Here is a 55870-nt window from a genome sequence, read left to right on the forward strand (position 1 = left end):
AACTTCACAGTTCAATCCACTGTGCCGCTGAAAGGGCTGGTGACGCTGGATATCGGCTACAACGAGGGCACGCTGCAACGGCACTTTATCGGCTACGTCGAGCGTTGCACGGCCGCCAACGCGGTCGAACAGGTGTTGTTCTGCCGTGAGCTGGCCGCCGTGCTGGCCAACCCGTTGCCGTTGAACCTGCGTCATGTGGATCTGCGCGCCGTGCTGGCACAGGTAAGCGAACAGACCGGGCTTCGCTTTCGTGTTCCCGATCGGCCTTATGCCAGCGTGAAGGCGCCGTATTTCTACAGCCTCGCTGCCGGTTACCAGGCTATGGACAGTTTGGCCCGAGTGTTCAGCATTCCCGACTTCACCTGGCACCAGCTGGGCAATGGTGAAGTGTTCGCCGGCAGTTGGGCCGACAGTTTTTTCGGCGCACGTGCGCCGCTGCAAATTCCCACGGAGCTGTTCGACGGCTACCAGGGCAACCAGAGCGCAATGGTCGCGGCCCTTCCCGGGTTGCGACCAGGTGCAACGATCAACAACGGCGAGCGCATCACCACGGTGGCACTCGCCAATGACCAGATGGCCATCCGATGGACGACGCAATCCGCCGCGCTGTAGAGCGCCAATTCCCCGAACTCACCGGTGGCTATCACCTGCCGCGCTTTGCCCAGGTAACTGCCGTGGCCGACGCGCCGGCGGACGCCGGACTGTGCGATGACTTCCGGCCGCGCTACGCCGTGGACATTGTCGTACTCGGCCCGGATGACGAGCCAGATCCGGCCATGCCGCCGCTCACTGGCGTTCCTCTGCCGCTGCCCACCGGTGGCGAGGAAATGGGCATTTACGCCTTTCCGGAGGAGGGCACGCGGGTCGTGGTGTGCTTCGCCTACGGCCTACCGAACAAGCCCTACATCCAATCGATCTTGCCGCACGGGTTGAGCATGCCAAAGGTGCCGAAAGGGGATCAGGTGTGGCAGCACAGCGAGGCCGCCCAACAACGCGTCGACGCCGACGGCAATTGGCTGCGCCAGACCGATGGCAAGATCCGAGATCAGGCGATCGAGCGCGAAGTTGAAGCCCTGGATAACCGCGAGCAGTTTCAGAGCCACACGCAGACGATCGATGACCATTCGACCGAGACTGTGGGTGGTGTGAAAAAGATCGAGGCGCTGGGTGCGCTCAAGCTGATGTCGGGTGGATCCGCGAGCTTGGCGGCGGTGGACGATCTGCACCAGGCTACCGGCCGGGATCTGAATCTTGTGGTAGGTCAGAAGCACAACGCCACGGTGGGCGGTGATATGCAGGAACGGATTGAAGGGTTGCGCCGAAGTGTGGCCAGCAAAGGGCAGCGTCTACAAGCGCCGAAAAACTGGATCGGTTCGGACAGTGTGAATCTGTTCCAAGTGGTTTGCGACGTACTCGATCTGCTCGAGCAGATGAACGCCCAGATCGCAGCGCACGTTCACGGCGCGAGTCCCGTACCTTCCAACGCGGCAGCGTTCACGGGAAATGGAGCGCGGGCGGCATTGAGTGCGGCAGCGCTGCAGCCCATAACTCAATAGGTCAGAGTTTACTATTGAGAGTGCGCGCATAAATGGTTATGCGGTATTAGTACATAGTTGCGTAGTAACTATGTCAAAGTTTGGTCGTCAGATAGACAGACAGATTTAGTTGCTGTCTACCGTTCGTCGGATTGTTCTTAGTGTTTATAGTGTTTAGGTGGATTGGTGGGGTTTACGCTAAACCGTAAACAGGACTGAGCGGCTCACACTTCAAACCCTCGTGTTTCCGGATCCCGGTGCAAAAAAAATAATGTGACCGGCGACCAGATACGACAAAGCCTGCGTAGACGCAGGCTTTGTTGTGTTCCTAGGATGTGCCGCATTGGCTGTTCCACGTCAGAAAAGCTGTGTTAGCATCCTTCCTAACTACCTAAGGCTGTACTTCTTTGTTACCGGAATCTCAAAGGGTATGGCTCTGTGACAGGCCAGTCAAGCAAGAATACTTGTCAAAAAGCGTTAGTTGTGAGCTTTTCCGAACGTAGGAAATAATCATTATTTAACGAATGATATTGATTAGTTACCTTGTCGGCGGGTTGAGTTGTCAGGTGGGTAGGACACTATCGCAGCTTGTATTAAGTTGCGATCCTATCAACCCTCAGAGCATCTTTATATGAAGATACTTATAAATCGTTACCTGCCTGAAGAAATGATTCGGGCGCTCCAAGCGGCTTATTGGACGATCCGTCTGCTTATTCTCGCTCGGGAAATTTAGGGATATCACCGCAGGGGTCACTGGCCCCTGCGGCTCTTATTCCAGTCGACACCACCAAGACTGTGCATAGGCGCAACCTTCGACGTACTCGATACCACTCAATACGAACCCGGTTACGGCCATTCCCGCCAGAGTTGCGTCAAGCAAAGGTGGCAGCGGATCCGGATCGAGCGGCATTCCAACCTCAACGCGTGCAACATTCGCAGCCCGGCCTAACTCATGACAGTTAGTAGAATTAACCATGACATTGCCCCGGATCGCCGGATAACGGCGCCGTTCCTTCGGATCCAGTGCAACCCCACGTAATCGCATAGGCGTTACAAGCACGTGCATGGGGTCTCCTACTCGTCAGCGTCGAGGTCAAGTAACGACTCAACGGCGTAGGCCAGCGCCGCGTCCGCTAATTCAAGCAATTCGCCAAGTTCATCAGTATCGATCACCTGGCCCTGGTACAGCGCATGCGCTTGCCTGAGCAAAGCTTTGTGATGAGCACCGGGCCTTGCCAGTAACGTCGACTCGTCACGCAGCATGACCCACCATTGATCAACTCCGTGCGTTCCCGAGATAACGACCCTCGCAGATTCTCTATTCATCGGTACTGCCTGCTCATTTCAGATACTGTATATGCAAACAGTATATCGGCATGCATACCGCCTCACATCATTAGGCCGACTGGCGGCAGAGACGGTTTATGGCTCTCTAAGCTAGCAGCGACCAGCGAACCATTCGAAGGATGGGCTAGGCTTCCCGAACCACTTTTCAAGGACGCAACCATGATGGATAACTCGGACTGCAAGATCGCCACAGCGGATGCTCTGACATTGCTCCTACACAACCAGCATGCCCTAGGCGCGGCAATCGAGGAGATCACCAAATGGCTCTCAGAGAGTGGCGCGGCGAATGTTGCAGATAATGCACTCGTCGCCATGGAAGCCATGGACACAAATGCACAAGCGTTAACAGACGCGATCATGCGACTACGGCAGTGTTAGCGAATCTCTAAGCTCTGCACGCGAAATGCTGGAGTTAATGGTGACGCAGCCCTGCGGATACTCAGACTGTTTGCAACAAATCGATCCTCTCTTAAAAAAAAGTGGCGAAAAAGCACTTATCCCCCTCCCGCCGGCGGGCTTTGTGTCCCTTTTTTTTGCAAAGCGGCGTGGCGGTGTAAAGCCCAGCCCCGCCCATGGTCCCAGCGGGGTCTGTGGGACGTTTGGCGGTTTCACTGTTTGAAAGGAATTGAAAAATATTGCTACGAGCGTGCACAACGTGCATTGGTTGGCAGGAGAGGGTGGTGATTCTGAAAGGCCCGGCTGATAAGGGCGGCGCATCGAAAAAGTGAAGAGAATGCCAGTTTTCGTTTTTAGCGCAGATCGGCGAAAGGCAAGCCGTGCATCTGCGCTTTATAGTAACGGAAGCGCTAGGAGCCCCGTCGTGCTTGGGTTGTCCAGTATCAACCTACTGCAGGGTCTTTCACTCTCGCTCCTGCAATCAATTCACTGACTTCGGCGGCATTTAACAGCCGACGATGTTCCGCTTTGACGTTCGAGTGCAGAAGGTCTGTAAGCAGCTTCGCCAGCTTTTGAGCTTTTTCCTCACTCAGCTTTTTGACTGTGCCGGTACGGGCAGACGGTAGAGAGAAGTCGCCTGCGGAGGCTTCGAATGCGTCAAGGAGACCGCTTATATACCCGTTCAAAAACTCTTTTCTGTCATTTAAGACTTTGCTTTCAGGCGCTTCCTGGTAATCCCAATCCACCCGCCAATATCGACCTTCTTTCGATATTTCGATTATCGGGAGTGCTGGGATTTTGGTGACTTGGCGCATGGGTACTCCTGGCAGTTTGAGGAACTGCAGCCAGTCTAAACCGAGCCTGGGGATACGTCATGTAGATGAGATTTGATCTCAGGAACGGGGTGGGCTTTTCAAAAAGAGTAATAAAGGTGATACGGCGGAGAAATGCTCTGGAAGCTCCGGTTTAACTGGGCTTTCGATATCACATGGAAAAGTAATATGAAGTGATATGAAAAGTGATTTTCCCGCCAAACCCCCGGTTTCATTGGGTTTCGTGGTCTTGCAATATCACCTTGTAAAAGAGTAATACGATTACTTCTATATCACTCAAATATCACCTTTTTGGAAATCGCTGAAAGCCTTACAGAACGCGGCCTACAGGTGGATTGGGGAGGGTATATCACCTTTATTACTCTTTTTTTGCAGGGCGGCAAATTTTAGTCATCTTGCTTGTGAGGGGGCGAACTGTAGATCTGTAGATAGCTGTGGGTTGTGAGTCGCAAGCTGTCCCTATTCCGGGATGTTTCGGGCATATGCGTGATCCCGCGGAATGGTGATGGGCATTGCCGCATCTTTCTACCAGCCAAACAGTGGAAGCGGGACTTGGCATGGTTGTGACCGGTTGATAAACGGCTGGGCACATGCAGCGCCGTTAAGATGGCGCTGCTAAGCGCCTTAAGGGGTGGCAACTGGATTAACTTTTTTTTCTGAGAAAAAATCGTAAAGCGGGCGAGTGAACGTTGTGGTGTTTTGCATCAAATCGTAAAGGCAGAACAAGGCCACAGACATGAATACACCAAATAAAAACGCTCCTATATGCTGAGGCCAGTCAGATGGAATAGCTGGGAATCTATTTTCAGGAAAAAAATATGAGTTACAGCTGCTCTCAATATTTTCTATGAGGTCAGAGGATAAATCCCTCATCTCGTAGTAAATGGATGAGAGATCATTTTTTTCTGCCTTAGATATTCCGTCTTGACTCGTTTCAATTTTCGCGACGGTATTCGCTTCGCTTTCAGTGTTGAGCCGCGGTTCAAGATTGATGTCGCGTAAAGTCGAAAGTCTCGAAGGGTCGAGAAGTTCAGTTTTCACGTGAGAGTTGAATTGAACCATTTTCAACTCAATCTGAGTGATCATTCCTGCAAGGCTTGATTCTGTTCGTGCCGGCTGAAAGTTATCCTTTGAAACCTCAGAGTCAAGCCAGTCAGCGATATCATCAATTTTTGAGATGATATAATCCTTCCGCTTGATAGCTTCCGCCCTATGCTTTGAGCGGTGATCTAAATATAGCGTGAACGACCATCCGCACAATAAAATAATCAGTTGAGCTGGAAGGTTTTGAAAGTTCATTGCTGTGCCTTCTCCGCTGCATCTATTCTCTCCGCGATGACATTGTTCATGCTTTTGATCAGGCTATGCGAATATGTTAGCTTTCGCCTAAGCTGCTCACCGGTAAATCCTTCTTCACGAATTAATCCGCCAAAGGCTTCATCTAAAAAGGAGCGGCCATATCTGTTATAGCCGTCGAGAACTACATGAACCTTGTCATACTCTCGGAGCTTTGGAGCGAGCAAATCTTGGCGAAAGGTTTGTCCGCTAGCAGGCCCGTCAGTTGGATAGCGACCATATGGTGTTCTGCTGAAATCATCGACTATAGTAATGATGTACGGTTCTTGGCTCATGATATTTTAATGTTCCACTGAACTAGGGTTCCTGGGAATTTCGTTTTCAGCTTAGCTTCGCCTGAACTCTGATCACTTTGCCGAAATGTATATAACCCATTATTGCTAAATACCCATAATTTACCATCGGGTGTATCGCCTACAAGCGCCATTATACTCTTGCTCCCTTGGCCGTGTTTCTCCATTTTTGTTCCTGTAACATCACCCTGCATAGAGAGGTGAATCAAGCGCTCATCTGGAATGATTGTAGGAATATATATCCCTATTCCGGATTTCAAATATTCTGGAAATAAGTCGACTATCTGTTGGTGATCTGTAGGATGCGTCGATTTTAGCGACGACAGAAACCAAGGACGATCAACAACAGTCTTAGGAATGCCGATGCCATTATCATAGATTGCGAGATACAGTTGGTTGCCAATGGTGGTGCACATTAACCACCATTTTTTTTCTCGATTTCCAGGGTAGGCGTGAAGACCTACATTGTTGATAGTTTCGGAAATGGCATCAGCATATACCCACTCCGTGTCAGGACTCATTGTTTTGTAAATGCGTTTCTGGATGAAATCGATGATTTCTTCCATATGCTCATTGCCAAAACTTGAAATAATGGGGAGGGTCTTGATGTTCTTTAAGTCATACTCAATAGCTTCGCCCGTAATAACTTTGTGAAGATTGGTAGACTTTATCGCGCTATTGACGTGGTGGTGCTTTTTTGACCAGATTATATCTGCTTTGCCTGTGCGCCCTTCCACTGCTCTCTCAATAGCAGCATAGACAAGAACCAATGCTGCTGCAGATACTTTAGAAGTATTGCTGAAGTCTATTAGGCAGTCATTTTTATTCAGGTATCTTTCAATGCGGTTAAGAAATCTTAGTGTTTGCGTATAAGCGCACTTTTTCTTATTTTCTGAGAAGTCGTAGATAGAAATAGAGACCGGGGCAGTGATCAATACTTGATCACCGATCTTTCTTTGCTCTTGGTAGCGGTACGGGTTGTAAACGCGAGACTTCCTGCGGACAGTATTCTCCCACCGTGCTACGCCCACACGATGGGTGATCAGGTTGTCACTACCTAGCTTTTTCATTGATTTGTCCATAAATCAATAGACAGCGGCACCAGCGTGCAGTGTCCCGGATTTTTCGAAATGAGGAGGTTCGATCGGCCACGACCATTTTGGTCATCCCCACAAGGTCTGATGACCGGCTCAAGGCGATAGAAGAAACACTGAACCATGAGGGGCCTTTGCATGGAGTAGGTCGGGCATAAGCAACGCCCTACCATAGCTGTCAGCAAGAGCGGCGGCAATTTCTCATTGTGTGAGAGAGGAAGATTTTGAGTTTGTCGAACAGCGGCTTTTGACGAGGCCATTTTCGATCCTGCTCGCTCAGATCTTCGTCCGGCGTTGCCCTTGCAGAAGAAGGCCAAGAGAGCCTTGAGCAAGATTTGCGGATATGCCGCTGAAATGATTTGTGTGCTTGTTACGTGGGTTGTTACGTAAAGCACATAAACAAAAGGCCTGCATCGCTGCAAGCCCTTGTTTTATATGGTGCCGGCACCAGGAGTCGAACCCGGGACCTACTGATTACAAGTCAGTTGCTCTACCAACTGAGCTATACCGGCGTGTGGGCGACGATTATAGCGATTGGGAAGATCCTGTAAACCCCTGAATTCAGACTATTTTTGCATCGCGGCAAATTAAGCACTGCGCAATGCGTAACGCAGCATTTGTGCCTTACGCACGATAGGGCTGTTTTGCAGGACAGGCAGTGGAGTTTCGGCTTTCGCGAGGGCGAAATTATTCGCTCGGCGAGCGCCATTATTCGGCGGTTATGTCGTTTTGATTGGCAGCTTATGCACAACTGAGAGGCACGAAGTCATACTCAGGCGAGGTTTTGTGAACCCATTCTCATTTTGTTCGCAAATCCCTGTTTTACAGGTTTTTTATTTATGTGAACAAAAAATGACCAGTGTTGTTAAGGCGACGAAACAGGCGCAGATATTGGATCCACGGCAAATCCATCAACAGAGTTATCCACAGGCTGTAACGTTTTGAGCGCGTTCGGCGAGCAGCAGTAAGTTACGCGGTGTGAGTGAGGTGTCGCAAAAGGTGCCGAGGCGTACGACGTATCCCTGTTCTTCGAGGAAAAGCGCCCGATCCAGATTCAGCCAAAGCTCCAGCGGTCGTCGGAACAATCCGCGAAGCAATTCGAGGTTGCGAACTTCGGCCAACCGCTGCCAACCGGCGGCTTCCAGTGTCGACCAATCTGGCGAGCCGATTGTGGATAACTCTTTCAGCGCTGCCAGATCGCGGCAGTAATCGGCGAAGGTTTTGTCCAACCAGGCGCTGGGCAGGGACGGGGTGGGCAGGTATTCGTCTATTCCACGTACTTGCCGTTGCAGCAAATCGAAAGCCAAGCGCCGGGCCATGGAGGTGTCACGCTGACGTCGGACCCGTGCACCGGCGGTGACAGTTTCGCTCATGGGTAGAGCCAGATCTTCGAGCGAGAGCTGTAGGACGGATCGCAAACCGACAGAGGACAACGCCTGGTACTCGTTGCGACTGATGCGGTTGTAACAGCAAGGCGCGATCGCCATTTGCTGGCAGTCGGCAGCGCTGGCCAGTTGCATCAAGCGCACATGCAGATCGCCGCAGGCGTGGAGGGCGACGGGTGTGTGGGCTGCGCTCAATACACTTGAAGCATTCGCTGCCAACACATCCTGCTCGACATGCAGCGCGTGTAAATGATGGCGCTGACTCAACGCCTGACCACTGGCGACCAATGCCGGATCGTATTCAACGCAGGTCAACTGTTGGCCATCACTCAACAACCGCCGGCCCACATGCCCCTTGCCGGAACACCAATCCAGCCAGTGCGTCGGTTGCGAGGAAAAAGACAAACGACTGGCAAACGCTTCAATCTGCTGCCACTTGCGCCCCGGTACATCGACATTCAGCCGATGCCCCGCAGCTTCCAGCGCATGCCCCGGCAACTCACCGACCGCGCTCAGCTCAGCCGACAGCGTCGCCAATGAAGCAAACGGCTGCGGCGCATCGGCCAGATCAGCGGGTTGGTTGTGAGCACTTTCCGCGTCTTCCAGTGAGCGCCCGCGTAGCCACAAGGCCAGCTCCGGGTAGGACGCTTCCCAGGCAAGCGAAAGATGAGTGAACGGACGAGGTTTCCACAGCACCTGATGCGTTGTCAGAAAAGCATCCAGCGCAGTGAAGCGGGCGAGTAACTCCTCGCCCGTCAGCACGCAGGAGGAGTCAACGCCCTTGGCAGGCATCGACGCGCAACCATCGCTCCAGCTGTTTGAATGCCTGAACGAGAACAAACGACATCAGCAGGTAAATGACGCCTGCGGTGAAGAACATATCCACGTGGAGGTAGTTGCGGGCAATGATCGTGCGGGTAATGCCGGTGAGTTCGAGCAAGGTCACCGTGCTCGCCAGAGAACTGGCCTTCAACATCAGGATGACTTCGTTGCTGTAGGCCGGCAGGCCGATGCGCGCGGCGCGCGGCAGGACGATATAGAACAATGCCTTGGCCTTGGACATGCCCAGTGCACGCGCGGCTTCGATCTCGCCCGGCGGGATCGCTTGAATGGCGCCACGCAGGATTTCGGCGATATAGGCGGCAGTATGCAGGGTCATCGTGGCGACAGCGCACCAGAAGGGTTCTCGCAAATACGGCCACATGAAACTGTCGCGTACGGCGTCGAACTGAGCCAGGCCGTAGTAGACCAGAAACAGTTGTACGAGCAACGGAGTGCCACGAAAGAAAAAGATGTAAGCGTAAGGAAATGCGCGAACAAACCAGAGCTTGGAGGAGCGCGCGATGCCCAGAGGAATCGCCAGCAACAACCCGAGAATAACGGCGATGCCCACCAGTTCGAGTGTCAGGACGGCGCCCTGAAAGAACTTCGGCAGCCACTTATAGATGACTTCCCATTCCATTACGTCGTCCTCACGAAGCCACGGGCGGCGCGTTTTTCCATGAAGTGCATGGTGGCCATCGCCAATATGGTCAGGCCCAGATACATGACGGCTGCGACCAGATAGAAGGTGAATGGATGCTTGGCGAAGGTCACGGCGTTCTGCGCATTGCGCATGATTTCTTCCAGGCCGATGACCGACACCAGAGCGGTGTCTTTCATCAGGATCATGAACAGATTGCCCAGGCCGGGCAGGGCGATGCGCCACATCTGCGGCATGATCAACCGGGTGAAGATCCGCCATTTCGACAGGCCCAGGGCCTGACCGGCCTCACGGTGTCCTTTCGGAATGGCCAGGATGGCGCCACGAAATACCTCCGTGGCATAGGCGCCGAAGCACAGTCCGAGTGCGGTTACGCCCGCCACAAAGGGGCTTAGCGCCAGGTCTGGATTGCCAAAGTATTCGCCAATGGCATTCATCGTCTTGACGGTGCCGAGGTAGATCAGCAGAACCCAAAGCAGTTCCGGCACACCACGTACGATGGTCGAGTAGGTTTCGCCAAGCCATTGCAGCGGCTTGTACGGGGAAGTCTTGGCCAAGGCGCCGAGCAGGCCGAGCACCAGTCCCAGGCATAGGGCGGTGAGAGCCAGTTGGACGGTCATCAGCGCGCCGGCAGCGAGGGCCGGGCCGAATCCGTAGAGGTCGATAATCATGGGTTTCTGTTCAAATTGCGGCAGGCAAAGTCGGGAGCCGGCGCCGTGCAATCACGGCGCCAGTCCCACAGGTCAGGATCAATAGATGCTGAACGGGAAGTACTTGTCGTTGATCTTCTTGTAGGTACCGTCGGCGACGATTTCCTTCAGGGCAGCGTTCAGCTTGTTGCGCAGTTCGTTGTCACCCTTGCGCACAGCGATGCCGATCTTGTCGCTTTCTACAACCGGGTCGCCCTTGAACTCGTAGTTCTTGCCCGCGTCGCTTTTCAGCCAGTCGTAGTTGGCGTACTTGTCGGCGAGGATCGCGTCGACACGACCGGACGTCAGGTCGAGGTAGGCGTTTTCCTGGGTGTCATAGAGTTTGACGTTGAGATCGCTGCCGTAGTTGTCTTCCAGCCAGGTGCCGGCCAGCGTGGCACGCTGGGTACCGATGGACTTGCCCTTCAGCGAGTCCTTGTCGGTTTTGAAGTCGACGTTTTTCGGTGCGATGAACTGCAGCTTGTTCGAGTAGTACGGGTCGGTGAAGTCGACCGCGCCCTTGCGTTCGTCGGTGATCGACAGCGAGGAGATCAGGAAGTCGAATTTATTCGCGTTCAGGGCCGGGATGATGCCGTCCCAGTCGGAAGTGACCACGGTGCACTCGACTTTCATCTTCGCGCACAGGGCGTCGCCGATGTCTTTGTCGAAGCCGACCACGTTGCCGCTGGCGTCTTTGTTGTTGAACGGCGGGTAAGCCGCTTCGATGCCCATCTTCAGTGTTTCGGCCATGGCACCGGCGCTGAACGCCAAGGTGACGGCGGCGGCCAGGAAGACCTTTTTAAAATTCTGCATGCATGTTGCTCCGTTAGCGGTTGCTGGACATGAATTGTTTGCAGCGCGCCGAAAGCGGGTTTTCGAACACCTGCTGAGGCGATCCTTGCTCTTCTATAAGGCCCTGATGAAGGAACACCACTTCGCTGGAGACCTGACGGGCGAAACCCATTTCGTGGGTCACGAGCAGCATGGTGCGGCCTTCTTCGGCCAATGCGCGGATGACACTAAGTACTTCCTGAACCATTTCCGGGTCAAGCGCCGAGGTGGGTTCATCGAACAGGATCACCTTCGGTTGCATCGCCAGGGTGCGGGCAATCGCTGCGCGTTGTTGCTGGCCACCGGACAGTTGCGCCGGGTAGGCATGGCGCTTGTCGGCGATGCCGACCTTGGCCAGCAGCGCTTCCGCCACTTCGATGGCTTCGGCCTTGCTCTGGCCGAGCACGCGGCGCGGTGCCTCGATGATGTTGTCGAGGATGCTCATGTGCGGCCACAGATTAAAGTTTTGAAACACAAAACCAATCTCGGAGCGCAGGCGGTTGATCTGTTTGCCGTCGGCGGCAATCAGTTCGCCATTTTTGGCGGATTTGAGCTTGAGTTCTTCGCCGGCCACCAGAATCTGGCCCTGGTGCGGGTTTTCAAGAAGATTGATGCAGCGCAGGAACGTGGACTTGCCGGAACCGGAGGAACCGAGGATCGAGATCACATCGCCGTCGCGTGCGGTCAGCGAGATACCTTTGAGCACCTCAAGCTGTCCGTAGCGTTTATGCAAGTTGCGGATTTCAAGCGCGGGCGTGGCCTCAGCCATGTGCGTTCCTCATATATGTTGCGCTCCTGCTGTTGGATGGCCTTCCTGGCGAGGCGGCCAAGCTAGCATAGCGTTTCAATGGCAGCCAACAGCGCTACGAGCGGTTAACGGGTGGCATGTGGCAGGTTGTCGCATCGGCACAGCAGACTGTCGCCCCATCAACAACCGAACGGGTGTTTGATCGTGCAAACCCGTGGGTGTCGCGTAAAAAAAGGCGCGATGTTGCCAGCTTTGGCGGGGTGTTGGAAGCGCTATCCGGCCGAACGTTCCTGAATCGCCCTTTTATTGTGCATCCCACACTTTTTCAGTGTGTTTCTGGTGCGCTGTTTCGTTTGAAAAGTGAGTCGCAGGGTAACGCTCTGGCGGATTGCCATTAAATCCAAGGACTTGCGATGACTGTCCGGTCGCGCGCAAAGCCGCGGCACAGAAGAGTTTGAAACATTTTGGCGCAAAACTTGCGTGCAGAATAAGGAACGCCCCGTTGGTTTCTTTTTACGAGAAAGAAAATGCCAGACGGGCCGGACGCAATCGCTTTCCTTGCAAAGGTAGTTTCGATGAGCAGTACCCCAAGCTCCAATGGCCTCGAACAGGGGCTCAAACCGCGTCATGTGACCATGTTGTCGATCGCCGGTGTAATCGGCGCCGGTCTGTTCGTTGGCTCCGGCCACGCCATCGCTGCCGCCGGCCCTGCCGTGCTGCTGGCCTACGCCGCCGCCGGTACCCTGGTGGTTTTAGTGATGCGCATGCTCGGCGAAATGGCCGTTGCCTCGCCGGACACTGGCTCCTTCTCGACATACGCCGACCGTGCCATCGGGCACTGGGCCGGTTTCACCATCGGCTGGCTGTACTGGTGGTTCTGGGTCTTGGTGATTCCACTGGAAGCCAACGCCGCCGCTACCATTCTCCATGCATGGTTCCCTGATGTCGGCATCTGGGCGTTCGCGCTGGTCATCACCTTGTTGTTGACCGTCACCAACCTGTTCAGCGTAAAGAATTACGGCGAGTTCGAATTCTGGTTCGCACTGATCAAAGTGCTGGCAATCATCGGCTTCATCATCCTCGGCCTTGCGGCGATCTTCGGCTTTCTGCCGAACAGCCAGGTCAGCGGCGTTTCGCATCTGTTCGACAGCGGCGGCTTCCTGCCCAACGGCATGGGCGCGGTACTCGGTGCGATCCTGACCACCATGTTCTCCTTCATGGGTACCGAGATCGTGACCATCGCGGCCGCGGAATCGAAGAACCCGGGCAAGCAAATCTCCAAGGCCACCAACTCGGTGATCTGGCGGATCGGCCTGTTCTACCTCGTGTCGATCTTCATCGTTGTGGCTTTGGTGCCGTGGAACGATCCTACGCTGGCCAACCTCGGTTCCTACCAGACCGTGCTTGAGCGCATGGGCATCCCGAACGCGAAAATGATCGTCGACATCGTGGTGCTGGTCGCGGTGACCAGCTGCCTGAACTCGGCGCTGTATACCTCGTCGCGCATGCTCTTCTCCCTCGGCAAGCGTGGCGATGCACCGGCCATGGCGACTCGGGTGAACAAAAGCGGCACACCTTACTGGGCGGTCATGCTGTCCACCGGCGCTGCGTTCCTGTGCACCTTCGCCAACTACGTGGCCCCGGCGGCGGTGTTCGAATTCCTGCTGGCCAGCTCCGGCGCGATTGCACTGCTGGTGTACCTGGTGATCGCTTTCTCGCAACTGCGTATGCGTAAACAACGCATGGCGCGCGGCGAGAAAATCGTCTTCAGCATGTGGCTGTTCCCGGGCCTGACCTACGCGGTGATCATCTTCATCGTCGCGGCCCTGACCATCATGTTGTTCCAGGAAGCGCACCGCGTGGAGATCCTCGCGACTGGTCTGCTGAGCCTGATGGTGGTGGCTGCCGGTTTGCTGGTGGCACGCCGTCGCAAACTGGAAAAACGTGGTGCGGTGGTGTTGAACTGATCCGTTACGCGTAACGCAAAACGCCCGCTGTCAGTGATGACTAGCGGCCGTTTTTGTTTCTGCTAACGGTTTCGAAATATTCTGCGCTTCAGATCCGAATCAGCTTTGCTCTCGCGAGAGCATGAAGTCTGAGCTGCATTTCTCTCCGTCGAACCATTCATCCCAAGTTGGTTGTTTGAGAGATTTAACAGGGTCGCTCTCGAGGTTCGCTGCTGAGTCTTCTGCTTTCGGGATTTGCCCGTCCTCGCGTGAGTCTGCTGTCTTCATCTGACTTCCTTTTCCTGATCGTGCGTGGACGTGAAGCGGAAAAAATTACTCGGACTTGGGTTCGGTGTCTTCAACCGACTTGCCATAAGCATCCAGCGCAACCCCGAAATCGGTGATGAACTGTGGCTCGCTCAGCCAGGCCTGGGCCTCTTCGATCGTTACGCCTTCGGCCCACATGCGGTAGTCGATCAGCATGTCGGCGGCCAGGTGGGTGGCGGCCATGCCTTCGTTGTCGGCGTTTTCCATGTCCAGCAGCTCTGGATGGTCAACGATGACGAACGCCAGTTCGCGCAGCAGGGTCAGCAGCATCTCGTTGCGGCTGACGGCTTCGGCGTCGCGCATTTTGCTGAACATCGCCAGGGTGTATTCCGGGATCGGTTCGGCGAGGTGGTCGAGGTCTTCGTCCTGGTCCAGCGGCTTGCGGCCGACCATACGGATTTGTTTGGCTTTGGCCTTGGCGCGTTTGGCGCGTTTCTGTTGCTTGTTCAGGGATGCCATGGGAACTCAGTTCTTCTGTTGGGTTTGCGCGGCGATCGCGTCGGACGCCGCCACATAGTCGGCCTGGAAGGCCGGGGATTCGATCCACGCCAGCGCGCCGGCCTCGTCGGTTTCCTGCGACCACTGGCGATACTCGATCAGCGCGGCGAGGATGAAATCCATCGCGCCTTCTTCGCCTTCCTGCTCGTAGACCAGTTCCAGCAGCGGGTCTTCGAGGAACGCGGTGCACAGCGCTTGCTGGCTGATCTTCTCGGCGTCGATCATTTTCTTGAACAGCTCGGTCAGGTCCACCGATTCGAAGTCGATGCGATCATCGTTCGGGTCCAGCTCGACCGGCGCTTCGGCGCGTTTGGTGCGGTTCTGTTTGGCCTTGGCTTTGGCCCGGGTGGCGCGTTTTTGCTGCTTGTTGGCGGAGGCCATGATGTGTTCCGTCGTGCGTTGAGAGGGGCTCAGCTGCGCGGCACTTGCCGCCCGGGAGTATCGGGGGCCAGTTCTCCGGTTTGCAGCCAGGTCAGAGCGATGGGCCATAGTGTGGCTTGGTATGCGCTGCGAAAAAAGGCGAAATGTCCGACTTGTTGTTCGTTGATGTCCTGCGGTTCGATGCGCAAGTGGGTTTTTGCAGCGTTACTGAAGTAGTCGAGCAGGCGTTCGATGGCGGGAAGGGTGCCGTAGGGATCGTCGCTGATGCTGATCGCCAGTGTCTGTGCGCGGACGTTGGCGAAGGGCAGGGCGCCGCTCTTTTTCATCAACGCGCGACCACTGGGGCGCTGTTCGTAACGCGCTGCAGGCGTGCTCCAGTCGCGCACTACACCGGCCGGCGTATCCTCCAGCCAGCCAAGACGTTTGCCCGGGAAGTAACCGCAGACCAGCGTCAGCAGTGGCATCAACACATGCCATTTGCCGAACATGCGCCAGCGCTGTTCGGGGGCGTAATCGCGCCAGTAGGCGAACTGCGCACCGACGGTGACCAACCGTCGGATAAACTTTCCCGACTCACCGAGGCCAGCGGCGCAGCCACCAAAACTGTGGCCGACCACATCGATCGGCTGGCCGGGAAATTGCCGTTGTGCGCGTTTGAGCATCGCCTCGAAATCCAGCGCGCCCCAGTCTGTCCACGAGGCATCAAGGCCTTTCATTGAGTCGGGTCGAGATTCGCCGATGCCACGGTAGTCGAAGATGATCACGTCGAAACCATTGGCGAACAGATACGCCGCGAAACGCGAGTAATGGCGACAGCGCACTGACGTGGCGGCGTTGATGATCACCACCGGGCGCTGAAGGTCGGGCAGGGCATGACGCCAGGTGAAACCGCCAAGGACAAAACCGTCGGCGGCTGTTTCCTTGAAGGCTTCATTTTGCAGCTCGGCGGCCAATAGCGGCTTGCGCTGCAGAGCTGGCAATGGAGGCGTGTCCTGAAAACTCATGGCGCTCGACCTTCGCGGGTAGCTGGCAACAATAGTCTCAGTGCATCCAGCGGACAATCCGCAGCGCTTATTCAGTGGACTCGGTGAGTAAGCGTTCCTCGATCAATGCTTGCTCTCTTTGCAGCTCCGCTCGCAGTTCTTCCACACTTGGCAGCACCGTTTTATAGCTGCTGGCAAACAGTTGCTCACTGCCTTTGAGTATTGAGTAGCGCGCGACGGCCTCGTTGTCCTGTGAACACAGAATGATCCCGACAGTGGGTTTGTCGCCTTCACTGCGCTTGAGTTCGTCGTACATGCGCACGTACATGTCCATCTGTCCGACATCACGCGCACTGAGCTGGCCGCGTTTGAGATCAATGATCACGAAGCATTTGAGCAAGTAGTTGTAAAACACCAGATCGATGTACAGATCCGAGCCACCGGCGCTGATGCGTTGTTGTCGAGCGACAAAGGAAAACCCTTTGCCCAGTTCAAGCAGGAAGCTCTGCAGGTGATCGATGAGCGCTTGCTCAAGTCCGGTTTCGTTGACCTTGCCCGGCGATGGCAGGCCGAGAAACTCGAGAATGACGGGGTCGCGAATGAACTCGCGTGGATGGCAGTTCAGGGCGGCAATGTTGGTTGTGGCTTCGTCGATCACACCGGCCTTGTCCCGGCTCATCAGCAGGCGTTCGTAGTAGAGCGTATTGATCTGGCGATCCAGAGCGCGGCTGGACCAGTTGAGGGTGGCGCACTCATCCATGTACCACTGGCGAGCCTTGTCACTTTCAACCCGCAGGAGCCTGCGATAGTGCGTCCAGCTCAATTCGGGACGCAGTGCGTCTCGAATTGGGAAGGTCTGATAGAAAAGGCGCATCTTGCGCAGGTTGGTCTCATCAAATCCCTTCCCGAATTGAACCGTCAGATCCTTCGCCAGTATGGCCAGCAACTGCTTGCCATACCCCGCTCGCCGGGCGCCTTCCTGTTCAAACTCAACAATATGCCGGCCAATCTGCCAACAGGTCTGAACCTGAATCGTATCGACCACACGCAGCACTTTTTGCCGTGCCTGACGGATCAGTTCACCAAGATCGCCCAGCAATGAATCGATTTTCGGGTCTTGCAGGTCAGCAGGTTTCAGCTGGCTCATCGAATTTTCCGCATCATTGAAAACAGAAGCGTCAGCATGCCGAGAACCGCTTGCGAAGGATGTCGGCCGAGCCTGCGAAGCCAGCAGGAAGACGGGATGGGTGTTGCAGGAAGTTGCTGGCGAAGAGCGCTTTTGGTGGTTTCGGTCTGTAGTCCATTTCGCACAGGCCCCGAGCGATTAATCACGGGTGCCAGGCGCGGAGGTCGCGGTTGATTGTGCGTACAATCGCGGCCCTCACGCTTTATGGTCAGAAGGATGTTGGAATTGAAAGGGATTTTGCGTTTTGGCTCCGTGGCGAGCCTTGTTGCGCTGTTGGCCGGTTGTGGAACGATGACGGGGCGCTTGAGTGGCGCCTCGCCAGAGCCTTACTACAAGGGTGTCGACGGCAATTTACGCCTGCTCGGCGTGAGGGATGACGACGGCAAGCCAACAGCGGTGATCTGTTATGTCACGATCGTTTGCCCTTTGATAACTGTCGTATCGCTACCGGTAGATGCCGCCGTGGATACCGTTCTGTTGCCCATCGACTACGTCAATACGCTCTGAAACCGCTGACCTGATTATCGTCGTATGCGCTTGCCTTTGGGCTTCTCCCCCGGCTCCTGCACTTTGCGATAAATCCATAGGCCGAACACCCCGGCAGCCAGCAGAAACACGGTTCCTAGGCTTTGCGAGACAAACTCGATCCAGAACCGTCGTGGTTGCACAGCTAGGTAATAGGTGTGCTTGGGGCCACGGTTGGTGGTGGTGATGGCGCCGCTGATCCAGCTGTCGATCAGTATGTAGATCGATGCACACAGGGCGAAGGCAATCAGTACGCCGACGAGCACGGTCAGCCAGAAGGTTGTCCGGCTCTGGCGATACGGCGGCGGATGGGGCAGGGGAATGCGGGTTCTTTTCTGATTCATGAAGTGTTACTGCAAACGTCCTTTTGCGCTCAGGAAACGGCTGGTTCTTGATGTTGCTCAGTCAGGTTTTGCCGTCCGTCAGAGGGTCGCCCGGCGAGGTGTGCGCTTTCGGCAATCACCTTGAGGATCTCGATCACTCCCGGAGTCAGCGCAGTGCCAAGGCAGATGCGCACACCCGTGGTTGCATGCCCGTCGGCGAAGAAGATGCCGTTGCCGGCCACGTGGCAGCCGCGTTCGCTGGCTAAATCCTGCAATGCCGACATGTCGGTGTGTAGCGGCAGTTCAATCCAATGGATGAACCCTCCACGTGGCGGCACGTACACGGTGCCCGCAGGGAAATCCGTGCGCACCAGCGCTTCGACAAAACTGGCCAGCGACGACAGTTGCGAGCGGAGTCTGGCGCAGTGCTCTTCCATGTAGCCGCGCCCGATAAATTCGTTGAGGACATTTTGCGCAAGGCTGGAAACCGCCAGATTGCGCGAAAACATCTGCGCCAGAATGGCATTGCGGTACTTGCCAGCCAGACACCAGCCGACGCGATAACCCGGCGCGATGGTCTTGGAGAACGACGAGCAGTAAATCGTCTGCCCGCTGGTGTCGTAGCTCTTGATGGCGCGGGGGCGATCGCCTTCCGGCACCAGGTCGAAGAAGATGTCGTCCTCGATAATCGGCACGTCCGCTTCGCGTGCGATCTGTGACAGCCGTGCGCGAGTCTCGTCGGGCATGATGAAACCTCGCGGGTTCTGCAGGGTTGGGTTGAGAAAGATCACCGCGACCTTTTTCAGCTTCAACGCTTCTTCGAGGTGATCGACATCGAGACCGAGTTTACCGTGCGTGCGGATGGGCAAGGCACGCATGCCCAAGCGTTCGATGGTCTGCAGGATGCCGTAATAAGTCGGCGTTTCGATAGCGACCGTAGCGCCTTTCGAGGCGACGGCTTCGAGGGCCAGTTCCAAGGCAATGGTGTCGCCCGACGTCACCAGAATATCGTCCGGCCCGCAGACCACGCCACGGGTCAGCATCAGCCCGGCGATGCGTCGTCGCAGTGCCGGCAGACCGGGCGGTGCGACCAGTCCGGTGAGCGAGTTGTCAGCTTTGCCAGCCAATACCGACAGGCACTTGTTGAGCAGCACGTTGGGTGTGAGGTCGCTGTGCAACACCGCTGAATTCAACGACGCGGTGGTGCGCGAGGCCGCTTGGGAGAGCATCGCGACCACCGCATGATTGACGTTGACGGTGACACTGGAGAAGTCAAAGCCCCTGGCGGGTTTTGCTTGTCCGGAGGCTGAGACGAAGTAGCCGATGCGCGGTTTGGTCGAAACGTAAGCATCGGCTTCCAGATCCGCCAACGCGCGTTGAACGGTGGTGATGCTGGTTTCAAACATTCGCGCCAGCGTACGGATCGAGGGCAGTTTCGCTTCGGCTGCCCACTCACCGCTGTCGATCTGACGAATAATCCAGTCCTTGACTATCCGCCAGCGCTTGTCCGGTAGATCAAACCTGTCCATAAGTTCTCTGTGATGTCTCGAAACAATTCAGAGAAAGTAGAGCAAAACGACTCCCGTTGCAGCAACTATGACGATGTTGAGCGCAACCAGGCCGAAGGCGAATCGGATCAGGTTGTTTTCTTCATGCCGATTGGCGCCCGCCAGCCCGGTGATCAGCGACAGGATCGACAGCGACCCCAGTGCGCCATGCCCGGCGGCACTGTTGACCATCGCGGCCAGCCATGCACCGTGTTCGCTGCTCAGCGCGGCGATGGACGGCATGACGAGGGTGTTGCCGCCGACGTTGGAACCGGTGACGTAACCGGCAAGCCCCGCCAGCACTGCGATGGTTGGCGCCAGGGAAATCCCTGACAACGATTGCAGTGTGCGCTGTGCTTCGACCAGGAAACCGGCGTTGACCATCACCTGCGAAAGCAGCAGGAACAGGAAAATTGTCGTGACCGGAAACTTCGCCCGGTTGAACAGCGCTCGCCACGGGAAGCCTGCGGCGGCGCTTTGCTTGATTGCCATCAACAGCGTGACGATCAGCAACGCCAGCCCCGGGGAGGCCAATGGCTTCCACGAAACATGCTCGCCTTTGATGATCCACAGCGCATCCCAGCCCGACAGGACGAACAACCCGCGCGACGCAACGATTACCCCCAGCAAGGCCAGATAGGGCCAGGCTGCGTTCGGCCAGCGCACCAGTTTCTTCCGTTGTGCATAAGAGATCCCCAGGCCGACGCAAGCCACTGCCAGACCGGCCAGCACACCGGAGACTTCCGGGCCGATCCACAGGTTGATGGAAAACAGCACCGCGACGAACAGCGCCGTCACCACGATCAGTCCAAGCCACGGCGAAACCTTACGGATGCCACCCTGCCACAGAGCAATCGCCGCCAGGCAGAGGAACACTGGCGCACTGATCAGCGCCGAATGACTACCAAGGGTTTGCGCCGGCAAGTGCGCCAATAGCGCGCCGATCACGGTGGCCAGACCCAGTGTGCCCCACGGCATGATGACCATCCCGGCGAGGGCGATTTTCATCCCCGACTGGCGGGCGAACAGCCCCATCAGCAATGGCACGGTTGCGATCAGCGAAACGCCGAAACCGGTCATCGCTTCAAGCAGCGGTGCGAGGCCCAGCACGATGAAGATGACTTGCGCCGGCGGCGTCCAGCCGAGTTCCTTGACCCAGGCGCCGATGGCCTGCGGCGCACCACCGCGCTCGACCAGGATGACGAAGGCCAGCCCCGGGATGATCACGCACGCCGTGCTGAGAAACAGGATGGTGGTGTCCTGAAAGATGGCCGTGCTGATTGCCGCCGACACAGGCCCGGCTGCGCCCAAGGCCCACAGCACGAGCACCAGCACTACGCCGGCCAGTGCCGCTTGCACTGGCGGTCGGCGGACGATCAGGATCAACGCGATCACCAGCGCGATCGGTGACATTTGCAACAAGAGAGAACTCATACCCGGTTTTCCTTAACTTAATCGTGAGTCTGCCCGCTGTACTCGGTCGCCCGCATGGACGCCCGCTCACAAAAAGTCTGATACCACTCGGTCAGGCGTGCTTGAGCGGAAAAGTCCGAGAGTTGGCGAAAGGCGATCCAGTCGAGCGCGGTCGCCAAGGCAATGTGGCCGAGGGTGATCGGGCCATTGAGGTCGACGTGTTCCTCGATGAAGCGGTAAGCCTCCTTGAGTTTGAACGCCTGGCCGTCGGCGTAGGCCGGATAGCGCAAGGCTTCGGGGCGGCGCTCGACTTCCCAGCGCAGCTTGATGCCGACATCGCACATGCCCTGCGCCAATGCTTGCAGGCGCAGCGCCTTGTAGCGCTCAGGGCCGTTTGCCGGGATGAGTTTCGGCCCGTCGCTCAGGTCGTCGAGGTATTCACAGATCACGATGGAATCGAACAGCGCCGTGGCGTCAGGCAGGATCAGCACCGGCACTTTGCCCAATGGATTGGCCTTGTAGATGGTCTCGTTTGGCGACGTCGGGCTGGTCTCGTGGTGGATCACTTCCAGGCTCGACGCGATGCCGAGTTCGTGAGCCAGCACCAGCACCTTGCGGGCGTAGGGTGAATGCGTCTGGTAGAAAAGCTTCATGCTGAAGTCCCTGTCTCAAGGATGGCAGTGGCTGCTCGATGGGCGTCCATGAACAGACGCGAAGGCGCGCCCGCCGAGGTGACGTAGTGGTTGTAGTAGCAAGAACCTTCGGCGAGCGGGCCGAGTACCCAAATGTTGCGCACCGGTTCGCCAGCGCTCGATTTCGGGTGGCACGCGGCGTCGACATCGATGCCGTCGATGCCTGGTTCGTCGGTTCTCGGGCGGATCAGGCCCAGCCGCGCCAGATCACGCACCGGCGCGCAGTCGCTGTTGCTTACGCCGCTGCTCTGGACATAACCGGCGACGCGTTTGAAGTCGTTGATCGCAGGGCGCGAGCCGGGCTTGAGAAATGTCAGCAGACCGGCGTCACACAGGGCGAGCAGGTCGGCGTGGCGCTCTTTTTGCGGGCCCGCAACGAGGCGGTTGATTGCCTTGTGCCAACGGCCATAGAACTGCCGATGCGACGCGTCGGTCAGCCCGTCGAAATCGACGGCCTCACGCAGGCGGTCACGCAGATCGCGCCAGACTTCGATGGCGGCTTTGATCGCCGATCCTCCGCGCCCTAGGCGCGACTCGTGCAAATCGGCTTCGAGGGTGTCGTAGATCCAGGCGTGATAGTTGTAGGGCTGCACGTCGTCGGGCAGTGCATGCCAGATCAGCGCCTGCGGATCGATCGCACCACCAGTCGCCTCGTAATCGCGTAGTAACGCTTCACAGGCGACAACACCGGGTTCGCCAGCAACGCTGACGGCCCTGAGTCGCTCCAGCACCTGCTCTGGCGCTGATGGGCTGTGCACGACGGCGACGGCCGCCGCACGCATCTCCAGCAGCATCAGCGGCAGGATGTCCTGTTCGAAGTCCAACTGTCGGTTATTGCTGCTTGCCCGCAGGGATTCGATGCGCGCACTCGTCAGCAGTACGGCGCGATGGCGCGGGCATTCAATCAGGCCGTTGGGTCGGGTGCGAAACGGCAACCCGTCCCGCGACTGGATAAAGATCACCGGTTCCTGGCCCGAAGGCTGATAGGCGTGACTGCCGTCGGCCATGCGCTTGTAGCGACCGCCCCTGCCGGAGGTCAGCGCCGCCAGGGTGTCCATCGCACCTAGCCCAAGCCCTTCGACCAGCACGGTTTCGCCGGGCTCGATGGTGGCGAGGCTGCCGGGCAGCGGATAGACATCATCAACGCGGTTGCGATCCGCCGAGCGCAGGCGACCGGTATGGCCGACCGTCAGAATCAGCCGATCCACGGTGACCGCAGCCCCCGAAGCGGTCTGCAGCAGGTATTGCTGACCCGCGTTGCGCTCGACCGCGGTGACGGCCTGCTGATGCAGGTTCACGCTCACCCAGTGCGGTGCCGTCGCGAGGATTTGCGCGAAGGCGTCCGCCAGATAGGCGCCGAGCAAATGGCGCGGCAAAAAGTCCTGCGGCTCGACGTCACGGCCGTCGGCGGCGAGCAGTCCGCTGTCCGCGTCGACCTTGATGCGCTGCTCGTGGCACCACGTCAGGAAATCCGCGCCCGGCCGCTCCCGCGCATCCGCCAGGTTTCCGAAGGCTGCTGCGTCGGGGAAAACCCCGAGTTGACCGGCAACGGTGTTGAGCAGCAGATAGTCCGGTTGATCCGGCCAATGCGCGCCGCTTCCGAGCACATTCGGATCGAGAATATCGATGACGACTGGCTGCTCCGGGCGCGTTTCAGCAAGGCTCAGCAGGCGTTCGAAAATCGACAGCCCGCGTGAGCCGCAGCCCACCAGGCCGATGTGCAGAGGCGCCTTCACCATCTGCGCTCCTCCCCGAAGAAGGAGGGGATGGCGACCGCCGAACCGTCCTTGACCGCGATGTCGTGGATCATCCGGCCAATTGCCAGATCGAGGATGCCCATGCCGAACGGCGAATAAATCAGCGGCTTGTCCGTGGCAACCTGCAGGTCACCGCGAATCAATTGCCCGACGGTGCCGGTAACGAAATCACGATGCCCGTACTTTTGCTCGGCCAGATGAGGTGAGGTATTGGCTTTCAAGCAATGGGTCACGTCGTCGAAGTAGTTGTAACTTTCTTCGATGATCTCTGCGCCGATATCCCGTAGCGAGATGTTCAGCACGATCTGCCCCGGGCGGAAGGTGCCGCTGCCGTTGACGTAGGGTTCGCCGGCACTGGTGGCGAACACCACGATGTCGGCGCTCAGTGCCTCGTCCAGCGACAACAGCTGTACATCCGGCACCCCGAGCTGTTTGCCGAAGGACGACAGCGCTTGCGCTGACTCTGCGTTGAGGTCGTGAATGCCCACGCTGTCGAACGACCAGTCATCGGCGATGAACGTCTCAAGGATGTTCCGCGAAATCACCCCGCCGCCAATGATCGAGAGTTTCTGTGCGCTCTTGCTCTGGCCATTCAGCCACCAGGCACCGAGCACCGCCGACGCTGCGGTGCGCACGGCACTGATCAGCGCGCCTTCAAGCAGCGCATAGGGATAGCCGGTGTCAGGATCGTTGAGGATCAGCACCGCCGAAGCACGCGGGATGCCCGACTTGATGTTGTCGGGATAGCTGGCAATCCACTTGATCCCGGAGACGGACTGATCGCCCTCGCTGTCGACGATCGCCGCCGGCAAGGCAATGATCCGGTTCGCCGGTTGCGCCGGAAAACGCAGGAAGTAGCTATCCGGGTTAACGGTTTCGCCGCGCTCGTGGGTCAGGTAGGTCTGGGCGACCATGTCGATGGTTTCGTGACGCAGCCCGTTGAGGATGTCCTTGACGACGGCGCCTGGGATGACATGGAACGGTTGAATCGGGTTCTGTGTGGTCATGGGGATTACGCCGAGAGTGCCAGAGCGATTTCTGGGAAGAGTGATTGCAAAGCGCTTGCGCCGATCCGCTGGGTGACCCAGTCATCGGAGTAGATGGTTTCGAGGTAGCGCTCACCCATGTCGGGGGAGATCGCCACGACGACATCGTCAGGACGGATGTGCGGCGCCCATTGCTGGATGCCCGCCAGGACAGTGCCGGTGGAGCCACCAAAAAGCAGGCCGTAGCGTTGCGCCAGCCAGCGGCAGACCTTGATCGTCTGTTCCTCGGCGATCGATACGAAGTCGTGAATCCCCGACGGCTCGAAGATCTCTGGCAGACGGCTGGTACCCAGCCCTGGGATATGCCGCGTACCGCCCGGCAGACCGAAGGTCACCGAGCCGACCGTATCGACGGCAATCACTTTGGTGTGCGGATGGTGTTCGGCGAAGTAGTTCTTGCAGCCCATCAAAGTACCGGTGGTACCGGCGCCGACGAACAAGTAGTCCACGTGTGGAAATTTATGGGCGATGGACTTCGCGGTAGCTTGATAGTGAGCGAGGGGGTTAGTCGGGTTTTTGTACTGATTGAGCCAGATGTAGTCGGAGTTCTCTGCGACCAGTTGCTCGATCAAACGGATACGCGAATTCAGGTAGCCGCCGTTTTCGTCACGCTGATCGACAATGATCATTTCGGCACCCAGTGCCTGCATGAGTTTTCTGTTCGGCGCAGAAATGTTCGGGTCGATCACACAGACAAACTTGTAACCCTTGGCGGCGCAGACCATGGCCAGCGCGACCCCCAGATTCCCCGAGGAAGACTCGACCAGGCGGGTCTTATGGTGAATCCGGCCCTGGTTTTCCAGATCCGTGATCAGGGCATGTGCGGTTTTGAGCTTGATCGATCCGGCAGGATTCAGTCCTTCGATTTTCAGCTGAATCGTTGCGCTGCACAGATCGCCAATCTGCACATAACTGTCTTCATTGATAAGTTGCTTGATCATACGTCGTCCGTTTCGCTCTTTTGCCGGGCGCACAGGGGCGCCAGCATTCATCCTGGAATGTTTGAAAAGCAGTAAATGCAGTTCGCCTGTTGGGTTTGTTTTTAGATTTTTTAGCTGGACAGGAAGTGACCTTGCGGTGGACGCCGATCTATTCAAAAAATCAGGTTTTGCGCTCTGAGGGCTTCAGGGGCCCAGAGTGTTGCGGGGCGCAAAGTAGAGCCAGTCGTTGGCTCGCCAAGGCTTGGAGGAATACTGGCGAATTTTCCTACATGGGGAGAGATACAGATTTTGGGTATTTTTCAGTACAGGCGGGTTTGAGGTGTATCGAGAGGAGGGCGTTGCGGGGCGGACAGATAGGCGTGATCAAATCGCAGGCATAAAAAAACCCTGAATCTTGCGATTCAGGGTTTTCGGTATTTGGTGCCCAGAGACGGAATCGAACCGCCGACACGGGGATTTTCAATCCCCTGCTCTACCGACTGAGCTATCTGGGCAACGGGGCGCATTAAAAGGGTTTTTCGGATTTACGTCAACGACTTTTTTAAAATTTCTTAAATTAATTCCGTCGCTTACGATCCGGCCCCCGATTTTGCAGGGTTTACTCAGCAGGCGGAACGTAGCCTTCGGCCTTGGCGTATTCCTCGCCGGAGAAGTACTTGTCCATTTCGCCCTGAAGATATTTGCGGTCTTCGGCGTTCATCATGTTCAGACGCTTTTCGTTGATCAGCAGGGTTTGGTGTTTCTGCCAGTCAGCCCAGGCCTTGGCGGAGACGTGGTCAAAAATATCCTGACCTTTGGCGCCCGGGAAAGGGGCGCGGTCCAGCGCGGGCAATTCTTCTTTGTACTTGCGGCACATTACGGTGCGGGTCATGGCGACTCTCCTGCATTCAAGACGGCGGCCGCGCGTTCGAGCAAGGTTTTGACCGGGGCGGCGAGGCCCAGGCGCGGCGGGGTGGCGAGGTTATACCAGAGCCAGTCGGCCTCGGCCACGTGATGGGCGGCCTCCTGCACCTGAACCAGCCAGGGTTCGATGGACAGCTGGAAATGGCTGAACGTGTGAACAAGGTTCGGCAGGGCCTGCTGCTCGCCCATGGTCAGCGAGTGCTGATCGGCGAGATGTTGCAGGTCATCGAGGTCGTCGAGCTCCGGCAGGCTCCACAGACCGCCCCACAAACCGCTTGAGGGGCGACGGTAAAGCAGAATCGCGCCGTCGTCGTTGGCCAGCATCGGCATCAGCGTGCGCTTCTGCGGAATGGTTTTGCGCGGCTTGGGAATCGGGTAGCGGGTTTCGAGGCCGAGCATGTGCGCTTCGCAGCCACGTTCCAGCGGACACAGCAGGCAGCTCGGTTTGCTACGCGTGCACAGCGTGGCGCCGAGATCCATCATCGCCTGGGTGTAGGCGTTGACCCGATCGTGCGGCGTAAAGCGTTCAGCGGTGGCCCACAGTTGTTTGGCGACCTTCGGCTCGCCGGGGTAGCCCTCTTGCGCAGTAAAGCGTGCCAGCACGCGTTTGACGTTGCCGTCGAGGATCGGCGCGCGCAGGCCCATGCTGATGCTGGCAATCGCGCCGGCAGTGGACAGACCAATGCCTGGTAGATCCGTAAGCTTTTCAACGTCACGCGGAAACTCGCCAGCGTACTGGCTGACGACGATCTTCGCGGTCTTCTGCAAATTGCGCGCGCGGGTGTAGTAACCCAGCCCGGTCCACAGGTGCAGCACTTCGTCTTCGGGGGCTTCTGCCAGCGCTTCGACCGTCGGCAGCGCGGCCATGAAACGGTCGAAGTAATTGAGCACGGTGCTGACCTGGGTCTGCTGCAACATGATCTCCGACACCCACACCCGATACGGGTTGATGTTCTGCTGCCAAGGCAGATCGTGGCGGCCGTGGCGGTCGAACCAATCCAGCACCGCCGTGGAAAATTGCTCCGCTCTCATCGCTTGAACAGCCCCTTCAATGCGTTTTTCAATTCCGGGCTGACCTTGTCACCGAGTTTTTCGTCGATTTTTTCACTGAGCTTGTCGCCGGCCAGTTTGGTCGCGACCTGACCGAGGCGATCGTTGTCGACGCGGCAGGCCTTGGCGCCCAGCTCCAGCGGACCACGGCAGCGCAGCGGCCATTCGACACCGACGAATTTCTCGCCTACCTGGCACGCAGGATCCGGTATGGCGCTGGTGTCACCCTCGACGATGATGCCGACGCGATAGTCCATGCCGAGCACGCGCAAGTCGATGTCGCCGTCACCGTTGACGGTCATGCCGGGGATGCGCACTTTCAGGTCCGGGTTGCTGGCAATGCCATTGCGGAAAGTCAGGTTGCCCTTGAGTTCCTGGAATGGCGTGTCTTTACCGCGTGGTTCGCCGCTGAGGGTTTTGCGGTTAAGCGTGGCGATGCCTTTGCACAGTTGCTGTTCAAGATTGGCGTTGAGCAGCACGCCGTTGTTAATCACGAAACTGGCGTTGCCGTTAAGCGTATCGATCAGCGCCTGCTGGCTGTTGCCGCTGCCAGTGATATTGCTGGTGAGGGTCACCAGACCTTTGACCGGCGGGTTCTTGCCTTGGCTTTCGAGGATTTTTTCTACAGGCACGCGATTGAGCTTGGTCTGCAGGTTCAGCACAGGCGCGCTCGGGCGTACATCGAGGGTGCCATTGGCGGCGAAACCGCCGTTGTACAGTTCGCCGCTCAGGTTGGTCAGGGTCAGCAAGCCGCTTTGGCCGGTGGCTTTCAGTGCGGCGTTCTGGATCGGCAACTTGTCGATGGTCAGTTGGCCAAAAGTCAGGTCGGCGTCGACGTCGAGTTTGGCCAGGCGCTCAACCGGTAGCAGGCGCTCGGTGCTCCAGGCGGTTTTGCTCGGTTTGTCCGGCAGCGGCGTGGAGCCGGCACCGGCCATGGCATCGGCTTCGGTGCTGGCGACTTCGGCCTGACGCACTTGCGTGGCGCTGTTGGCTTGTGCCGATTTCGGCGGCAGGTAGCGGTCAGCGTTGAACGTATCGGCCTTGAGAATTGCCCGCAGCGATTGTTTGGCGAAGTCTTCGACGGCGATGCGGCCGCTGAAGCTGCTGTCGTCGAGTTTCAGATTGATATTGTCGAAGGCAATGCTGGTTGGCGTGGCGGCCACGCGGCTGACCAGTTCGACTTTGCTCAGGCTGCCTTCGGCCATGGGCGGGAGTTTCTGGCCGATGCTGTCGACGAATTTCGCCAGATCGAACTGGGCGATGGAGAGGCCGCCAGAGATCTGCGGAGTCTTGTCGAGGTCGTTGGCTTTCAGTTCACCCAGCGCGCGCAACTGGTTGGCGGAGATCTTGATGCCGGTCCACTCGGCGACGTTCGCCGCTTTGTCCAGCGATAACTGGCCCTGAGCTGCGAAGGTCATGGTCTTGCCTTGCAACGGATCGCCGGCCAATTCACCGGAAAGCTTCATATCTTCGAACCTGTAGCGCTGCAGCGCGCGCTCGATGCGCAGCTCGCCAGTGAGCTCGGTACGCACGCGCAGGACCGGCTGGTTGGTGCCGAGGAATGCCGTGGCTTTCACCGGAATATTCGTCGAATCGTGTACCGGGCCGGTGCTCAACTGGATGCTCTCGGCGCTGAATTGCTTGCCGGTCAGCTCGTCGTTGTATTCAACGCGGGCGTTGTTGACGGTCAGGCTGTCGATGTCGAGGCGGATCGGCTGTGGCGGTTTTTCCGGTTGGGCAGGCGCTTCTGCAGTGGCTGCGCTGGCAGGTGCCGGGCTGCCGGCAGGTGCGGCGGCTGTCGGCACCTTGCCGATGTCTTCCCAGTTGCCGTGGCCGTTTTTGTCGCGTTTCAGGCGCAGGTTCAGTCCTTCAACGCGGACATCGCTCATTTGCACTTCGCGGCGCAACAGCGGTAGCACGCGCACGGACAGGCCGAGCATCTGCAAATCGGCATACGGTTCAGTCGGATTGATCAGGGTGGCAACGCTGGCCTCGTGCAGTTCCAGGCCGAGCCACGGGAACAGGCTCCAGCCGATGTCGCCATTGAGCGTCAGCTCGATGTGGGCCTTGTCGCGGGCTATCTGGCGAATCTCGTCTTTGTAATCGTTGGGATCGAAGAGGTGGGTCAGGGCAAAACCTGCCGCCACAATGATCAGCAACAATCCGAGAAGTACCAGACCCAGGATTTTGCCGAACGCTTTCATGGGCGAGTCCTTGTAATTAGTCGAATTCGTAATTTAGCCGGGGAGTATAGCGCTGCAATTGCCCGGTTCGGTGTGGCGTCATGTTGCCAGTACCTCCAGCGGGAGGTGTAACTTCGCTGCAATTGCCAAGGCTTCAGGATGCCCGGCAGGCGCCAGCAGACGCAGTTCAGCCCCCGCTTGCGACGCCATTTTCTGCGCTTGGTTCACCAGCCGTTCAGCAACCCCACGGCGACGGGTAACTTTTCGTACGCATAAATGGGACAAGTACCAAACGTCGTGGTGCCTCTGCAGGCGCGCGGCACCGAGCAAGCGGTCGTTGAAACGCCCGGCAATAAAACTTCCCTCGGCGAGAGTGCGGTCGATCAGATTGTTTTCACCGGAAAACGGCGCAAACAGCCAGTCCGGCGCGTCGCGATAAATCTTCCGCAAATCCTCCTGGTCCTGATAATTGGCGGCGTTCAGCGCTTGTACGACGATTGGCATGGCGTTTTCCTGAGTGATACGAGATCAGACGACAGAAAAAAGGTGATATCAGTTTGGTTTTTCTGTCACGTGCAAATGGTAACCTTCGCCCGTTCGTCCGTCCTTCTGCGACTTAACGTCGCGCCTTCAAGGAGCTTCACCCAAAAAACGGTCATGCCTGCGTGCATAAAGGCCGGGGGTGAACAGTGGCTGGCGAACCATACTAATAATTGGGGGATACACAATGAGCACGAGCATCACGGCGGACGGCCTCAAAGCCGATCAGCCCGCGTTCCTGTCCAAGGAACGCATCATCGCCAAGCCCGGTTTCAACCGTTGGCTAGTCCCACCGGCCGCTCTGGCCATCCACCTGTGCATCGGCATGGCCTACGGCTTCTCGGTGTTCTGGTTGCCGCTGTCCAAGGCGCTGGGCGTGACTGCTCCGGTGGCTTGCGCACCGGACATGAGCTTCATCGCACAAGTGTTCTCGTCGCAATGTGATTGGCCGATCTCGATGCTCGGCTGGATCTACACGCTGTTCTTCATCTTCCTCGGCTGCTCGGCAGCGATCTGGGGTGGCTGGCTGGAGCACGCAGGTCCGCGCAAGGCCGGTGTGGTATCGGCACTGTGCTGGTGCGGCGGTCTGCTGATCTCCGCGTTGGGTATTTATACCCACCAGATCTGGCTGATGTGGCTCGGCTCTGGCGTGATCGGCGGTATCGGTCTGGGCCTTGGCTATATCTCGCCAGTCTCGACCCTGATCAAGTGGTTCCCGGATAAGCGCGGCATGGCTACCGGCATGGCAATCATGGGCTTCGGTGGCGGCGCGATGGTCGGTGCACCGCTGGCAACCGCGCTGATGAGCCACTTCGCTTCGCCAACCGGTGTCGGCGTCTGGCAGAGCTTCGTCGCCATGGCCGCGATCTACTTCGTGTTCATGATCGGTGGTGCTCTGGCTTACCGTGTCCCGCCAACCGGCTGGAAACCTGAAGGCTGGACCGCTCCGGCGAAGAAAGCCTCGAACTCGATGATCACCCATCGTCACGTGCACGTGAATGTGGCGTGGAAAACCCCGCAATTCCGTCTGGTCTGGCTGGTGCTGTGTCTGAACGTGTCTGCCGGCATCGGCATCCTCGGCATGGCTTCGCCACTGCTGCAGGAAGTGTTCGGCGGCAAACTGCTGGGTGTCGATGTGCCGTTTGGTCAGCTCGACGCCGGGCAACTGGCCTCGATCGCTGCGATTGCTGCCGGTTTCACCGGTCTGCTTAGCCTGTTCAACATCGGTGGCCGCTTCTTCTGGGCTTCGTTCTCGGACTACCTGGGCCGCAAAAACACCTACTTCGTGTTCTTCGCCCTGGGTTTTGCCCTGTACGCGCTGATCCCGAACATGGGCCATTTGGGCAACGTTGCGCTGTTCGTGGCGGCGTTCTGCATCATTCTGTCGATGTACGGCGGCGGTTTTGCCACGGTGCCGGCGTATCTGGCCGACCTGTTCGGTACGCAGATGGTCGGTGCGATCCACGGTCGTCTGCTGACCGCTTGGGCTGCGGCCGGCGTGCTTGGTCCGGTGCTGGTGAACTACCTGCGTGAGTATCAGTTGAGCATCGGCGTTGAACGCGCTGCCGCTTACGACATCACCCTGTACATCCTCGCAGGCCTGCTGGTGCTGGGCTTCCTGTGCAACCTGATGGTGCGTCCGGTGGCCGACAAGTACTTCATGACTGACGCTGAGCTGGCTGCCGAACAGGCGCTGGGCCACGACAAGGGTGCTGATGCCAGCACGGTTCTGGAGTGGAAAGCCGCCCCGGGCAGCAAGCCGCTGGCGATCGCTGCGTGGCTGGTGGTGGGTATTCCGTTGGCGTGGGGGGTGTGGGTGACCCTGCAGAAGACGGCGGTACTGTTTCACTAAGTTCGTTTCTACCTGATCGTTCCCACGCTCTGCGTGGGAATGCCTCCCGTGGCGCTCTGCGTCACATTCGAAGCGGACGCAGAGCGTCCGGGGCTGCACTCCCACGCAGAGCGTGGGAGCGATCATTGCCCTTTATGGCTTGTATGGACATGTCTACCCGCGACAGCCGGGCATTCTATCCGTCAGCCATCTCACCTCTCGTGTTTCTGTTTGCGCCTCGCGTGCCTATAATGGCTGCCTTTTTCGCCCAATGATTTTGCGGAGCTGGTGATGGCCGAACGTAAGGCGTCTGTCGAGCGCGACACTCTGGAAACCCAGATCAAAGCCTCGATCAACCTTGATGGCACCGGAAAGGCCCGATTCGATATCGGTGTTCCTTTTCTTGAGCACATGCTGGATCAGATCGCCCGTCACGGGTTGATCGACCTGGATATTGAATGCAAGGGCGATCTGCATATCGACGACCACCATACGGTGGAAGATGTCGGTATCACCCTCGGCCAGGCGTTTGCCAAAGCCATCGGCGATAAAAAAGGCATCCGTCGCTATGGTCATGCCTATGTACCGCTCGACGAAGCGCTGTCGCGTGTGGTGATCGATTTCTCCGGTCGCCCGGGCCTGCAGATGCACGTGCCGTACACCCGCGCCACCGTGGGCGGCTTCGACGTTGACCTGTTCCAGGAATTCTTCCAGGGCTTCGTCAACCACGCGCTGGTCAGTCTGCACATCGACAACCTGCGTGGCACCAACACCCACCACCAGATCGAAACCGTGTTCAAGGCTTTCGGCCGCGCGCTGCGCATGGCTGTCGAGCTGGATGAGCGCATGGCCGGGCAAATGCCATCGACCAAAGGCGTTCTGTAATGCAGACGGTTGCAGTTATCGATTACGGCATGGGCAATTTGCACTCGGTGGCCAAGGCCCTTGAGCACGTCGGCGCCGGTAAAGTGCTGATCACCAGCGATGCAGCCGTGATTCGCGAAGCTGACCGCGTGGTGTTCCCCGGTGTTGGCGCGATTCGCGACTGCATGGCGGAGATCCGTCGTCTCGGTTTCGACTCACTGGTGCGTGAAGTCAGCCAGGATCGTCCGTTCCTCGGTATCTGTGTCGGCATGCAAGCGTTGCTCGACACCAGTGAAGAGAACGACGGCGTCGACTGCATCGGCCTGTTCCCGGGCGCGGTGAAGTTCTTCGGCAAAGACCTGCATGAAGACGGCGAGCACCTGAAAGTCCCGCACATGGGCTGGAACGAGGTGAAGCAGAAGGTCAGCCACCCGCTGTGGCATGACATTCCGGACATGGCGCGTTTTTACTTCGTGCACAGCTACTACATCGCCGCCGCCAACGCGCGGCAGGTGGTCGGTGGCGGTCACTATGGCGTCGACTTCGCTGCAGCGCTGGCCGACGGCTCGCGCTTCGCCGTGCAGTTCCACCCGGAGAAGAGCCATACCCATGGCCTGCAATTACTGCAGAACTTCGCCGCATGGGATGGTCGCTGGTAAATGGCTGCCAAGAAATCCAAACCGCCGATCCTGACCCTCACTGCCGAGCAGGAGAGCGACGCCAATCGCAAGATTCAGCGGTTCATGGAAGACCGTTTCGAATTGGACCTGGGGTCGTTCGAAGCGGCGGAAATTCTTGAGTTATTTACCCGCGAAATTGCTCCGCACTATTACAACAGGGCGATTTTCGATGTGCAGACCCACCTCAAAGAGCGGTTTGAAAGCATCGAAAGCGACCTGTGGGCGCTCGAGAAAAACTGATTTCCGAGCCAAGCTGAACATTCAAATTTGAAGGTTTGCCAGATGCTGATTATTCCCGCTATCGATCTTAAAGACGGTGCCTGCGTACGTCTGCGCCAGGGCCGCATGGAAGATTCCACAGTGTTCTCCGATGACCCGGTGAGCATGGCTGCCAAGTGGGTGGAGGGCGGTTGCCGCCGTCTGCATCTGGTCGATCTGAATGGCGCGTTCGAAGGCCAGCCAGTCAACGGCGAAGTGGTGACTGCAATTGCCAAGCGCTATCCGACATTGCCGATCCAGATCGGTGGCGGCATTCGTTCGCTGGAAACCATCGAACACTACGTCAAGGCTGGCGTCAGCTACGTGATCATCGGTACCAAAGCCGTTAAAGATCCGGCCTTCGTCGCTGAGGCCTGCCGCGCGTTCCCGGGCAAGATCATCGTCGGTCTGGATGCCAAAGACGGTTTCGTCGCCACCGATGGCTGGGCTGAAATCAGCACCGTGCAGGTCATCGATCTGGCCAAGCAGTTTGAAGCCGACGGCGTCTCCTCGATCGTTTATACCGACATCGCCAAAGACGGCATGATGCAGGGTTGCAACGTGCCGTTCACCGCTGCGCTGGCCGCTGCTACCAAGATCCCGGTGATCGCTTCCGGCGGCATCCACAATCTGGGTGACATCAAGTCGCTGCTCGACGCCAAAGCACCAGGCATCATCGGCGCCATCACCGGCCGGGCGATTTACGAAGGCACCCTCGACGTCGCCGAAGCGCAAGCTTTCTGCGATTCGTACCAAGGCTGAGGACTGACCATGGCGCTGGCCAAACGCATCATCCCTTGCCTGGACGTGGACAACGGCCGGGTCGTCAAAGGTGTGAAGTTCGAAAACATTCGTGACGCCGGTGACCCGGTGGAAATCGCCCGTCGTTATGACGAGCAGGGTGCCGACGAGATTACCTTTCTCGACATCACCGCCAGCGTCGATGGTCGCGACACCACGCTGCATACTGTCGAGCGCATGGCCAGCCAGGTGTTTATCCCGCTGACCGTCGGCGGTGGCGTGCGTACCGTGCAGGACATCCGTAATCTGCTGAATGCCGGCGCGGACAAGGTGTCGATCAACACCGCTGCCGTGTTCAACCCGGAGTTCGTCGGTGAAGCGGCGCAGCATTTCGGCTCGCAGTGCATCGTTGTCGCCATCGACGCGAAGAAAGTCTCCGGCCCGGGCGAAACCCCGCGCTGGGAAATCTTCACCCACGGCGGGCGCAAGCCAACCGGCCTCGACGCGGTCGAGTGGGCGAAGAAAATGGAAGGCCTCGGTGCCGGTGAGATCCTGCTGACCAGCATGGATCAGGACGGCATGAAAAACGGTTTCGACCTCGGCGTGACCCGCGCGATCAGCGATGCGCTGGGCATCCCGGTGATCGCTTCCGGCGGCGTCGGCAATCTGCAGCACTTGGCTGACGGCATTCTCGAGGGCCATGCCAGCGCCGTATTGGCAGCGAGTATTTTCCACTTCGGCGAATACACCGTGCAGGAAGCCAAGGCCTATATGGCGCATCGCGGGATCGTGATGCGTTAGATGGCCATCGGTGCTGTGGCGGACTTCGCGTCGAGCGAGACCCGCCACATGGCTCATTCTGCTATCCGGGATTGCGTAGGGTAAAGCTGATCAGTCCGAACCTCTGAAACACTCAGGTTTCGATCCATCGTGTAACTGCATAGCGTCAATGGCAGCGCCTGAACGGGGGTGTAAAACCCGTCGTCGACTTTGCTGTAGTGCTCAGGATTGATCTCGGAGCAATTGGTTTCTTCTGTCGGGCCCGTGTATATCCGGGTCCAGAGATTGCGATCCGCCTCTTCGCGGTACTTTATAAAAAGATAATCGCCGTCTGGCTCAATGGTGAGTGTCGGCGCGGGTAATTGCATCGGAACGGGAGTTACGACTCTTGCTGCCAGGATTTGGGCGTTTCCAAGAAGTCGGCTATCGGCTTGTTGATCGATTGAGTTCACGCCAATCAAACATAAATAATGCAGTCCGGGTTCTCGGCCAATTTCTGATTGCACTTTTGCGTTGGTTGTACTGATTCGGTCGCTGTAGTGGTCAGGTGAATAACAAGCCTGTGCATCACGAACAGTCTTGAAGCGATAGAACTCGGTACTCATGGAAAAATTGATATCCCATTTTGGCGCTGACTGGTTAGTGTTGTTGGGTGTTTTGTGCAGTCCGATGTCTGTAATGGCTCTTGAGTTTAATCTGAACTGAAAGTTTGAGTTGGGAGTGAGTGCGCAGTTTTCTGTGTCGAGACGGAATGTTCCATTAACGAAACAAGCAGTCAGATAGTCGACAGGAAAACTTTGGCTAGCCTGATGCGGCAATAGAGATTGTGTATTTTTATCTCCACACAGACCATGCCAGAAACACAAGTCATCCGAAGGAATACCGTAAGTAGTGCCGGATAATATGCCGGTCACTTGTCCCGTTTCAGCATCGATCACCGGAGCGCCCGATGAGCCAGGCTCAATTCCTTTGCAGTTCTGCTTTTGGTAGTCGGTGTGAATGTTCAAATACTTGATCAGGGTTGTGTGGGTCGGCTCTTGTGTGCAGGTGGAAAGCCTCAAGCCGGCTGCAGTGGCTGGCGCGCTTACCAGGTTCACCTGACTGACGTTGCGTGGTGCTGCCGCCGCGAGCTTGAGTGGGGTTATTCCGTCTTTCAGCAGGCTGTCCAGTGAGGTGCCTAACTGCAATATAGCGATATCAGTACTGGCGAAACTGGCCCAATTGACCTTGTCGATGTCATAACGCTTGGCGTCCGCGAGTGTGTCATGGAAAAAATTGAACTGTATCTGACCTTGATAAGCAATGTCAGCGATTGTGCCGACTCTGATGGAAGTGCAGTGCGCATTGGTCATTACGTAAGCTGGCCCGTTTGCTTCTTTGCCTGTTTCGCGAGTGTCTAGCAGGAATGCGCTGCAATAAGGTCTATCGTCTTTGAAAATTTTGCCAATGCCGTTCCAGTGATTAAAGTCGCCACCCGCGTTACTTAGCAGAATTGCTTCCGGCGCTTCGGCTGTGGTGCCTGCACAGGAGATCAATGGAAGTGTGAGTGCTATTGCTGAGCACGCAAAAAATATTCGGGCTTTATTAGTCATGATCAATCCTTGACCGTATTTCAGGAATTAATGGAGTAACTGTATTTCGCTGGTGAGTGTAATTCGTTGTGCTGTTCGGTATGTGCTGGCTAATGTGACTAGTTGTGAGTGCTGTTGTCTGCAAGTCAAACATGTGAGGTCGGTGAAGGCCGCAGAAATCTCTGATTCGGCTGAGAACTGTTCTTTCGCATGCTGTTTTTTTGATACGTCAGCACGTGCTGATGCTTTTTAATCGGGTCAGGATCGAAAACCATACAGGCCAGTGGACAGCATGGCGCACCCAAGGCACTCTTGGGCACGCCATGGATTCCGGTAGCCCGACATGATCAAACGCCTGCTTCTTGTTCTCGCCAGTGCATCGATGTTGCTCATCAACACTGCCCGCGCCGAAAACAGTCCCGACACCGATCTGGTGCTCCTTACCGAAAATTTCCCGCCGTATAACATGGCGAAAAACGGCAAGAACTTCGCCCAAGGCGAGAACATCAATGGCATCGCCACCGACATCGTGCGCGAAGTGTTCCAGCGTGCCGGCATCACTTACAGCCTGACCCTGCGCTTTCCTTGGGAGCGCGTCTACAAACTGGCTCTGGAAAATCCCGGTTATGGCGCCTTCGTGATGGCGCGTCTGCCGGACCGCGAAAAGCTCTTCAAATGGGTCGGCCCGATCGGTCCGGATGACTGGATCATGCTGGCCAAGGCTGACAGCAAGATCACCCTCGAAACCCTCAATGATGCGCGCCAGTACAAAGTCGGTGCCTACAAGGGTGATGCGATTGCCGAGACACTGACCAAACAAGGTCTGAAGCCGATAGTCGTGCTGCGCGATCAGGACAACGCGAAGAAACTGGTCAATGGTCAGATCGACCTGTGGGCCACCGGTGATCCTGCCGGGCGTTATCTGGCGCGGCAGGACGGTGTCACCGGTCTCAAGACCGTGCTGCGTTTCAACAGTGCAGAACTGTATCTGGCGCTGAACAAGGACGTCTCCGACGAAGTGGTCGCCAAGCTTCAGGCTGCGCTGGATCAGTTGCGCAAAGAAGGCGTGGTGGACGAAATCATGGGGCGGTATCTATAACGACATCCGGGCCCGATGATGGCTGCTCTTTAGCGTTGGCGCCATCGGTGCCAGATATTGTCGGGGTGTCTGTCGTCAGCGGCGGACACGCGCTGGCGAGCTCGACGAACTCCGGCGGATATTGCGTCAGCAGAACGCTTGAATCATCGGTATAACCAAAGTCGACCGCCACTTGAGTACCGTCTTCCCGTACCAACTCGTAATGGCTTTGCATCTGATAAACCGCGACGGATGTTTGCTTCGGCGCCATGGCAATCACCACTTGAGGTCGTAGCTCGTTCCAACCGTTGGAAGACGTTTCAGTGCGGGTCAAACTTTTTGGCAGGCAGGCCGAGAATTTTGTCATGCGGATATCGCTGAGAGGCACGGTCGGCCAGGCTTTGACGATTTCCATGGCGGTAAAACTATGGAACATACGCATTGTCACCGCGTTCTGCAGACGTGGTGCTGTCCATTTAACGGCCCGATACTTGTCCGATTCATTGCGCTCGTGGCCAATGAGCACATATTCGTCAGTTCTCTTCAGTTCGTAGTAAGGCGAATTGCGAAACTGTTCGCCGGGATGAGCATGATCTCGCACTGCGAACCAAGGCAGGCGGGCAATCTGGGTGACGGTGGCGGGTTCGTTCACTGCGGGCTTCGTGTAACCGGTGAGGGTCGGAATTTGCGGCGATGCGCTGACTTGCAGCGGGATTTGCATGCGCAAGCCATACGCCGTCGAAGGTGCTGCCGGCTTGCTGTAGCCCTGGATGCCCACGAAGGTGCCGGGCGCAAAATGGATGTCGCCTGCGGCGGCAGTCGAAGGTTCGATGCCAAAAGCGCTGAAACTGAGCTTGGCACCGCTGCCCTTGTCATTCCAGATCAGATCACCGACGTTCGCCGCTATGACCAGGTCGAGCCTGACGCAGCGCACCGAGTTCAACGAAGGTTTGCAGTGATCGTTGGAGCACACGAGCCCCAGAGCGACGTAACCGACGGGTGCCAGAGGTCGCCAGATCGACATGCGAGTGACACTGGGCGCTCCGGTTTCTTTCCAGACCAGTTCAAAATCGGCAGGGCGGGCCAGTGCCTTTCCTTTAGTGCTTAAGGACCCTTCCATATCTTTCTCGCAGACTACTGCTGCGACCATTTCGCCATTGATATTGGCGTCGCCGGGAAAGAGCACGTCGCCCAGCGGAAAGTAGCCCGGCAATGCATCCGGAGCAGGGGTGGGGCGCCAGAATGTGGCGGGTTTGGCTTTTGAGCCGTTAGTGCTCCAGACCCGGTGAAACTCCGTGGTGAAGTTGATCAGCAGATTGTCCTGCATGATCGGTTCCATGGGTATGGGATGCGCTGCGGTGTTGTCTTCAATAGTCATGATGATTCCTGATAGTTGAAAGCGACGCGAGGGCGTCGCGACCTGTTGCAGGTCGCACTATCGGGAATGGGGACGGTTTCCGGGTGGTAACTATGTATGTGCTAGCGTCACAGGGTATTACCGATAAACCCCGTCTTTACCATGACTGGCCATGGCGCGATTGCTGCGCACGCTGATCATCTGTTTGATATCGATCCAGTCGATTCCCTGGCTCTTCAACTTCGGCAGTTCGCGCTCCAGCACTGCCAGTGTCTGCGGATAGGGATGGCCGATCATCACCGCCGAACCCTGCTTGCGCGCCAGGCTGATCGCGGTCTGCAACTGCGTGTAGATCGCTGCCTCAGTGCGCTCGTCATCAAGAAACACGTCCCGCGAGACACTGGCCAGATCGATCTTCTGCGCCTGCTGCGCCGCCACGGTCTGGGCGCTGGTGCGGCTGTCGACGAAGAACTTGTGCCGACGCTGCAGTTCGCCCATCAACCAGGCCATCGCCACCGGTTGCGCAGTCATGCGGCTGCCCATGTGGTTATTGATGCCGGCAGTGTAGGGGACCATTTTGAACGCGGCGTTGAGGCGTTTTTCCAGCTCTTCGATGGGCAGTTCAGGGTGCCATGCATAGGGACCGGTGGCTGGGTCCATGGGCATGTGCAGGATAACGATCTTGCCGGCGCGATGGGCTTCGCGGGCAAACTCGGTGGCGTGCGGGGTGTCCGGCATGATCGCCGTGGTCACCGGGCCGGGCAGGGCCAGCACGCGGCGATCCCGGGGCAGGTTCTGCCCCAGGTCGTCGATGATCAGTGTCAGATAGGCTTTGTATGGCTTTGGGCTGGCGGGCTCTGCATGAGCAGCACCCGCCAGACAGCACAACAGAACGAAGAGGAGACGCAAAGACATCCTCAACGGCCGGACGTGATGCTCAGCCCTTTGAGCAGGCTCAGGGCCTGGGCCAATTGGTAATCGTCATCCTGCGGCATCGCCTTGGCCTTGCCGCCGGAACCTGTCGGCTTGTCTGCGCCGCCGTTGCCGTTGCCCAGGTGACCTTGCAGGTCGGCTTCTTTGAAGTAATCGCCATCGGCCTCGTTGGTGATCTTGGCTTTGCGCACTTCGATGTCCGGCACGATGCCCTGTGCCTGAATCGAGCGGCCATTCGGCGTGAAGTACAGCGCGGTGGTAATTTTCAGCGCGCGGTCATTGTTCAGCGGCAGCACGGTTTGCACCGAGCCCTTGCCAAAACTGGTGGTGCCCATGACCACCGCACGTTTCTGATCCTGCAGGGCGCCGGCGACGATTTCCGAGGCCGAGGCGCTGCCACCGTTGATCAGCACGACCATCGGCACGGCTTCGCTTTCGTCTTTGCCGGTGGCCGAGAAACGCAGTTCGGAATTGGCGATTCGGCCTTTGGTGTAGACGATCAGGCCTTTGGTGATGAAGTGGTCGACCACTTCCACTGCTGCCTGCAACACGCCGCCGGGGTTGTTACGCAGGTCGAGAATGATGCCGTTGAGCTTCTTGCCGTTGTCCTTGCGCAGCTTGGCCAGAGCCTTGGAAACCTCTTCGCCGGTCTTGACCTGGAACTGGGTGATGCGGATGTACGCATAACCGGTTTCCAGCAGCTGCGCCTTGACGCTCTTCACCTGAATCACCGCGCGGGCGAGGGTCACGTCGAACGGCGTGCCGCCGTCGCGTACCAGGGTCAGGGTGATTTTCTGGCCGATCTTGCCGCGCATCTTGTCGACGGCTTCGGTCATGGTCTGGCCGCGCGTTGGCTGGCCGTTGATCTTGACGATGAAGTCGCCGGCCTGAATGCCGGCCTTCGACGCCGGGGTGTCATCGATTGGCGAGACGACTTTGATGAAACCGTCTTCGGCGCCGACTTCGATGCCCAGACCACCGAACTCACCGCTGGTGCTTTCCTGCAGTTCGGTGAAATCTTCAGGGCCGAGGTACGCCGAGTGCGGATCAAGGTTGCTGAGCATGCCCTTGATCGCGTTTTCCAGCAGGGTCTTGTCGTCCACCGGCTCGACGTAAGCGGCTTTGATCCGGTCCATGACCTCGGCAAAGGTGCGCAATTCTTCCAGCGGCAACGGAGCCTTGGAAGTCGCGGCAGTGCCTGCCGGAGCGACGGCCGGGGCCGGTTGAGCGGCGAACGCCAGAGGCGCGCCGATCACCAGGGCGATCGTCAGGGCCAGCGAGGTAAGGCGGGACAAATGCAGCATGTCGAACGAACTCCTGAATTAGGCGGCACGCTTATCCTTGCGCGCGGCACCATTGTGCTGGATCACTCGGGTGACCCTGCTGACGAATTGCGAAATACAGCGCTGATGTGTCCTGGCCGCCACTGTTACCGACAGTGGAGATGGACTCACCGGCTTTAACCACGTCACCGGCCGACTTGAGCAGTGTCTGGTTGTGACCGTAAAGACTCAGAAAACCGTTGCCGTGATCGAGGATCACCAGCAGCCCGGCGCCGCGCAGCCAGTCGGCGAACACCACGCGACCACCGTGTACGGCATGCACCTGGCTGCCGGCGGAGGCGCTGATCATTACGCCGTCCCACTTGGTGCGGGCGTCGTCGCCACGGGATTCGCCGAAGCGTGCCAACAATCGACCATCAACCGGCCACGGAAGTTTTCCCCGGGTTGCAGCAAAAGGGCCACCGAAGGTTTCGCCGCTGCTGGAGACCAGCGCGCCGGGAGTGGATCTGGCGGGTTTTCGTGGGGCGTCGCTGTTTTCAGCCTGCGCCTCACGCAAACGCTTTTTTTCCGCTTCCTGCTGGGCGATCAGCGCTTTCTGCCGCGCTTCTTCTGCCTCACGGGCCTGGCGGGCCAGGGTTTCTTCAATGGTTTTAAGGACTTTAGACAGGTCTGCCTGATCTTGCTCGCGAGCGGCGAGTTTCTGGTCGCGGGCCTTCACGTCATCGTTAAGCTTGGCGAGCACTTGCTGGCGTTCCTTGCGGACATTTTCCAGTTCGTCGCGCTGGGTATCGAGGCTGCTTTTCTGTACCAGCAATTGCGCCTGTTGGGCGGCAATGTCTTTTTCGACATTGGCCAGTTGGCGCAGGGTTTCGTTGAAGTTCTTCAGCTGTTCCAGGCGGGCCTGGCTCAGGTAATCGTAATAGGTGAGAGTGCGGGCGAATTTCTCGGGATTCTGCTGGTTGAGCAGCAGCTTGAGGTATTCCTGCCGACCGTTCTGATAGGCCGCGCGGGCCTGAATGGCGATCAGTCGCTGCTGTTCAGTGCGCGCGCTCTGGAGTTTTTTTTTCTCTGCATCGAGTCGCTGCAGCTCGGATTCGCTTTTCTGCAGTTCTTTCTGCAGCGCGTCGACCTGCTTCTGCAGCTTGCCCAGCTCGGTTTCAGTGCCCTTGAGCTCTTTCTGCACGCCGGACTTTTCTTCCTGGACTTTGCTCAGCAGCTTTTTCAGCTCGGCAATGTCCTGACGCGTGGCGTCCAACTGTTGTTGGGTTTGCGTGCGCTCGTCAGCGAAAGCCGGTTGGAGCAGGCAGGTCAGAGCGAGGGCGATCAGGACGCGGAGCATAGAGGCGGGCGGCACCAGGGTAATGGACGGCCTAGTATGCCCGCCCGAGGCTGCAAAAAAAACGCCCAATTGGGGCTGTGTGATAACTGGACCAAGCAATACACCGAATTCCATTTCGAAAACTCCATAAACCACTGTGGGAGCTGGCTTGCCAGCGATGGCGTCTGCACATTCAACATAGATGTTGGCTGTCAGATTGCTATCGCTGGCAAGCCAGCTCCCACAGGGTTTTGTGGTGGTTGATCGGACGGATTACACCAGGATAGACGTGCCGGTCATTTCCGCCGGTTTTTCCAGGCCCAGCAGCTTCAGCATGGTTGGTGCCACGTCCGCCAGCACGCCGCCTTCACGGACCTTGAGGTCGCGCTTGCCGACATAAATGAACGGTACCGGCTCGGTGGTGTGCGCGGTGTGCGCCTGGCCGGTGGATTCATCGGCCATTTGCTCGACGTTGCCGTGGTCAGCGGTGATCAGCGCTTCGCCGCCAACCTTCTCCAGCGCTTCGACAATGCGCCCGACGCAGGTATCAAGGCATTCCACAGCCTTCACGGCCGCGTCGAACACACCGCTATGACCAACCATGTCGCCGTTGGCGTAGTTGACCACGATCACGTCATAGCGCTGGTTTTCGATGGCTTCGACGATACGGTCGGTGACTTCCGGTGCGCTCATTTCCGGCTGCAAGTCGTAGGTGGCGACTTTCGGCGACGGGATCAGGATGCGCTCTTCGCCCGGGAACGGTTCTTCACGACCGCCGGAGAAGAAGAAGGTCACGTGGGCGTATTTTTCGGTTTCAGCGATGCGCAGCTGGGTTTTGCCGTTTTTCGCCAGATAGTCGCCAAGGACGTTTTCCAGGCTGCCCGGGGCGAACGCCGAGGGTGCAGGGATGCTCGCTGCGTATTGGGTCAACATCACAAAACCGGCCAGTTTCGGCTGGCGCGCGCGTTCGAAATCCTTGAAGTCGTCTTCGACGAACACGCGAGTCAGCTCGCGGGCGCGGTCGGCGCGGAAGTTCATGAACACCACGGCGTCGCCGTCTTCGACTTTCACCGGCTCACCGATGGTCGTGGCTTTGACGAATTCGTCGCTCTCGCCGCGAGCGTAAGCAGCCTCCAGACCTTCCTGCGCAGTGGCGGCGTGGAATTCGCTGTTGCCGTCGACGATCAGGTTGTAGGCCTGAGCCACACGGTCCCAGCGGTTGTCACGGTCCATGGCGAAGTAGCGGCCGATGATGCTGGCGATACGGCCCTTGCCCAGTGCCTGGAAGGTCGCATCGAGTAGTTCGATGGACGACGCAGCGCTTTTCGGTGGGGTGTCGCGGCCGTCAAGGAAAGCGTGCAGGTAGATTTTTTCGGCGCCGCGCTTGAAGGCCAGTTCGGCCATGGCGATCAGGTGATCCTGGTGGCTGTGCACGCCGCCATCGGAGAGCAGGCCCATGAAGTGCACGGCTTTGCCGGCGGCCACGGCTTTGTCCACAGCGGCGCAGATGGTCGGGTTCTCGAAGAACTCGCCGTCGCGGATCGCTTTGGTCACGCGGGTAAAGTCCTGATACACCACGCGGCCGGCGCCAAGGTTCATGTGGCCGACTTCGGAGTTGCCCATCTGGCCGTCCGGCAGGCCGACGTCCATGCCGCTGCCCGAAATCAAGCCGTTGGGCACAGTGGCCCACAGGCGATCCAGAACAGGCTTCTTCGCCGCAAAAACGGCGTTGGATTCGGGGCTGTCGCTGTGACCGAAGCCGTCGAGAATCATCAGGACCAAAGGTTTAGGCGTGGTAGTCATGGAATCCACTCGTGGCTAATAAAGAAGAGGGCGATGGAAAAGGGAGTTGGAGTTTAAAGCTAAGTTCCGACCGCGTCACCGCCGGACGGGGTTTGGCCGACCATAGTGGCTGTGTATACTGGCCGACATTTTAACGCCCTGGAACCTCCTTCGATGGTTGCTCACCTGATTGAATTTGCCACTAACCACTACATTCTTGTCGGTATCTTCGTCGTACTGCTGGCTCTGCTGCTGGCGCACACGATGCAGGGCGGCGGTAAAAGCCTGAGCACCGGCGAACTGACCGCGTTGGTCAACAAAGACGCAGGCGTGGTGGTGGACATCCGTCCGGCCAAGGATTTTGCTGCCGGCCACATCGTTGGCGCGGTGAACATTCCCCAGGACAAACTGGCTGCGCGTATCGGCGAGCTGGAAAAACACAAGGCCAAGACCATCATTCTGGTCGACGCGCTGGGCCAGACCGCTGGCACCCACGCCCGCGAGCTGATGAAATCCGGCTTCACCGCCGCCAAGCTGTCCGGCGGTATTTCCAGCTGGAAAGGCGACAACCTGCCGTTGGTGAAGTGATATGAGCGAAGTCATCGTCTACTCCAGCGATTACTGCCCTTATTGCTCGCGAGCCAAATACCTGCTCGAGAACAAAGGCGTGGCCTTCAAAGAGATCAAGGTCGATGGCAAGCCGCAAGTGCGCGCTGAAATGACCCAGAAAGCCGGACGTACGTCCGTGCCGCAGATCTGGATCGGCAGCAAGCACATCGGCGGTTGTGACGATTTGTATGCCCTGGAGCGCGCCGGCAAGCTCGACGCGCTGCTCAAGGCCTGAACGGCTGCACCCACGTACAGCACTCCCTAAAAGACCCAAGATCGATAAGGATCTGAGATGACTGACCAACAGAACACTGCAGCCAGCGAAGAAGAAACCGCACCGCAATTCTCCTTGCAGCGCATCTACGTACGCGACCTGTCCTTCGAAGCCCCGAAAAGCCCGGCGATCTTCCGCCAGCAGTGGGATCCGGCGGTCGCTCTGGATCTGAACACTCGTCAGAAAGCGCTGGAAGGTGATTTTTACGAAGTCGTGCTGACCCTGTCCGTCACCGTGAAAAACGGTGAAGAAGTCGCCTTCATCGCTGAAGTGCAACAGGCCGGTATCTTCCTGATCAAGAACCTGGACGCGGCTTCGATGAGCCACACCCTGGGTGCGTTCTGCCCGAACATCCTGTTCCCGTACGCGCGCGAAACCTTGGACAGCCTGGTGACCCGTGGTTCGTTCCCGGCCCTGATGCTGGCCCCGGTGAACTTCGATGCTCTGTACGCGCAAGAGCTGCAGCGCATGCAGGAAAGCGGCGAGACGCCAACCGTTCAGTAAGACGGTCTGGGCTACAAAGAAAAAAGCGCCGTAACAGGCGCTTTTTTCTTGGCTGATCGTTCCTACGCTCCGCGTGGGAATGCCTCTGGGGACGCTCCGCGTCCAGTGACGCGGAGCGTCACGGGCTGCATTCCCACGCAGAGCGTGGGAACGATCAGGTGTGGTGTTACTTGAAGTCGTTCTGGCGCCAGGCTTCGTACACGGCCACCGCCACGGTGTTGGACAGGTTCAGGCTGCGGCAGCCTTCGCGCATCGGCAGGCGCAGGCGCTGTTCCGGCGGCAGCGCGTCGAGCACTTCCGGCGGCAGGCCACGGCTTTCCGGGCCGAAGATGAACGCATCGCCAGGAACAAACGCGGCATCATGAAACGGTCGCGAACCCTTGGTGGTGAACGCAAACAGTCTTGGGTTGCCCAGGCTTTCCAGGCAACTGGCCAGGTCCGCGTGACGTTGCAGCGTGGCATATTCGTGGTAATCGAGACCGGCACGGCGCAGGCGCTTGTCGTCCATCTCGAAGCCCAGCGGTTCGATCAAATGCAGGTGGCAGCCGCTGTTGGCGCACAGCCTGATAACGTTGCCGGTATTCGGCGGAATTTCTGGTTGAAAAAGGATGACGTGAAACATGCACGGCTCCGAAGGTAAAGATGAGCGGCATTCTACGCCGCCTGTGGACAACCGTTCGAAACTATTGCCGCGAGTCATCGGTTCGCTGGCAATTGTCGGCTTGATGATTGGCTTGATGATCGGCCGCCTGACCACGCCGGATCCGACGGTGTTGCAGCTGGTCGAGGTGACGGATCAAGGGTTGGTGGTGTGGTTCAACAACGAGCCCAAGCTGCACGGCGAAATCATCGATGGCACGGTGGCGCTGCTGTTTCAGGCTGAGGGCCCGGCGCAGAAGGGCCAGCTCAAGCTCAATGGCAAAGATGTGAACTGGCGGACGCGAGCGAGTGACGGAGGGTTGTTGCTGACGGTGCTGGCGGCGCGGCCGCTGCAGGGCGATTGGGTCGGCAGTGAGGTCGATGACCGCTGGCGGCTGGAAATCCATCTCCGCGAGTAATAAAAGCGGGAATCCCTGACCTGCCTGTATCAGGGTTCCCAAAAGGATGGACTTCGCTGCTAGCGTCGGTCCGGTGTAAAGAGGGAACCCCCGGCCTGCCTGTACCAAGGATCCCAAAAGGGTGGGCTCGTCGCGTTGCGGATGAGCCCGGTGTAAAGAGGGGAATCCCCGGCCTGCCTGTACCAAGGTCCCCGAAACGGGTGGTGAATCGAATCACCTGTAAGAGGTATTGCAGGGGGCGTGCCAGGTTTTCATTTGCTGAAACAAAAAAGCTGATCAGAAATACGAAAGCCCCGGAACTCGGGGCTTTTGTGTACTTGGATAATGGTTTTGTCGGTGTTTTCAGAATGAAGGATGCAGATGCGGCTGTGCGCGATCGCGGGTCATTGTGCATTGATGCGGTGCACGGCTGCCCCTCACCCTAGCCCTCTCCCAGAGGGAGAGGGGACTTAGCGAGTTGCCCGGTCAAAATAAACCGACCTGAAATACCGAGCCGAACTCAGATTTTGAACATCACATAAATCGGCTCCCTTCCCCCTCTACCCCTTGGGGGAGAGGGCTGGGGTGAGGGGGATGGATCCTGAGCACACAACAATTCTCAAGCGTTAACCCTCATCCCCCTCATCATCATCCCCGCCATCGACCTTCATCCCCAATTCCTTGATCTTGCGCGTCAGGGTATTGCGCCCCCAACCCAGCAAAACGGCGGCATCGCGACGACGCCCGGCGGTGTGCTTCAAAGCCGTCTCGATCATGATCCGCTCGAACGCCGGTACCGCGCTGTCGAGCAGGCTCGACTGGCCACGCGCCAAGGCCTGATCGGCCCACTGACGCAGTGCTTGCTCCCAATTGGTCACTGGCGCCGAGTCCTGCGGCAGGTTCAGCAGTTCTGGCGGCAGGTCGCTGATGTGCACTTCGCGCCCGGACGCCATCACCGTGATCCAGCGGCACGTATTCTCCAGCTGACGTACGTTGCCGCCCCACGGCAGGTTCTTCAGGTATTCCTCGGTCTCGCTCTTCAGCAGCTTCGGTTCCACCGCCAGCTCTTGCGCCGCGCGGCTGAGGAAGTGCTTGGCCAGGGTCGGGATGTCCTCACGACGATCGGAGAGGCGCGGGATGTGGATACGGATTACGTTGAGGCGGTGGAACAAGTCCTCGCGGAACTTGCCGGCGTGCACCAGGGTTTCCAGATTCTGGTGCGTCGCGGCGATGATGCGCACATCGACTTTGACCGGCACGTGGCCGCCCACACGATAGAACTCGCCATCGGCCAGAACCCGTAGCAAACGGGTTTGGGTGTCGGCCGGCATATCACCGATTTCATCGAGGAACAGCGTGCCGCCGTCAGCCTGTTCAAAGCGGCCGCGACGCAGGTTTGCCGCGCCGGTGAACGCACCTTTCTCATGGCCGAACAGCTCGGATTCCATCAGATCCTTGGGGATCGCCGCCATGTTCAGCGCAATGAATGGCGAGGCCGCGCGCGGACTGTGGCGGTGCAGGGCGTGGGCCACCAGTTCTTTACCGGTACCGGATTCGCCGTTGATCAACACGGTAATGTTGGAGTGGCTCAAGCGGCCGATGGCGCGAAACACTTCCTGCATCGCCGGCGCTTCGCCGATGATTTCCGGGGTGCGCGTCAGTGCCGGCACCACTTCCAGGCCTTGCTGTTCTTGTGCGTGCTGGTTTGCACGTTTGACCAGCGAGACCGCCTCATCGACGTCGAACGGCTTCGGCAGGTACTCGAACGCGCCGCCCTGATACGAGGCGACAGCGCTGTCCAGATCGGAGTGAGCGGTCATGATAATGACCGGCAACCGTGGGTGCTGCTCGCGAATCCGCGCCAACAAATCCAGACCGCTGGCACCGGGCATGCGAATGTCGGAAATGATCACGTCTGGCTGCTGACGGGCCAGGCGACTCATCACGCCATCGGCGCTGTCGAAACTCTGGGTGGTCATGCCTTCCTGCTGCAAGGCCTTTTCCAGAACCCAACGGATAGAACGGTCGTCATCGACGATCCACACGGTTTCACTACGGCTCATGTCGATGTGGCTCCTTGTTCCAGTGGCAAAAAGATCGAGAAGGTGGTGTGGCCTGGATGGCTGTCACACTCGATCAGGCCCTGGTGCTGGCTGATGATGTTCTGGGTAATGGCCAGGCCGAGTCCGGTACCGTCCGGGCGTCCGCTGACCATGGGAAAGAAAATGGTTTCCTGAAGTTCCGCCGGGATCCCCGGGCCGTTGTCGATGATTTCGATCTTGGTCACTAGACGATGGCGGACGTGGCCGATGGTGAACTGGCGCATGGTCCGGGTACGCAGGCTTATGCGGCCAAGGCGCAATTCGTTCTGGCTGCTGATCGCTTGCATCGCGTTGCGTACGATGTTCAACACCGCCTGAATCATTTGTTCGCGGTCGATCAGCACGTCGGGGATGCTTGGGTCGTAATCACGCACCAAGGTGATGCAGCCCTGGCTTTCCGCTTCGACCAGTTGGCAGACGCGCTCCAGCACTTCATGAACGTTGCACATCGCCAGCGACGGCAGTTTGTTCGAGCCGAGCATGCGGTCGACCAGATTGCGCAAGCGGTCGGCTTCTTCAATGATCACGTTGGTGTAATCGCGCAGACTTTCTTCCGGCAGTTCGCGGGCCAGCAATTGCGCGGCGCCGCGGATGCCACCGAGCGGATTCTTGATTTCGTGAGCGAGGCCGCGTACCAACATCTTGCTGGTTTCCTGCTTGGACAGCTGCGCCTCCTCCTTGGTGATCCGCAGCAAGCGGTCACGCGGATGGACCTCCAGCAGGAGCATGGTCGCGCCATTGCTGAGGATTGGCGTCACCGCGTAATCCACGGTCAACGTCTGGCCAGTGAGGGCGGTAAGCATCGCCTCGCGCTTGGTGAACGGATGCGCCTGCTCCACTGCCTGGCGCAGGGAATTGAGCGCCTCGGTGGATTCGGTGAACAGCTCGCTGATGAACTGTCCATGGCTGCGCTGCCCGCTGATGGCGAGGAGCATCTCCGCCGCCGGGTTCATGTACTCAAGGCGCAATTCGGCGTCGAGCAGGATGGTGGCGGTGGTCAGGTTGTCGAGCAGCAAACGGTGGATTGCGTCGCTAATAGTCATCAGAGCCTCTTTTGGGGGCGGAGCGTGCGCAAGTAACAAGCGTCGGTATCGGGAAAATGCAAAAACCAAACCAAGGCTCCGAAAAGAAGCGTTCAACCAATGAAACAGGCGTTTGACGCTCTTTTGCGTGGCAGTCGGCCAGCGCTCGCGGGTACTTTCGAACCAAAATGGGTTGAGATATGGGTACGGTGCAGTTTTGTGCACCAATATAGTGCGCAAAGCTGAATGGCGTTAGAAGAAACGCAGAAAGGGGTTTTTCGTCTCGGGCGGTTTGTCTTTCAAGGGGCATTCCGGACGGATGCCGTAATCGTCGGTGGTGCACGGCTTGACCTGGCGTTTCTGTGCGAGGGAGATGCGTAGCATGTGGAAGGGCTGGTTGGCAGTGCGTTCCACCGTGCGCCCTTCGGCATCGAGGATTTCCACCGAAAGATTGTGGCTGCCACGATCGATGTTGTTTAGCGGGAAGACCGGGCTCAGCCCCGGTTCGCCGGTGGCTTGCCCATCCAGCAGCAGTCGATAACGATGACCTTTTTGCAGGCCCGGTTCGCTGGTGACGCTGACGATGATTTCGCCGGCGCTGCTGCGAATCGTTGCATCGGGTTCAGGTACTAGAATGCGCAGCATGTCGTAGTGGAAGGGCGGTTGCTCTGGGGTTTTTTTTGCAGTCGTGATCGGCACGGCGACGGTGGGGTTTGCGGACATGCGATTGCTGGTCGCGATCGGTACGCGCTTGGCATTGCCACGCGGCTGGTCGGTGTAGACGCGATTGCCTTGGGCATCGATATAAGTGAACACCTCAGCCGATGCTTGCAGCGTGAGCAGCGCCAGCACCGCGATCAGCCACGCACGAATCATGGCTTGTGCACCCGCTGTACGCTGAGAGGGACTGGCGCGCTCTGCTGGATGACCGTCTGCCCGTCAATCACCTGCACCGCTAGACGATGTTCGCCGCGATCAATGTTCACCAATTGTAGGATCGGCACGTTGCTCGGCTGGCCGTAAGGCTCATCGTCCAATACCAGCCTTAACTGATGCGGCGGTTGCAGACGCGGCTTGATCAGCACTTGGACGGTGAACGTGCCGTTATTGGCGCGCAGGGCCTCTTCGGTGGGTAGACCAGCGAGTTCAAGAATGTCGTAGGCGTTGCGCGCAGGCTCACGGGTTTCGGTGCTGGATGCAGGCGGTGTGCTCGGTGTTTGCGGCTCGACCCTGTTAAGCGGCGGCAACTCCACCGGCTGCGCCTGCACACCATCGGGCGAGTGATCGCTGTAGACCGTGTTGCCGTTGGCGTCGGTGTACTTGTAGATCTGCGCGGCGGCGGGCAGGGCGATCAGCAGCAGAATGTAGAGAAAGGTGCGACCCATGAAATCGACCGGGATTGAAAGCGATGGGGTGCAGCATAGGCCAGACGCGGCGGTTGGCCCAACCCGGCAAACATCCAGAGATCATTCAGACACCACAAATCCCTTGTGGGAGCGAGCCTGCTCGCGAATGCGGTGCGTCATTGACAGTGATGGTGACGGATACGACGCTTTCGCGAGCAGGCTCGCTCCCAGGGATCTGCGTGACGCCATAAATCGCGGGCAATAAAAAAGGCCTCCCGAAGGAGGCCTCTTTCACTCACGCCACGTAACGCAGCGCTACCGGATCAGCAGCTGTAGTACAGCTCATATTCCAGTGGGTGTACGAAGGTGCGAACCTTGATTTCTTCTTCCGATTTCAGCGCGATGTAAGCGTCGATGAAGTCGTCGGAGAACACGCCGCCCTTGGTCAGGAACGCGCGGCCCTTGTCCAGCTCTTCCAGGGCTTCTTTCAGGCTGCCGCAAACTTGTGGAATCTCTTTCGCCTCTTCAGGCGGCAGGTCGTACAGGTTTTTGTCAGCTGCGTCGCCTGGGTGGATCTTGTTCTGGATACCGTCCAGACCGGCCATCAGCAGAGCTGCGAAGGCCAGGTACGGGTTGGCAGCCGGATCCGGGAAGCGTGCTTCGATACGGCGGGCTTTCGGGCTCGACACGTAAGGAATACGGATCGAAGCGGAACGGTTGCGAGCCGAGTAGGCCAGCATTACCGGAGCTTCGAAGCCTGGTACCAGACGCTTGTAGGAGTTGGTCGCCGGGTTGGTGAAGCCGTTCAGGGCCTTACCGTGTTTGATAATGCCGCCGATGAAGTACAGAGCGGTATCGGACAGGCCGGCATAGCCTTCACCGGCGAAGGTGTTCTTGCCGTCTTTCCAGATCGACATGTGTACGTGCATGCCCGAACCGTTGTCGCCGTACAGTGGCTTCGGCATGAAGGTCGCGGTGCGGCCGTATGCATCAGCAACGTTGTGCACAACGTACTTCAGGGTTTGGGTTTCGTCGGCTTTCTTCACCAGGGTGTTGAACTTGACGCCGATTTCGTTCTGGCCGGCAGTTGCCACTTCGTGGTGGTGAACTTCGACGGTCAGGCCCATTTCTTCCAGTGCGTTGCACATGGAGGTACGGATTTCGTGGTCGTGGTCGAACGGCGGAACCGGGAAGTAGCCGCCTTTGACGCCTGGACGGTGACCTTTGTTGCCACCTTCGATGTCCTGGTCGGACATCCACGAACCTTGCTCGGAGTAGATCTTGAACATCGAGCCGGAGATGTCCGACTTGAATTTCACCGAGTCAAAGATGAAGAATTCTGGCTCTGGACCAGCGAACACGGTGTCACCGATACCGGTGGCTTTCAGGTGTTCTTCGGCACGCTTGGCGATCGCACGTGGGTCGCGGTCGTAGCCTTGCATGCTCGAAGGTTCGATGATGTCGCACACCAGGATCAGGGTGGCGTCTTCGGTGAACGGGTCGAGAACGGCAGTTTCGTCAACCGGCATCAGGATCATGTCGGAGGCTTCGATGCCTTTCCAGCCAGCAATGGAGGAACCGTCGAACATCTTGCCGACTTCGAAGAAGTCTTCATCCAGCGCATCGCGAGCCGGCATGGTCACGTGGTGCTGAGTGCCTTTGGTGTCCGTGAAGCGCAGATCAATCCACTTGACGTCATGATCTTTGATGAGTTGAACCGTCTTCGACATATGTCCTCCGGGTGGCTTCGGGCTTGGTAGTGGATGCCCTTGAATTTGGGTGATGCCGGCGCGAATACTCTGCCAAGGCAACCTGCCTCACAAGGGAGCAAATTGCATGCCAGTGCCCCAGCATGGGTTTTTTGCCCCAAATTCACGCTTATAAAGGTGCAAAGCACCTGATTGCGGAAAATCTCGCCCTCTAATGTAGCGTCTTAAGTCAGAAATGACCTGTTTTGGTGCGTGCAAAACCTTCTGCACATTAACTGGTTAAACCTTGAGCAATTTCCGCTATAATCCGCGCCCCCCTTTTTCGGCTGGCCGTTCGCGCGCTGTTTTCATGAAACTAATCGTAAAAGTCTTCCCCGAGATCACCATCAAAAGCCGACCTGTCCGGACGAAGTTCATCCGCCAGTTGGCCAAGAACATCCGCACCGTGCTCCGTGACCTGGACCCGGCCGTGGTGGTGAACGGTGTGTGGGACAATCTCGAGTTGGAAACCCGCGTTACCGACCCCAAAGCCTTGAAAGAGATGGGTGAGCGCCTGACCTGCATGCCGGGCATCGCGCACTTTCTGCAGATCGACGAGTACCCGCTGGGCGACTTCGACGACATCACCGAGAAGTGCAAACAGCACTATGGCGATGCACTGGCCGGGAAGATTTTTTCGGTGCGCTGCAAGCGCGCGGGCAAGCACACCTTCAGCTCGATGGACGTCGAAAAATACGTCGGCAGCAAGCTGCGCCGTGAGTGTGGTGCTGCCGGTATTGACCTGAAAGCGCCGGAAATCGAAGTCCGCATCGAAGTTCGCGACAAACGGTTATTTGTTATCCACAGCCAGCACAACGGCATCGGCGGTTACCCGCTCGGTGCGTTGGAGCAGACGCTGGTATTGATGTCCGGCGGCTTTGACTCAACCGTTGCGGCGTACCAGATCATTCGTCGCGGCCTGATGACGCACTTCTGCTTCTTCAATCTGGGCGGTCGTGCCCATGAATTGGGCGTGATGGAAGTCGCGCATTTCATCTGGAAGAAGTACGGCAGCTCGCAACGCGTGCTATTTGTCAGTGTTCCGTTCGAAGAAGTGTTGGGCGAAATTCTCGGCAAAGTCGATAACAGTCATATGGGCGTCGTATTGAAGCGTATGATGTTGCGCGCGGCTTCCAACATCGCCGATCGCCTGCACATCGAAGCGCTGGTTACCGGCGAGGCGATCTCCCAGGTGTCGAGCCAGACCCTGCCGAATCTGTCGGTGATCGACTGCGTGACCGACAAACTGGTCCTGCGTCCGCTGATCGTGGCGCACAAACAGGACATCATCGACACGGCCAACGAGATTGGCACCGCCGATTTCGCCCGGCACATGCCGGAGTACTGTGGGGTCATTTCGGTCAATCCGAAGACGGCCGCCAAACGCGGTCGCGTTGAGCACGAAGAGAAAGAATTCGACATGGCGGTGCTCGAGCGTGCGCTCGAAAACGCCAAACTGGTGCCGATCGATCGGGTGATCGACGAATTGGGCCAGGACGTACAGATTGAAGAAGTCAGCGAAGCACTGGCCGGTCAGATCGTGATCGACATCCGTCACCCGGATGCCGCCGAGGATGAGCCGCTGGAACTCGCTGGCGTAGAAGTACAGACGATGCCGTTCTACGCAGTGAACGCTCGTTTCAAGGAGCTGGATCCGACTCGCCAGTACCTGCTGTATTGCGACAAAGGCGTGATGAGTCGCCTGCATGCTCACCATTTGCTCAGTGAGGGGCATGCCAATGTGCGCGTTTATCGACCGAGCTAAGTGCCCGGGGCTGTTTGCCTGTGGCCTGCGTCACCGGCCCCCCGACACCGCCGTCAAGCTGTAACGGCCATGCCGGACACTACTGCTAATCGCTGCCAAGACTTGTCAGCAAACCGAATCCTCTGATCGAGATACACAAGTGATCGAAAATCTACGCAACATCGCCATCATTGCCCACGTTGACCATGGTAAAACCACCCTGGTAGACAAACTCCTGCGTCAATCCGGCACCCTGGAGCGCAACGAGCTCAACGACGAGCGCGTGATGGACTCCAACGACCAGGAAAAAGAGCGCGGTATTACCATTCTGGCGAAAAACACCGCCATCAACTGGAACGGCTACCACATCAACATCGTGGACACCCCGGGCCACGCCGACTTCGGCGGCGAAGTTGAACGTGTAATGTCGATGGTTGACTCCGTTCTGCTGCTGGTTGACGCTCAAGACGGCCCTATGCCGCAAACCCGTTTCGTGACCAAGAAGGCTTTCGAAGCCGGCCTGCGTCCAATCGTGGTGATCAACAAGGTTGACCGTCCAGGCGCACGTCCGGACTGGGTTCTGGACCAGATCTTCGACCTGTTCGACAACCTCGGTGCGACCGAAGAACAACTGGACTTCCAGGTTGTTTACGCTTCGGCCCTGAACGGCATTGCCGGTCTGGATCACACCGCCATGGCTGAAGACATGACCCCGCTGTACCAAGCGGTAGTCGACCACGTTCCGCCTCCGGCCGTTGACCGTGACGGCGCGTTCCA

General features: G+C 57.9%; 56 protein-coding genes and 2 tRNA genes (2 of these 58 cut by a window edge). 18 read left to right on the top strand and 40 right to left on the bottom strand.

The genetic code is table 11. The features are described from left to right. Positions 1–612, top strand: partial view of a hypothetical protein gene (locus tag ACOYXH_RS27175; RefSeq protein WP_460410090.1) — the 3' portion only. Its footprint begins 93 nt before the window's first position; 612 of the gene's 705 nt are visible here — the last part of the coding sequence; its start codon lies beyond the left edge, outside the window; it ends in the stop codon at positions 610–612. Next, a complete protein-coding gene (locus ACOYXH_RS27180; RefSeq protein WP_460410091.1) occupies positions 585–1556 on the top strand; it encodes a hypothetical protein in 972 nt (323 codons plus the stop codon). The genes ACOYXH_RS27175 and ACOYXH_RS27180 overlap by 28 nt, the downstream gene beginning before the upstream one ends. Positions 1557–2304: 748 nt before the next feature. Here ACOYXH_RS27180 and ACOYXH_RS27185 read toward each other — a convergent pair. Together ACOYXH_RS27185 and ACOYXH_RS27190 are read right to left on the bottom strand one after the other, a co-directional pair. Then, positions 2305–2601 (bottom strand): hypothetical protein, encoded by a 297-nt coding sequence (locus ACOYXH_RS27185; protein ID WP_460410092.1) that lies wholly within the window; start codon positions 2599–2601, stop codon positions 2305–2307. Positions 2602–2609: 8 nt separating this feature from the next. Beyond that, positions 2610–2798: a hypothetical protein gene (locus ACOYXH_RS27190; protein WP_460410093.1), complete on the bottom strand. Its 189-nt coding sequence runs from the start codon at positions 2796–2798 to the stop codon at positions 2610–2612. Between the two features lie 243 nt (positions 2799–3041). On the opposite strand from ACOYXH_RS27190, the gene ACOYXH_RS27195 reads away from it, so the two are divergent. After that, positions 3042–3260 carry a hypothetical protein gene (locus ACOYXH_RS27195; protein WP_242208863.1) on the top strand — a complete coding sequence of 73 codons (219 nt, stop codon included), beginning with the start codon at positions 3042–3044 and terminating at the stop codon, positions 3258–3260. Between the two features lie 461 nt (positions 3261–3721). Here the strand turns inward: ACOYXH_RS27195 and ACOYXH_RS27200 are convergent, their stop codons facing one another. The 10 genes from ACOYXH_RS27200 to ACOYXH_RS27245 form a co-directional block, all read right to left on the bottom strand. Further along, entirely contained in the window at positions 3722–4093 is a 372-nt protein-coding gene (locus ACOYXH_RS27200) for a hypothetical protein (RefSeq protein ID WP_460410094.1), read from the bottom strand. Positions 4094–4735: 642 nt separating this feature from the next. Next, entirely contained in the window at positions 4736–5410 is a 675-nt protein-coding gene (locus ACOYXH_RS27205; protein ID WP_460410095.1) for a hypothetical protein, read from the bottom strand. Beyond that, entirely contained in the window at positions 5407–5742 is a 336-nt protein-coding gene (locus ACOYXH_RS27210; RefSeq protein WP_460410096.1) for an STAS-like domain-containing protein, read from the bottom strand. The genes ACOYXH_RS27205 and ACOYXH_RS27210 overlap by 4 nt, the downstream gene beginning before the upstream one ends. Continuing rightward, on the bottom strand, positions 5739–6830 hold the full coding sequence (locus ACOYXH_RS27215) for a hypothetical protein (RefSeq protein ID WP_460410097.1): 1092 nt from the start codon (positions 6828–6830) through the stop codon (positions 5739–5741). Before ACOYXH_RS27215 ends, ACOYXH_RS27210 begins: the two co-directional genes overlap by 4 nt. A 460-nt stretch (positions 6831–7290) precedes the next feature. Then, positions 7291–7366: transfer RNA gene (locus tag ACOYXH_RS27220), tRNA-Thr, on the bottom strand. A 408-nt stretch (positions 7367–7774) separates the two neighbouring features. Then, positions 7775–9031, bottom strand: a complete 1257-nt coding sequence (locus ACOYXH_RS27225; RefSeq protein ID WP_460410098.1) for a methyltransferase — start codon at positions 9029–9031, stop codon at positions 7775–7777. Continuing rightward, a complete protein-coding gene (locus tag ACOYXH_RS27230; RefSeq protein WP_095047148.1) occupies positions 9012–9701 on the bottom strand; it encodes an ABC transporter permease in 690 nt (229 codons plus the stop codon). Before ACOYXH_RS27230 ends, ACOYXH_RS27225 begins: the two co-directional genes overlap by 20 nt. Further along, the gene (locus tag ACOYXH_RS27235) at positions 9701–10393 is read right to left on the bottom strand and encodes an ABC transporter permease (RefSeq protein WP_095047149.1); all 693 of its coding nucleotides are present in this window, start codon (positions 10391–10393) and stop codon (positions 9701–9703) included. The genes ACOYXH_RS27230 and ACOYXH_RS27235 overlap by 1 nt, the downstream gene beginning before the upstream one ends. 78 nt (positions 10394–10471) lie before the next feature. Beyond that, on the bottom strand, positions 10472–11224 hold the full coding sequence (locus ACOYXH_RS27240; RefSeq protein WP_095047150.1) for an ABC transporter substrate-binding protein: 753 nt from the start codon (positions 11222–11224) through the stop codon (positions 10472–10474). A gap of 13 nt (positions 11225–11237) precedes the next feature. Next, positions 11238–12011, bottom strand: a complete 774-nt coding sequence (locus ACOYXH_RS27245; RefSeq protein ID WP_093430016.1) for an ABC transporter ATP-binding protein — start codon at positions 12009–12011, stop codon at positions 11238–11240. A gap of 554 nt (positions 12012–12565) precedes the next feature. On the opposite strand from ACOYXH_RS27245, the gene gabP reads away from it, so the two are divergent. Next, positions 12566–13957, top strand: a complete 1392-nt coding sequence (gene gabP / locus ACOYXH_RS27250) for a GABA permease (RefSeq protein ID WP_007909168.1) — start codon at positions 12566–12568, stop codon at positions 13955–13957. A 312-nt stretch (positions 13958–14269) separates the two neighbouring features. Here gabP and ACOYXH_RS27255 read toward each other — a convergent pair whose 3' ends face one another. The 4 genes from ACOYXH_RS27255 to ACOYXH_RS27270 form a co-directional block, all read right to left on the bottom strand. Beyond that, a complete protein-coding gene (locus ACOYXH_RS27255; protein ID WP_095125292.1) occupies positions 14270–14722 on the bottom strand; it encodes a hypothetical protein in 453 nt (150 codons plus the stop codon). A gap of 6 nt (positions 14723–14728) precedes the next feature. Continuing rightward, complete coding sequence (locus ACOYXH_RS27260; RefSeq protein ID WP_008080543.1) at positions 14729–15142, bottom strand: hypothetical protein; 414 nt, start codon at positions 15140–15142, stop codon at positions 14729–14731. Positions 15143–15171: 29 nt separating this feature from the next. Further along, positions 15172–16146 (bottom strand): alpha/beta hydrolase family protein, encoded by a 975-nt coding sequence (locus tag ACOYXH_RS27265; protein WP_460066742.1) that lies wholly within the window; start codon positions 16144–16146, stop codon positions 15172–15174. Positions 16147–16213: 67 nt separating this feature from the next. Then, complete coding sequence (locus ACOYXH_RS27270) at positions 16214–17272, bottom strand: PDDEXK nuclease domain-containing protein (protein ID WP_460410099.1); 1059 nt, start codon at positions 17270–17272, stop codon at positions 16214–16216. 255 nt (positions 17273–17527) lie between these two features. On the opposite strand from ACOYXH_RS27270, the gene ACOYXH_RS27275 reads away from it, so the two are divergent. Continuing rightward, positions 17528–17818, top strand: coding sequence for a YceK/YidQ family lipoprotein (locus ACOYXH_RS27275; RefSeq protein ID WP_176471275.1), 291 nt, complete (start codon positions 17528–17530; stop codon positions 17816–17818). A 14-nt stretch (positions 17819–17832) separates the two neighbouring features. On the opposite strand, the gene ACOYXH_RS27280 is transcribed toward ACOYXH_RS27275, so the two are convergent. From ACOYXH_RS27280 to ACOYXH_RS27335, 12 genes are all read right to left on the bottom strand, one after another. Next, complete coding sequence (locus tag ACOYXH_RS27280; RefSeq protein WP_460410100.1) at positions 17833–18180, bottom strand: hypothetical protein; 348 nt, start codon at positions 18178–18180, stop codon at positions 17833–17835. A gap of 29 nt (positions 18181–18209) precedes the next feature. After that, positions 18210–19688 carry an aminotransferase-like domain-containing protein gene (locus tag ACOYXH_RS27285; RefSeq protein WP_095047155.1) on the bottom strand — a complete coding sequence of 493 codons (1479 nt, stop codon included), beginning with the start codon at positions 19686–19688 and terminating at the stop codon, positions 18210–18212. Between the two features lie 27 nt (positions 19689–19715). Continuing rightward, a complete protein-coding gene (locus ACOYXH_RS27290) occupies positions 19716–21140 on the bottom strand; it encodes an L-lactate permease (protein WP_095047156.1) in 1425 nt (474 codons plus the stop codon). Positions 21141–21157: 17 nt separating this feature from the next. Continuing rightward, the gene (locus ACOYXH_RS27295) at positions 21158–21772 is read right to left on the bottom strand and encodes a glutathione S-transferase family protein (protein ID WP_016986334.1); all 615 of its coding nucleotides are present in this window, start codon (positions 21770–21772) and stop codon (positions 21158–21160) included. Next, positions 21769–23550: an FAD/NAD(P)-binding protein gene (locus tag ACOYXH_RS27300; RefSeq protein ID WP_095047157.1), complete on the bottom strand. Its 1782-nt coding sequence runs from the start codon at positions 23548–23550 to the stop codon at positions 21769–21771. The genes ACOYXH_RS27295 and ACOYXH_RS27300 overlap by 4 nt, the downstream gene beginning before the upstream one ends. Next, positions 23544–24575: a 2,3-diaminopropionate biosynthesis protein SbnB gene (gene sbnB / locus ACOYXH_RS27305; protein ID WP_306674228.1), complete on the bottom strand. Its 1032-nt coding sequence runs from the start codon at positions 24573–24575 to the stop codon at positions 23544–23546. Before sbnB ends, ACOYXH_RS27300 begins: the two co-directional genes overlap by 7 nt. A gap of 5 nt (positions 24576–24580) precedes the next feature. Next, a complete protein-coding gene (sbnA, locus tag ACOYXH_RS27310; protein WP_460066753.1) occupies positions 24581–25555 on the bottom strand; it encodes a 2,3-diaminopropionate biosynthesis protein SbnA in 975 nt (324 codons plus the stop codon). Between the two features lie 418 nt (positions 25556–25973). Beyond that, positions 25974–26049, bottom strand: a tRNA-Phe gene (locus ACOYXH_RS27315). A 104-nt stretch (positions 26050–26153) separates the two neighbouring features. Beyond that, on the bottom strand, positions 26154–26426 hold the full coding sequence (locus ACOYXH_RS27320; RefSeq protein ID WP_016986336.1) for an oxidative damage protection protein: 273 nt from the start codon (positions 26424–26426) through the stop codon (positions 26154–26156). Next, a complete protein-coding gene (mutY, locus tag ACOYXH_RS27325) occupies positions 26423–27490 on the bottom strand; it encodes an A/G-specific adenine glycosylase (protein ID WP_095047158.1) in 1068 nt (355 codons plus the stop codon). Before mutY ends, ACOYXH_RS27320 begins: the two co-directional genes overlap by 4 nt. Then, the gene (locus tag ACOYXH_RS27330) at positions 27487–29712 is read right to left on the bottom strand and encodes an AsmA family protein (RefSeq protein WP_460410101.1); all 2226 of its coding nucleotides are present in this window, start codon (positions 29710–29712) and stop codon (positions 27487–27489) included. The genes mutY and ACOYXH_RS27330 overlap by 4 nt, the downstream gene beginning before the upstream one ends. Positions 29713–29790: 78 nt before the next feature. Next, entirely contained in the window at positions 29791–30195 is a 405-nt protein-coding gene (locus ACOYXH_RS27335) for an acetyl-CoA sensor PanZ family protein (RefSeq protein ID WP_093430030.1), read from the bottom strand. Between the two features lie 223 nt (positions 30196–30418). On the opposite strand from ACOYXH_RS27335, the gene ACOYXH_RS27340 reads away from it, so the two are divergent. The 6 genes from ACOYXH_RS27340 (at position 30419) to hisF (ending at position 35406) form a co-directional block, all read left to right on the top strand. Next, positions 30419–32083 (top strand): OFA family MFS transporter, encoded by a 1665-nt coding sequence (locus ACOYXH_RS27340; protein ID WP_250602785.1) that lies wholly within the window; start codon positions 30419–30421, stop codon positions 32081–32083. Between the two features lie 270 nt (positions 32084–32353). Continuing rightward, on the top strand, positions 32354–32947 hold the full coding sequence (hisB, locus tag ACOYXH_RS27345; protein WP_007909204.1) for an imidazoleglycerol-phosphate dehydratase HisB: 594 nt from the start codon (positions 32354–32356) through the stop codon (positions 32945–32947). Next, positions 32947–33585 carry an imidazole glycerol phosphate synthase subunit HisH gene (gene hisH, locus ACOYXH_RS27350; RefSeq protein WP_007909206.1) on the top strand — a complete coding sequence of 213 codons (639 nt, stop codon included), beginning with the start codon at positions 32947–32949 and terminating at the stop codon, positions 33583–33585. The genes hisB and hisH overlap by 1 nt, the downstream gene beginning before the upstream one ends. After that, positions 33586–33846 carry a DUF2164 domain-containing protein gene (locus ACOYXH_RS27355; RefSeq protein ID WP_064117035.1) on the top strand — a complete coding sequence of 87 codons (261 nt, stop codon included), beginning with the start codon at positions 33586–33588 and terminating at the stop codon, positions 33844–33846. It begins immediately after the preceding gene. Positions 33847–33888: 42 nt separating this feature from the next. Beyond that, positions 33889–34626 carry a 1-(5-phosphoribosyl)-5-[(5-phosphoribosylamino)methylideneamino]imidazole-4-carboxamide isomerase gene (gene hisA / locus ACOYXH_RS27360; RefSeq protein ID WP_003220753.1) on the top strand — a complete coding sequence of 246 codons (738 nt, stop codon included), beginning with the start codon at positions 33889–33891 and terminating at the stop codon, positions 34624–34626. Between the two features lie 9 nt (positions 34627–34635). Next, entirely contained in the window at positions 34636–35406 is a 771-nt protein-coding gene (gene hisF, locus ACOYXH_RS27365; RefSeq protein ID WP_007897430.1) for an imidazole glycerol phosphate synthase subunit HisF, read from the top strand. A 53-nt stretch (positions 35407–35459) separates the two neighbouring features. Here the strand turns inward: hisF and ACOYXH_RS27370 are convergent, their stop codons facing one another. After that, positions 35460–36977, bottom strand: coding sequence for a S1 family peptidase (locus tag ACOYXH_RS27370; protein WP_095047161.1), 1518 nt, complete (start codon positions 36975–36977; stop codon positions 35460–35462). A 322-nt stretch (positions 36978–37299) separates the two neighbouring features. On the opposite strand from ACOYXH_RS27370, the gene ACOYXH_RS27375 reads away from it, so the two are divergent. Beyond that, entirely contained in the window at positions 37300–38055 is a 756-nt protein-coding gene (locus tag ACOYXH_RS27375) for a substrate-binding periplasmic protein (protein WP_460410102.1), read from the top strand. On the opposite strand, the gene ACOYXH_RS27380 is transcribed toward ACOYXH_RS27375, so the two are convergent. The 5 genes from ACOYXH_RS27380 to gpmI all read right to left on the bottom strand — a co-directional run bounded on the left by ACOYXH_RS27380 (position 38036) and on the right by gpmI (position 44728). Next, positions 38036–39412 (bottom strand): Vps62-related protein, encoded by a 1377-nt coding sequence (locus tag ACOYXH_RS27380; RefSeq protein ID WP_460410103.1) that lies wholly within the window; start codon positions 39410–39412, stop codon positions 38036–38038. The two genes, ACOYXH_RS27375 and ACOYXH_RS27380, sit on opposite strands and share 20 nt — an antisense overlap. 117 nt (positions 39413–39529) lie before the next feature. Further along, positions 39530–40306, bottom strand: a complete 777-nt coding sequence (locus tag ACOYXH_RS27385; RefSeq protein WP_460410104.1) for a divergent polysaccharide deacetylase family protein — start codon at positions 40304–40306, stop codon at positions 39530–39532. 2 nt (positions 40307–40308) lie between these two features. Then, a complete protein-coding gene (locus ACOYXH_RS27390) occupies positions 40309–41628 on the bottom strand; it encodes a S41 family peptidase (RefSeq protein ID WP_095047165.1) in 1320 nt (439 codons plus the stop codon). A gap of 31 nt (positions 41629–41659) precedes the next feature. Further along, entirely contained in the window at positions 41660–42946 is a 1287-nt protein-coding gene (locus tag ACOYXH_RS27395) for a murein hydrolase activator EnvC family protein (protein WP_095047166.1), read from the bottom strand. 252 nt (positions 42947–43198) lie between these two features. Beyond that, positions 43199–44728 carry a 2,3-bisphosphoglycerate-independent phosphoglycerate mutase gene (gene gpmI, locus ACOYXH_RS27400; protein WP_095047167.1) on the bottom strand — a complete coding sequence of 510 codons (1530 nt, stop codon included), beginning with the start codon at positions 44726–44728 and terminating at the stop codon, positions 43199–43201. A 153-nt stretch (positions 44729–44881) separates the two neighbouring features. Here gpmI and ACOYXH_RS27405 point away from each other — a divergent pair, with 153 nt between their 5' ends. The 3 genes from ACOYXH_RS27405 to secB are packed head-to-tail and all read left to right on the top strand — an operon-like array spanning position 44882 to position 46094. Beyond that, positions 44882–45295: a rhodanese-like domain-containing protein gene (locus tag ACOYXH_RS27405; protein WP_083367280.1), complete on the top strand. Its 414-nt coding sequence runs from the start codon at positions 44882–44884 to the stop codon at positions 45293–45295. A gap of 1 nt (position 45296) precedes the next feature. Next, on the top strand, positions 45297–45551 hold the full coding sequence (grxC, locus tag ACOYXH_RS27410) for a glutaredoxin 3 (RefSeq protein ID WP_038359971.1): 255 nt from the start codon (positions 45297–45299) through the stop codon (positions 45549–45551). Positions 45552–45608: 57 nt separating this feature from the next. Beyond that, positions 45609–46094: a protein-export chaperone SecB gene (gene secB / locus ACOYXH_RS27415; protein WP_007909233.1), complete on the top strand. Its 486-nt coding sequence runs from the start codon at positions 45609–45611 to the stop codon at positions 46092–46094. A 166-nt stretch (positions 46095–46260) separates the two neighbouring features. Here secB and ACOYXH_RS27420 read toward each other — a convergent pair whose 3' ends face one another. Then, positions 46261–46716: a tRNA (cytidine(34)-2'-O)-methyltransferase gene (locus ACOYXH_RS27420; RefSeq protein ID WP_007909235.1), complete on the bottom strand. Its 456-nt coding sequence runs from the start codon at positions 46714–46716 to the stop codon at positions 46261–46263. On the opposite strand from ACOYXH_RS27420, the gene ACOYXH_RS27425 reads away from it, so the two are divergent. Further along, positions 46715–47152, top strand: a complete 438-nt coding sequence (locus ACOYXH_RS27425) for a hypothetical protein (RefSeq protein ID WP_460410105.1) — start codon at positions 46715–46717, stop codon at positions 47150–47152. The two genes, ACOYXH_RS27420 and ACOYXH_RS27425, sit on opposite strands and share 2 nt — an antisense overlap. Positions 47153–47757: 605 nt before the next feature. Here the strand turns inward: ACOYXH_RS27425 and ntrC are convergent. The 5 genes from ntrC to glnA form a co-directional block, all read right to left on the bottom strand. Then, positions 47758–49194 (bottom strand): nitrogen regulation protein NR(I), encoded by a 1437-nt coding sequence (gene ntrC, locus ACOYXH_RS27430; protein WP_007909238.1) that lies wholly within the window; start codon positions 49192–49194, stop codon positions 47758–47760. Then, positions 49191–50276 (bottom strand): nitrogen regulation protein NR(II), encoded by a 1086-nt coding sequence (gene glnL / locus ACOYXH_RS27435; RefSeq protein ID WP_095047169.1) that lies wholly within the window; start codon positions 50274–50276, stop codon positions 49191–49193. The genes ntrC and glnL overlap by 4 nt, the downstream gene beginning before the upstream one ends. A gap of 231 nt (positions 50277–50507) precedes the next feature. Continuing rightward, positions 50508–51131, bottom strand: a complete 624-nt coding sequence (locus ACOYXH_RS27440; RefSeq protein ID WP_460410106.1) for a DUF4124 domain-containing protein — start codon at positions 51129–51131, stop codon at positions 50508–50510. Further along, positions 51128–51640: a DUF4124 domain-containing protein gene (locus tag ACOYXH_RS27445; protein WP_320413764.1), complete on the bottom strand. Its 513-nt coding sequence runs from the start codon at positions 51638–51640 to the stop codon at positions 51128–51130. The genes ACOYXH_RS27440 and ACOYXH_RS27445 overlap by 4 nt, the downstream gene beginning before the upstream one ends. Before the next feature lie 284 nt (positions 51641–51924). Beyond that, the gene (glnA, locus tag ACOYXH_RS27450) at positions 51925–53331 is read right to left on the bottom strand and encodes a type I glutamate--ammonia ligase (RefSeq protein WP_007909254.1); all 1407 of its coding nucleotides are present in this window, start codon (positions 53329–53331) and stop codon (positions 51925–51927) included. A gap of 328 nt (positions 53332–53659) precedes the next feature. On the opposite strand from glnA, the gene thiI reads away from it, so the two are divergent. Beyond that, entirely contained in the window at positions 53660–55114 is a 1455-nt protein-coding gene (gene thiI / locus ACOYXH_RS27455) for a tRNA uracil 4-sulfurtransferase ThiI (protein WP_095047172.1), read from the top strand. A gap of 139 nt (positions 55115–55253) precedes the next feature. After that, on the top strand, positions 55254–55870 hold the 5' end (the start) of the coding sequence (gene typA, locus ACOYXH_RS27460; protein WP_095047173.1) for a translational GTPase TypA. The gene runs 1204 nt beyond the window's last position; 617 of the gene's 1821 nt are visible here — the first part of the coding sequence; its start codon is at positions 55254–55256; its stop codon lies off the right edge, out of view.

This window comes from Pseudomonas sp. Mb7, from assembly GCF_054790525.1.

Bases quoted from the DNA above. Each gene is read 5' to 3' on its own strand.
- ACOYXH_RS27180 (WP_460410091.1), top strand. From the start codon at position 585: ATGGACGACGCAATCCGCCGCGCTGTAGAGCGCCAATTCCCCGAACTC.
- ACOYXH_RS27185 (WP_460410092.1), bottom strand. From the start codon at position 2,601: ATGCACGTGCTTGTAACGCCTATGCGATTACGTGGGGTTGCACTGGAT.
- ACOYXH_RS27190 (WP_460410093.1), bottom strand. From the start codon at position 2,798: ATGCTGCGTGACGAGTCGACGTTACTGGCAAGGCCCGGTGCTCATCAC.
- ACOYXH_RS27195 (WP_242208863.1), top strand. From the start codon at position 3,042: ATGATGGATAACTCGGACTGCAAGATCGCCACAGCGGATGCTCTGACA.
- ACOYXH_RS27200 (WP_460410094.1), bottom strand. From the start codon at position 4,093: ATGCGCCAAGTCACCAAAATCCCAGCACTCCCGATAATCGAAATATCG.
- ACOYXH_RS27205 (WP_460410095.1), bottom strand. From the start codon at position 5,410: ATGAACTTTCAAAACCTTCCAGCTCAACTGATTATTTTATTGTGCGGA.
- ACOYXH_RS27210 (WP_460410096.1), bottom strand. From the start codon at position 5,742: ATGAGCCAAGAACCGTACATCATTACTATAGTCGATGATTTCAGCAGA.
- ACOYXH_RS27215 (WP_460410097.1), bottom strand. From the start codon at position 6,830: ATGAAAAAGCTAGGTAGTGACAACCTGATCACCCATCGTGTGGGCGTA.
- ACOYXH_RS27225 (WP_460410098.1), bottom strand. From the start codon at position 9,031: ATGCCTGCCAAGGGCGTTGACTCCTCCTGCGTGCTGACGGGCGAGGAG.
- ACOYXH_RS27230 (WP_095047148.1), bottom strand. From the start codon at position 9,701: ATGGAATGGGAAGTCATCTATAAGTGGCTGCCGAAGTTCTTTCAGGGC.
- ACOYXH_RS27235 (WP_095047149.1), bottom strand. From the start codon at position 10,393: ATGATTATCGACCTCTACGGATTCGGCCCGGCCCTCGCTGCCGGCGCG.
- ACOYXH_RS27240 (WP_095047150.1), bottom strand. From the start codon at position 11,224: ATGCAGAATTTTAAAAAGGTCTTCCTGGCCGCCGCCGTCACCTTGGCG.
- ACOYXH_RS27245 (WP_093430016.1), bottom strand. From the start codon at position 12,011: ATGGCTGAGGCCACGCCCGCGCTTGAAATCCGCAACTTGCATAAACGC.
- gabP (WP_007909168.1), top strand. From the start codon at position 12,566: ATGAGCAGTACCCCAAGCTCCAATGGCCTCGAACAGGGGCTCAAACCG.
- ACOYXH_RS27255 (WP_095125292.1), bottom strand. From the start codon at position 14,722: ATGGCATCCCTGAACAAGCAACAGAAACGCGCCAAACGCGCCAAGGCC.
- ACOYXH_RS27260 (WP_008080543.1), bottom strand. From the start codon at position 15,142: ATGGCCTCCGCCAACAAGCAGCAAAAACGCGCCACCCGGGCCAAAGCC.
- ACOYXH_RS27265 (WP_460066742.1), bottom strand. From the start codon at position 16,146: ATGAGTTTTCAGGACACGCCTCCATTGCCAGCTCTGCAGCGCAAGCCG.
- ACOYXH_RS27270 (WP_460410099.1), bottom strand. From the start codon at position 17,272: ATGAGCCAGCTGAAACCTGCTGACCTGCAAGACCCGAAAATCGATTCA.
- ACOYXH_RS27275 (WP_176471275.1), top strand. From the start codon at position 17,528: ATGTTGGAATTGAAAGGGATTTTGCGTTTTGGCTCCGTGGCGAGCCTT.
- ACOYXH_RS27280 (WP_460410100.1), bottom strand. From the start codon at position 18,180: ATGAATCAGAAAAGAACCCGCATTCCCCTGCCCCATCCGCCGCCGTAT.
- ACOYXH_RS27285 (WP_095047155.1), bottom strand. From the start codon at position 19,688: ATGGACAGGTTTGATCTACCGGACAAGCGCTGGCGGATAGTCAAGGAC.
- ACOYXH_RS27290 (WP_095047156.1), bottom strand. From the start codon at position 21,140: ATGAGTTCTCTCTTGTTGCAAATGTCACCGATCGCGCTGGTGATCGCG.
- ACOYXH_RS27295 (WP_016986334.1), bottom strand. From the start codon at position 21,772: ATGAAGCTTTTCTACCAGACGCATTCACCCTACGCCCGCAAGGTGCTG.
- ACOYXH_RS27300 (WP_095047157.1), bottom strand. From the start codon at position 23,550: ATGGTGAAGGCGCCTCTGCACATCGGCCTGGTGGGCTGCGGCTCACGC.
- sbnB (WP_306674228.1), bottom strand. From the start codon at position 24,575: ATGACCACACAGAACCCGATTCAACCGTTCCATGTCATCCCAGGCGCC.
- sbnA (WP_460066753.1), bottom strand. From the start codon at position 25,555: ATGATCAAGCAACTTATCAATGAAGACAGTTATGTGCAGATTGGCGAT.
- ACOYXH_RS27320 (WP_016986336.1), bottom strand. From the start codon at position 26,426: ATGACCCGCACCGTAATGTGCCGCAAGTACAAAGAAGAATTGCCCGCG.
- mutY (WP_095047158.1), bottom strand. From the start codon at position 27,490: ATGAGAGCGGAGCAATTTTCCACGGCGGTGCTGGATTGGTTCGACCGC.
- ACOYXH_RS27330 (WP_460410101.1), bottom strand. From the start codon at position 29,712: ATGAAAGCGTTCGGCAAAATCCTGGGTCTGGTACTTCTCGGATTGTTG.
- ACOYXH_RS27335 (WP_093430030.1), bottom strand. From the start codon at position 30,195: ATGCCAATCGTCGTACAAGCGCTGAACGCCGCCAATTATCAGGACCAG.
- ACOYXH_RS27340 (WP_250602785.1), top strand. From the start codon at position 30,419: ATGAGCACGAGCATCACGGCGGACGGCCTCAAAGCCGATCAGCCCGCG.
- hisB (WP_007909204.1), top strand. From the start codon at position 32,354: ATGGCCGAACGTAAGGCGTCTGTCGAGCGCGACACTCTGGAAACCCAG.
- hisH (WP_007909206.1), top strand. From the start codon at position 32,947: ATGCAGACGGTTGCAGTTATCGATTACGGCATGGGCAATTTGCACTCG.
- ACOYXH_RS27355 (WP_064117035.1), top strand. From the start codon at position 33,586: ATGGCTGCCAAGAAATCCAAACCGCCGATCCTGACCCTCACTGCCGAG.
- hisA (WP_003220753.1), top strand. From the start codon at position 33,889: ATGCTGATTATTCCCGCTATCGATCTTAAAGACGGTGCCTGCGTACGT.
- hisF (WP_007897430.1), top strand. From the start codon at position 34,636: ATGGCGCTGGCCAAACGCATCATCCCTTGCCTGGACGTGGACAACGGC.
- ACOYXH_RS27370 (WP_095047161.1), bottom strand. From the start codon at position 36,977: ATGACTAATAAAGCCCGAATATTTTTTGCGTGCTCAGCAATAGCACTC.
- ACOYXH_RS27375 (WP_460410102.1), top strand. From the start codon at position 37,300: ATGATCAAACGCCTGCTTCTTGTTCTCGCCAGTGCATCGATGTTGCTC.
- ACOYXH_RS27380 (WP_460410103.1), bottom strand. From the start codon at position 39,412: ATGACTATTGAAGACAACACCGCAGCGCATCCCATACCCATGGAACCG.
- ACOYXH_RS27385 (WP_460410104.1), bottom strand. From the start codon at position 40,306: ATGTCTTTGCGTCTCCTCTTCGTTCTGTTGTGCTGTCTGGCGGGTGCT.
- ACOYXH_RS27390 (WP_095047165.1), bottom strand. From the start codon at position 41,628: ATGCTGCATTTGTCCCGCCTTACCTCGCTGGCCCTGACGATCGCCCTG.
- ACOYXH_RS27395 (WP_095047166.1), bottom strand. From the start codon at position 42,946: ATGCTCCGCGTCCTGATCGCCCTCGCTCTGACCTGCCTGCTCCAACCG.
- gpmI (WP_095047167.1), bottom strand. From the start codon at position 44,728: ATGACTACCACGCCTAAACCTTTGGTCCTGATGATTCTCGACGGCTTC.
- ACOYXH_RS27405 (WP_083367280.1), top strand. From the start codon at position 44,882: ATGGTTGCTCACCTGATTGAATTTGCCACTAACCACTACATTCTTGTC.
- grxC (WP_038359971.1), top strand. From the start codon at position 45,297: ATGAGCGAAGTCATCGTCTACTCCAGCGATTACTGCCCTTATTGCTCG.
- secB (WP_007909233.1), top strand. From the start codon at position 45,609: ATGACTGACCAACAGAACACTGCAGCCAGCGAAGAAGAAACCGCACCG.
- ACOYXH_RS27425 (WP_460410105.1), top strand. From the start codon at position 46,715: ATGCACGGCTCCGAAGGTAAAGATGAGCGGCATTCTACGCCGCCTGTG.
- ACOYXH_RS27420 (WP_007909235.1), bottom strand. From the start codon at position 46,716: ATGTTTCACGTCATCCTTTTTCAACCAGAAATTCCGCCGAATACCGGC.
- ntrC (WP_007909238.1), bottom strand. From the start codon at position 49,194: ATGAGCCGTAGTGAAACCGTGTGGATCGTCGATGACGACCGTTCTATC.
- glnL (WP_095047169.1), bottom strand. From the start codon at position 50,276: ATGACTATTAGCGACGCAATCCACCGTTTGCTGCTCGACAACCTGACC.
- ACOYXH_RS27440 (WP_460410106.1), bottom strand. From the start codon at position 51,131: ATGATTCGTGCGTGGCTGATCGCGGTGCTGGCGCTGCTCACGCTGCAA.
- ACOYXH_RS27445 (WP_320413764.1), bottom strand. From the start codon at position 51,640: ATGGGTCGCACCTTTCTCTACATTCTGCTGCTGATCGCCCTGCCCGCC.
- glnA (WP_007909254.1), bottom strand. From the start codon at position 53,331: ATGTCGAAGACGGTTCAACTCATCAAAGATCATGACGTCAAGTGGATT.
- thiI (WP_095047172.1), top strand. From the start codon at position 53,660: ATGAAACTAATCGTAAAAGTCTTCCCCGAGATCACCATCAAAAGCCGA.